At 70.3% G+C, this 53,915-nt stretch carries 58 protein-coding genes and 1 tRNA gene (1 of these 59 running past the window's edge); 31 read left to right on the plus strand and 28 right to left on the minus strand.

Translation table 11 applies throughout. From position 1 onward, the window contains the following. The 3 genes from KUG39_RS13635 to KUG39_RS13645 form a co-directional block, all read right to left on the minus strand. Window positions 1-1,904 (minus strand): ribonuclease J (locus KUG39_RS13635; protein WP_286194015.1); only part of this gene is annotated, 1,904 nt, incomplete at its 3' end. 72 nt (window positions 1,905-1,976) lie between these two features. Beyond that, window positions 1,977-2,891: a 4-hydroxy-tetrahydrodipicolinate synthase gene (dapA, locus tag KUG39_RS13640; RefSeq protein ID WP_502707690.1), complete on the minus strand. Its 915-nt coding sequence runs from the start codon at window positions 2,889-2,891 to the stop codon at window positions 1,977-1,979. An 11-nt stretch (window positions 2,892-2,902) separates the two neighbouring features. Further along, entirely contained in the window at window positions 2,903-3,985 is a 1,083-nt protein-coding gene (locus KUG39_RS13645) for an aspartate-semialdehyde dehydrogenase (RefSeq protein WP_216915695.1), read from the minus strand. A gap of 264 nt (window positions 3,986-4,249) precedes the next feature. Here KUG39_RS13645 and tig point away from each other — a divergent pair, with 264 nt between their 5' ends. The 6 genes from tig (at window position 4,250) to KUG39_RS13675 (ending at window position 11,652) form a co-directional block, all read left to right on the plus strand. Then, the gene (gene tig / locus KUG39_RS13650) at window positions 4,250-5,704 is read left to right on the plus strand and encodes a trigger factor (protein ID WP_216915614.1); all 1,455 of its coding nucleotides are present in this window, start codon (window positions 4,250-4,252) and stop codon (window positions 5,702-5,704) included. Window positions 5,705-5,845: 141 nt separating this feature from the next. Then, window positions 5,846-6,487, plus strand: coding sequence for an ATP-dependent Clp endopeptidase proteolytic subunit ClpP (gene clpP, locus KUG39_RS13655; protein ID WP_094584457.1), 642 nt, complete (start codon window positions 5,846-5,848; stop codon window positions 6,485-6,487). Between the two features lie 108 nt (window positions 6,488-6,595). Then, the gene (clpX, locus tag KUG39_RS13660) at window positions 6,596-7,969 is read left to right on the plus strand and encodes an ATP-dependent protease ATP-binding subunit ClpX (protein WP_190611975.1); all 1,374 of its coding nucleotides are present in this window, start codon (window positions 6,596-6,598) and stop codon (window positions 7,967-7,969) included. 69 nt (window positions 7,970-8,038) lie between these two features. Then, window positions 8,039-8,956 (plus strand): glycosyltransferase family protein, encoded by a 918-nt coding sequence (locus KUG39_RS13665; RefSeq protein ID WP_216918340.1) that lies wholly within the window; start codon window positions 8,039-8,041, stop codon window positions 8,954-8,956. Window positions 8,957-9,039: 83 nt separating this feature from the next. Next, the gene (locus tag KUG39_RS13670; RefSeq protein WP_216915618.1) at window positions 9,040-9,774 is read left to right on the plus strand and encodes a lecithin retinol acyltransferase family protein; all 735 of its coding nucleotides are present in this window, start codon (window positions 9,040-9,042) and stop codon (window positions 9,772-9,774) included. Window positions 9,775-9,801: 27 nt separating this feature from the next. Next, window positions 9,802-11,652 carry a DNA polymerase III subunit gamma/tau gene (locus tag KUG39_RS13675; protein ID WP_216915620.1) on the plus strand — a complete coding sequence of 617 codons (1,851 nt, stop codon included), beginning with the start codon at window positions 9,802-9,804 and terminating at the stop codon, window positions 11,650-11,652. 261 nt (window positions 11,653-11,913) lie between these two features. Here KUG39_RS13675 and KUG39_RS13680 read toward each other — a convergent pair whose 3' ends face one another. The 3 genes from KUG39_RS13680 to KUG39_RS13690 all read right to left on the minus strand — a co-directional run bounded on the left by KUG39_RS13680 (window position 11,914) and on the right by KUG39_RS13690 (window position 15,898). Then, complete coding sequence (locus KUG39_RS13680) at window positions 11,914-12,633, minus strand: sulfotransferase family 2 domain-containing protein (RefSeq protein WP_216915622.1); 720 nt, start codon at window positions 12,631-12,633, stop codon at window positions 11,914-11,916. Window positions 12,634-12,846: 213 nt separating this feature from the next. Next, window positions 12,847-14,283 carry a glycosyltransferase family 2 protein gene (locus tag KUG39_RS13685; RefSeq protein ID WP_216915624.1) on the minus strand — a complete coding sequence of 479 codons (1,437 nt, stop codon included), beginning with the start codon at window positions 14,281-14,283 and terminating at the stop codon, window positions 12,847-12,849. Between the two features lie 25 nt (window positions 14,284-14,308). Continuing rightward, complete coding sequence (locus tag KUG39_RS13690; protein WP_216915626.1) at window positions 14,309-15,898, minus strand: SpoIID/LytB domain-containing protein; 1,590 nt, start codon at window positions 15,896-15,898, stop codon at window positions 14,309-14,311. A 71-nt stretch (window positions 15,899-15,969) separates the two neighbouring features. Between KUG39_RS13690 and rpmI the strand changes: the two genes are divergently transcribed. The 3 genes from rpmI to KUG39_RS13705 all read left to right on the plus strand — a co-directional run bounded on the left by rpmI (window position 15,970) and on the right by KUG39_RS13705 (window position 17,187). Then, window positions 15,970-16,170: a 50S ribosomal protein L35 gene (gene rpmI / locus KUG39_RS13695; protein ID WP_015109851.1), complete on the plus strand. Its 201-nt coding sequence runs from the start codon at window positions 15,970-15,972 to the stop codon at window positions 16,168-16,170. A gap of 68 nt (window positions 16,171-16,238) precedes the next feature. Continuing rightward, window positions 16,239-16,586, plus strand: coding sequence for a 50S ribosomal protein L20 (rplT, locus tag KUG39_RS13700; protein WP_015109852.1), 348 nt, complete (start codon window positions 16,239-16,241; stop codon window positions 16,584-16,586). A 37-nt stretch (window positions 16,587-16,623) separates the two neighbouring features. Beyond that, window positions 16,624-17,187 carry a tetratricopeptide repeat protein gene (locus tag KUG39_RS13705; protein ID WP_216915628.1) on the plus strand — a complete coding sequence of 188 codons (564 nt, stop codon included), beginning with the start codon at window positions 16,624-16,626 and terminating at the stop codon, window positions 17,185-17,187. Between the two features lie 18 nt (window positions 17,188-17,205). Here the strand turns inward: KUG39_RS13705 and KUG39_RS13710 are convergent, their stop codons facing one another. Continuing rightward, a complete protein-coding gene (locus tag KUG39_RS13710) occupies window positions 17,206-17,775 on the minus strand; it encodes a hypothetical protein (protein WP_216915630.1) in 570 nt (189 codons plus the stop codon). 45 nt (window positions 17,776-17,820) lie between these two features. Between KUG39_RS13710 and KUG39_RS13715 the strand changes: the two genes are divergently transcribed. The 4 genes from KUG39_RS13715 to KUG39_RS13730 all read left to right on the plus strand — a co-directional run bounded on the left by KUG39_RS13715 (window position 17,821) and on the right by KUG39_RS13730 (window position 21,299). After that, window positions 17,821-18,663 (plus strand): thiazole synthase, encoded by an 843-nt coding sequence (locus KUG39_RS13715; RefSeq protein ID WP_502707688.1) that lies wholly within the window; start codon window positions 17,821-17,823, stop codon window positions 18,661-18,663. A 58-nt stretch (window positions 18,664-18,721) separates the two neighbouring features. Beyond that, window positions 18,722-18,886, plus strand: coding sequence for a photosystem II assembly protein Psb34 (psb34, locus tag KUG39_RS13720; RefSeq protein ID WP_094587070.1), 165 nt, complete (start codon window positions 18,722-18,724; stop codon window positions 18,884-18,886). A 69-nt stretch (window positions 18,887-18,955) separates the two neighbouring features. Beyond that, window positions 18,956-20,152 (plus strand): NAD-dependent epimerase/dehydratase family protein, encoded by a 1,197-nt coding sequence (locus KUG39_RS13725; protein ID WP_094587004.1) that lies wholly within the window; start codon window positions 18,956-18,958, stop codon window positions 20,150-20,152. Between the two features lie 10 nt (window positions 20,153-20,162). Continuing rightward, window positions 20,163-21,299, plus strand: a complete 1,137-nt coding sequence (locus KUG39_RS13730) for a glycosyltransferase family 4 protein (RefSeq protein ID WP_094587006.1) — start codon at window positions 20,163-20,165, stop codon at window positions 21,297-21,299. 6 nt (window positions 21,300-21,305) lie between these two features. Here KUG39_RS13730 and mrdA read toward each other — a convergent pair whose 3' ends face one another. From mrdA to cbiD, 6 genes are all read right to left on the minus strand, one after another. After that, a complete protein-coding gene (gene mrdA / locus KUG39_RS13735; protein WP_094587008.1) occupies window positions 21,306-23,087 on the minus strand; it encodes a penicillin-binding protein 2 in 1,782 nt (593 codons plus the stop codon). Next, on the minus strand, window positions 23,087-23,482 hold the full coding sequence (locus KUG39_RS13740) for a hypothetical protein (protein WP_216915632.1): 396 nt from the start codon (window positions 23,480-23,482) through the stop codon (window positions 23,087-23,089). Before KUG39_RS13740 ends, mrdA begins: the two co-directional genes overlap by 1 nt. 52 nt (window positions 23,483-23,534) lie before the next feature. Beyond that, complete coding sequence (locus tag KUG39_RS13745; protein ID WP_233134039.1) at window positions 23,535-24,176, minus strand: DUF8672 family protein; 642 nt, start codon at window positions 24,174-24,176, stop codon at window positions 23,535-23,537. Window positions 24,177-24,419: 243 nt separating this feature from the next. Beyond that, a complete protein-coding gene (locus KUG39_RS13750) occupies window positions 24,420-25,133 on the minus strand; it encodes a sulfotransferase family protein (RefSeq protein WP_216915634.1) in 714 nt (237 codons plus the stop codon). Between the two features lie 57 nt (window positions 25,134-25,190). Beyond that, the gene (gene guaA, locus KUG39_RS13755) at window positions 25,191-26,810 is read right to left on the minus strand and encodes a glutamine-hydrolyzing GMP synthase (RefSeq protein WP_094587014.1); all 1,620 of its coding nucleotides are present in this window, start codon (window positions 26,808-26,810) and stop codon (window positions 25,191-25,193) included. A gap of 47 nt (window positions 26,811-26,857) precedes the next feature. Then, the gene (cbiD, locus tag KUG39_RS13760) at window positions 26,858-27,991 is read right to left on the minus strand and encodes a cobalt-precorrin-5B (C(1))-methyltransferase CbiD (protein ID WP_216915697.1); all 1,134 of its coding nucleotides are present in this window, start codon (window positions 27,989-27,991) and stop codon (window positions 26,858-26,860) included. 80 nt (window positions 27,992-28,071) lie between these two features. Between cbiD and KUG39_RS13765 the strand changes: the two genes are divergently transcribed. From KUG39_RS13765 to KUG39_RS13775, 3 genes are all read left to right on the plus strand, one after another. Continuing rightward, complete coding sequence (locus tag KUG39_RS13765; protein ID WP_216915635.1) at window positions 28,072-29,223, plus strand: pyridoxal-phosphate-dependent aminotransferase family protein; 1,152 nt, start codon at window positions 28,072-28,074, stop codon at window positions 29,221-29,223. Between the two features lie 76 nt (window positions 29,224-29,299). Continuing rightward, on the plus strand, window positions 29,300-29,752 hold the full coding sequence (locus tag KUG39_RS13770; RefSeq protein ID WP_216918341.1) for a hypothetical protein: 453 nt from the start codon (window positions 29,300-29,302) through the stop codon (window positions 29,750-29,752). 75 nt (window positions 29,753-29,827) lie between these two features. Next, window positions 29,828-29,899: transfer RNA gene (locus KUG39_RS13775), tRNA-Gly, on the plus strand. A 166-nt stretch (window positions 29,900-30,065) separates the two neighbouring features. Here the strand turns inward: KUG39_RS13775 and KUG39_RS13780 are convergent. From KUG39_RS13780 to KUG39_RS13790, 3 genes are all read right to left on the minus strand, one after another. After that, window positions 30,066-30,263, minus strand: a complete 198-nt coding sequence (locus KUG39_RS13780) for a hypothetical protein (RefSeq protein WP_353617390.1) — start codon at window positions 30,261-30,263, stop codon at window positions 30,066-30,068. A 241-nt stretch (window positions 30,264-30,504) separates the two neighbouring features. Further along, a complete protein-coding gene (locus KUG39_RS13785) occupies window positions 30,505-30,756 on the minus strand; it encodes a DUF8683 family protein (protein WP_190611991.1) in 252 nt (83 codons plus the stop codon). A gap of 48 nt (window positions 30,757-30,804) precedes the next feature. Then, complete coding sequence (locus KUG39_RS13790) at window positions 30,805-31,107, minus strand: hypothetical protein (protein WP_216915636.1); 303 nt, start codon at window positions 31,105-31,107, stop codon at window positions 30,805-30,807. Window positions 31,108-31,218: 111 nt separating this feature from the next. Here KUG39_RS13790 and KUG39_RS13795 point away from each other — a divergent pair, with 111 nt between their 5' ends. From KUG39_RS13795 to KUG39_RS13805, 3 genes are all read left to right on the plus strand, one after another. Next, the gene (locus KUG39_RS13795) at window positions 31,219-31,740 is read left to right on the plus strand and encodes an AbrB family transcriptional regulator (protein ID WP_094587024.1); all 522 of its coding nucleotides are present in this window, start codon (window positions 31,219-31,221) and stop codon (window positions 31,738-31,740) included. A 63-nt stretch (window positions 31,741-31,803) separates the two neighbouring features. Continuing rightward, window positions 31,804-32,256: a DUF6554 family protein gene (locus tag KUG39_RS13800; RefSeq protein WP_216915637.1), complete on the plus strand. Its 453-nt coding sequence runs from the start codon at window positions 31,804-31,806 to the stop codon at window positions 32,254-32,256. Then, on the plus strand, window positions 32,240-32,641 hold the full coding sequence (locus tag KUG39_RS13805) for a hypothetical protein (RefSeq protein WP_143594173.1): 402 nt from the start codon (window positions 32,240-32,242) through the stop codon (window positions 32,639-32,641). The genes KUG39_RS13800 and KUG39_RS13805 overlap by 17 nt, the downstream gene beginning before the upstream one ends. 15 nt (window positions 32,642-32,656) lie before the next feature. Here the strand turns inward: KUG39_RS13805 and KUG39_RS13810 are convergent, their stop codons facing one another. Next, window positions 32,657-34,243 carry a DEAD/DEAH box helicase gene (locus KUG39_RS13810; RefSeq protein ID WP_216915699.1) on the minus strand — a complete coding sequence of 529 codons (1,587 nt, stop codon included), beginning with the start codon at window positions 34,241-34,243 and terminating at the stop codon, window positions 32,657-32,659. Between the two features lie 96 nt (window positions 34,244-34,339). Between KUG39_RS13810 and KUG39_RS13815 the strand changes: the two genes are divergently transcribed. After that, a complete protein-coding gene (locus KUG39_RS13815) occupies window positions 34,340-34,777 on the plus strand; it encodes an HNH endonuclease (protein WP_094587030.1) in 438 nt (145 codons plus the stop codon). On the opposite strand, the gene KUG39_RS13820 is transcribed toward KUG39_RS13815, so the two are convergent. After that, window positions 34,723-34,962, minus strand: coding sequence for a hypothetical protein (locus KUG39_RS13820; RefSeq protein ID WP_216918343.1), 240 nt, complete (start codon window positions 34,960-34,962; stop codon window positions 34,723-34,725). The genes KUG39_RS13815 and KUG39_RS13820 overlap by 55 nt on opposite strands. Before the next feature lie 35 nt (window positions 34,963-34,997). On the opposite strand from KUG39_RS13820, the gene KUG39_RS13825 reads away from it, so the two are divergent. Further along, complete coding sequence (locus KUG39_RS13825) at window positions 34,998-35,933, plus strand: SDR family oxidoreductase (RefSeq protein WP_216915639.1); 936 nt, start codon at window positions 34,998-35,000, stop codon at window positions 35,931-35,933. Here the strand turns inward: KUG39_RS13825 and KUG39_RS13830 are convergent. After that, entirely contained in the window at window positions 35,891-36,073 is a 183-nt protein-coding gene (locus tag KUG39_RS13830; protein ID WP_094587036.1) for a hypothetical protein, read from the minus strand. The genes KUG39_RS13825 and KUG39_RS13830 overlap by 43 nt on opposite strands. 27 nt (window positions 36,074-36,100) lie before the next feature. Here KUG39_RS13830 and pdxA point away from each other — a divergent pair, with 27 nt between their 5' ends. After that, window positions 36,101-37,129 (plus strand): 4-hydroxythreonine-4-phosphate dehydrogenase PdxA, encoded by a 1,029-nt coding sequence (gene pdxA / locus KUG39_RS13835; RefSeq protein WP_216915640.1) that lies wholly within the window; start codon window positions 36,101-36,103, stop codon window positions 37,127-37,129. Here pdxA and accB read toward each other — a convergent pair. Both accB and efp read right to left on the minus strand, forming a co-directional pair. Next, window positions 37,116-37,610 carry an acetyl-CoA carboxylase biotin carboxyl carrier protein gene (accB, locus tag KUG39_RS13840; protein WP_190612000.1) on the minus strand — a complete coding sequence of 165 codons (495 nt, stop codon included), beginning with the start codon at window positions 37,608-37,610 and terminating at the stop codon, window positions 37,116-37,118. The two genes, pdxA and accB, sit on opposite strands and share 14 nt — an antisense overlap. Window positions 37,611-37,615: 5 nt before the next feature. Continuing rightward, entirely contained in the window at window positions 37,616-38,176 is a 561-nt protein-coding gene (gene efp, locus KUG39_RS13845; protein WP_094587042.1) for an elongation factor P, read from the minus strand. A gap of 111 nt (window positions 38,177-38,287) precedes the next feature. On the opposite strand from efp, the gene KUG39_RS13850 reads away from it, so the two are divergent. Both KUG39_RS13850 and thiL read left to right on the plus strand, forming a co-directional pair. After that, window positions 38,288-39,391, plus strand: a complete 1,104-nt coding sequence (locus KUG39_RS13850) for a peptidylprolyl isomerase (protein ID WP_190612001.1) — start codon at window positions 38,288-38,290, stop codon at window positions 39,389-39,391. Beyond that, the gene (gene thiL / locus KUG39_RS13855; RefSeq protein WP_216915641.1) at window positions 39,384-40,403 is read left to right on the plus strand and encodes a thiamine-phosphate kinase; all 1,020 of its coding nucleotides are present in this window, start codon (window positions 39,384-39,386) and stop codon (window positions 40,401-40,403) included. The genes KUG39_RS13850 and thiL overlap by 8 nt, the downstream gene beginning before the upstream one ends. A gap of 41 nt (window positions 40,404-40,444) precedes the next feature. Here the strand turns inward: thiL and KUG39_RS13860 are convergent, their stop codons facing one another. After that, entirely contained in the window at window positions 40,445-41,467 is a 1,023-nt protein-coding gene (locus KUG39_RS13860) for a type I glyceraldehyde-3-phosphate dehydrogenase (RefSeq protein WP_216915642.1), read from the minus strand. 181 nt (window positions 41,468-41,648) lie between these two features. Here KUG39_RS13860 and murC point away from each other — a divergent pair, with 181 nt between their 5' ends. From murC to KUG39_RS13875, 3 genes are read left to right on the plus strand one after another with little or no spacing between them, the layout of a single operon-like run. After that, entirely contained in the window at window positions 41,649-43,100 is a 1,452-nt protein-coding gene (murC, locus tag KUG39_RS13865) for a UDP-N-acetylmuramate--L-alanine ligase (RefSeq protein WP_216915700.1), read from the plus strand. A 4-nt stretch (window positions 43,101-43,104) separates the two neighbouring features. Then, window positions 43,105-43,998, plus strand: a complete 894-nt coding sequence (gene murB / locus KUG39_RS13870; protein WP_216915643.1) for a UDP-N-acetylmuramate dehydrogenase — start codon at window positions 43,105-43,107, stop codon at window positions 43,996-43,998. A gap of 27 nt (window positions 43,999-44,025) precedes the next feature. Continuing rightward, on the plus strand, window positions 44,026-44,367 hold the full coding sequence (locus KUG39_RS13875; protein WP_216915645.1) for a YbaB/EbfC family nucleoid-associated protein: 342 nt from the start codon (window positions 44,026-44,028) through the stop codon (window positions 44,365-44,367). Here the strand turns inward: KUG39_RS13875 and rsgA are convergent. The 4 genes from rsgA to grpE are packed head-to-tail and all read right to left on the minus strand — an operon-like array spanning window position 44,324 to window position 47,457. Beyond that, complete coding sequence (rsgA, locus tag KUG39_RS13880; protein WP_216915647.1) at window positions 44,324-45,433, minus strand: ribosome small subunit-dependent GTPase A; 1,110 nt, start codon at window positions 45,431-45,433, stop codon at window positions 44,324-44,326. The genes KUG39_RS13875 and rsgA overlap by 44 nt on opposite strands. Beyond that, window positions 45,423-45,671 carry a sulfurtransferase TusA family protein gene (locus tag KUG39_RS13885; protein WP_216915649.1) on the minus strand — a complete coding sequence of 83 codons (249 nt, stop codon included), beginning with the start codon at window positions 45,669-45,671 and terminating at the stop codon, window positions 45,423-45,425. Before KUG39_RS13885 ends, rsgA begins: the two co-directional genes overlap by 11 nt. Window positions 45,672-45,676: 5 nt before the next feature. After that, entirely contained in the window at window positions 45,677-46,801 is a 1,125-nt protein-coding gene (gene dnaJ, locus KUG39_RS13890) for a molecular chaperone DnaJ (RefSeq protein ID WP_216915651.1), read from the minus strand. Continuing rightward, window positions 46,801-47,457, minus strand: a complete 657-nt coding sequence (grpE, locus tag KUG39_RS13895; RefSeq protein WP_502988652.1) for a nucleotide exchange factor GrpE — start codon at window positions 47,455-47,457, stop codon at window positions 46,801-46,803. Before grpE ends, dnaJ begins: the two co-directional genes overlap by 1 nt. A 209-nt stretch (window positions 47,458-47,666) precedes the next feature. Here grpE and KUG39_RS13900 point away from each other — a divergent pair, with 209 nt between their 5' ends. The 3 genes from KUG39_RS13900 to KUG39_RS13910 are packed head-to-tail and all read left to right on the plus strand — an operon-like array spanning window position 47,667 to window position 51,471. Next, entirely contained in the window at window positions 47,667-49,124 is a 1,458-nt protein-coding gene (locus tag KUG39_RS13900) for a GspE/PulE family protein (protein WP_216915655.1), read from the plus strand. 5 nt (window positions 49,125-49,129) lie between these two features. Next, window positions 49,130-50,209: a type IV pilus twitching motility protein PilT gene (locus KUG39_RS13905; RefSeq protein WP_216915657.1), complete on the plus strand. Its 1,080-nt coding sequence runs from the start codon at window positions 49,130-49,132 to the stop codon at window positions 50,207-50,209. 8 nt (window positions 50,210-50,217) lie between these two features. Further along, a complete protein-coding gene (locus KUG39_RS13910) occupies window positions 50,218-51,471 on the plus strand; it encodes a type II secretion system F family protein (protein ID WP_216915659.1) in 1,254 nt (417 codons plus the stop codon). Here the strand turns inward: KUG39_RS13910 and KUG39_RS13915 are convergent. Continuing rightward, window positions 51,453-52,748: a BaiN/RdsA family NAD(P)/FAD-dependent oxidoreductase gene (locus tag KUG39_RS13915; protein WP_216915661.1), complete on the minus strand. Its 1,296-nt coding sequence runs from the start codon at window positions 52,746-52,748 to the stop codon at window positions 51,453-51,455. The genes KUG39_RS13910 and KUG39_RS13915 overlap by 19 nt on opposite strands. A 6-nt stretch (window positions 52,749-52,754) precedes the next feature. Here KUG39_RS13915 and dusA point away from each other — a divergent pair, with 6 nt between their 5' ends. Next, the gene (gene dusA / locus KUG39_RS13920; protein WP_216915663.1) at window positions 52,755-53,777 is read left to right on the plus strand and encodes a tRNA dihydrouridine(20/20a) synthase DusA; all 1,023 of its coding nucleotides are present in this window, start codon (window positions 52,755-52,757) and stop codon (window positions 53,775-53,777) included. Between the two features lie 6 nt (window positions 53,778-53,783). On the opposite strand, the gene KUG39_RS13925 is transcribed toward dusA, so the two are convergent. Then, window positions 53,784-53,915 carry the 3' end of an RNA recognition motif domain-containing protein gene (locus tag KUG39_RS13925; RefSeq protein WP_216915665.1) on the minus strand. 420 nt of this gene lie beyond the right edge of the window, so 132 of the gene's 552 nt are visible here — the last part of the coding sequence; its start codon lies beyond the right edge, outside the window — the gene reads right to left on this strand; its stop codon occupies window positions 53,784-53,786.

The raw sequence follows: 53,915 nt of genomic DNA on the forward strand, positions 1-53,915 counted from the left end.
GTGGCCGGGGCCGGGGCGGCCGCCGGGGCGGCGGCGGTCACCAGCTGGCGCTGGGGCACGGCGGCGGGCTGGCGCCCACCCCCATCCCTGCGGCCGCCGCGGGGCGCCGGCCGGGTGTCGGGCTCGGCATCGGCCCGACCCTTGTAGGCCGGGGTGCCGGCGGGGGCGGGCTGCACCAGGCAGATGATCAGCGGGTCCACCTGCAGCTCGCGGCGCAGGCGGCGCTGCAGGCCCACCTCCACTTCCCGCTGCACGCCCACCCAGTCGACATCGGGGGCCTTGCCACCGGTGTTGCGGGCCAGCTGGTTCCAGCGGTTCTCCAGCACCCAGTTGATCTCCCGCTCGGCCCAGACCGAGAGCTTGCGGGCATCGGCGGCCGTGACCACACCGCGCAGGTTCACCCGCGGCGGCGCCGCCATCACACCGTCGGTGGTGATCACCGCCAGCAGGGTGATGACGCCGTCCTCGGCCAGCTGCTGGCGCTCCTTGAGCACCCGGGCATCGACGATGCCGTTGCGGGAGGCGTCGAGCAGCTCGATGCCGGCCTTCACCGGCTCACCCTTGTTGATGGAGTCAGGGGTGAGTTCGACCACGTCGCCGTTGTCGATGATCAGGATGTGATCGGCCGGGATCCCCATCGACTGGGCCGTCTTGGAATGGCAGACGAGCATGCGGTGCTCGCCATGCACGGGCACGAAGAACTTCGGCTTGGCCAGCGCCAGCATCAGCTTGTGGTCCTCCTGGCAGCCGTGGCCGGAGACGTGGATGCCCTCGCCCTTGCCGTAGACAACCTTGGCCCCCATCATCATCAGTCGGTCGATGGTGTTCACCACCGAGATGGTGTTACCGGGGATCGGGCTGGCCGAGAAGATGATCGTGTCGCTGGACTTCACCTGCACCTGGGGATGCTCACCGCGGGAGATGCGGCTGAGGGCCGCCAGCGGTTCGCCCTGGCTGCCGGTCATCAGCAGCAGGGTTTCGCGGTCGGGCAGGTCGCGGATCTGCTTGATGGGAACGAACAGATCATCGGGGGCGCGCATGTAGCCGAGCTCCCGGGCCTTGGCGATCACGTTGAGCATCGAGCGGCCCAGCAGCCCCACCTTGCGGCCGTTCTTCATCGCCAGTTCCAGGATCATCGACACACGATGAATCGAGCTGGCGAAGGTGGTGATGATCACCCGGCCTTCGGCCTGGCTGATGTGGCGATCCAGGTTCGGGAACACGGCCCGCTCCGGCGGCGTGAAACCGGGGATCTCGGCGTTGGTGGAATCGCTGAACAGGCAGAGCACCCCCTGCTCGCCGTAATGGGCCAGGCGCTGCAGGTCGAAGGCCTCGCCATCGACGGGGGTGTGGTCGAACTTGAAGTCACCGGTGAAGATGACGACGCCGGCGGGGGTGGTGATGGCCAGCGTGAAGCTGTCGGCCATCGAGTGGGTGTTGCGGATGAACTCCACCTTGAAGTGCTGACCCACATGCACCACATCCCGTGGCCCGACCGTCTGGATGGTGGTGCGGTCGGTGACGCCCGCCTCCTCCATCTTCCCCTGCAGCATCGACATGGCCAGCCGGGGGCCGTAGATGATGGGGATGTTGAAGTTCTTGAGGTGGTGCGGGATGCCGCCGATGTGATCTTCGTGGCCGTGGGTGACCACCATGCCGCGGATGCGCTTCTGGTTCTCGCGCAGGTAGCTGGTGTCGGGCATCACCACGTTGACGCCATGCATGCCATCGCTGGGGAAGGCGAGACCGGCATCGACGAGCATCAGCTCATCGCCGTATTCGAAGACGCAGGTGTTCTTGCCGATCTCGTGCAGGCCGCCCAGGGGGATGACGCGCAGGCCCTGGTGCTTGGCTTTGGCGCCGTTGCCGGAGCGGACGATGGGATTGACGTTCTGACTGGACATGTAGTTAGGGACTCGGGGGTGGCGATGGAAAGGAACGGGAAGCGGAGATGACTCTGGACATCAGCCTTGGCGTCAGGTGGGACGCAGGGCAGCCAGGATCGAGGAAAGGCGCTGTCGCACGGCGGTATCGGCGGAAAGCAGGGGAAGTCGGGGGGCACCCACCGGCCAGCCGCAGATCTCCAGGGCGGCTTTGACGGGGATGGGGTTGGTGGTGCAGAAGAGCGCCCTGCACAGGGGCAGCAGCTGCTGGTGCTCATCGAGGGCGGCGGCGACGTCGCCGCTCAGGAAGGCCTGGACCATGGCCCGGATCCGGGGACCCACCAGGTGGCTGGCCACGCTGACCACGCCCACCGCACCCACCGCCAGCATCGGCAGGGTGAGGGCGTCGTCGCCGCTGTAGATCGCCAGGCGATCGCCGCAGAGCTCACGCAGCCGGCTGACCTCCTCGGTGGTGCCGCTGGCGGCCTTGAAGCCCACCACGTTGGCCTCGTCGAGCAGGCGGGCCGTGGTGTCCGGGGCCAGGCTGCAGCCGGTGCGGCCGGGGATGTTGTAAAGCATCAGGGGCAGCTCCGGGGCGGCCTGGGCCACGGCGCGGAAATGGGCTTCCAGTCCCTCCTGGGGGGGCTTGTTGTAGTAGGGCACCACCACCAGGGCGCCGTCGGCGCCCAGGGCGGCAGCCTCGCCGGTGGCTTCCACCGCCTCCGCGGTGCAGTTGCTGCCGCTGCCGGCCAGCAGGGTGGCGCGGCTCCCCACCGCCCCCTTCACGGCGGCAAAGAGCTCATGCTGCTCCTGCCAGGTGAGGGTGGGGGACTCGCCGGTGGTGCCGCACAGCACCAGGCCATCGGAGCCGTGGCGGACCAGATGGTCCGCCAGCCGGGCCGCCAGCTCCAGATCGACGGCCCCGTCCGGCTGGAAGGGGGTCACCATGGCGGTGAGCACCCGCCCGAAGGGGGCCTCGGGCGAGGGAGCCGTGCTGGGCGCCTGCAGGGTGGCCGTGGTCAAGCGGCACCTCCGGCGGCGGCATCGGCCGCGGCGGGGTCCCGCAGCAGTTCGGCGATCTGGATGGCATTGAGGGCGGCTCCCTTGCGGATCTGGTCACCGCAGAGCCACAACTCCAGGGCACAGGGATCGCTGATGTCCTGGCGGATGCGGCCCACGGCCACCGGATCGCGGCCGGTGACATCGGTGGGCATGGGGAAGCGGTTGGTCTCGAAGTTCTCGATCAGCTCGACCCCGGGGGCGACCGCCAGCAGCTCACGGGCCTCCGCCACGGGGAAGGGCTCCTCAAACTCGATGTTGACGGCCTCGGAATGGGCCCTAAGGACCGGCACCCGCACGCAGGTGGCCGTCAGGCGCAGATCGGGGAGACCCATGATCTTGCGGGTCTCGTGGAGCATCTTGAGCTCCTCCTCGCAGTAGCCGCTGGGCTGCAGGGGCGAGTTATGCAGGAAGAGGTTGAAGGCCAGCGAATGGGGCAGCACCGTGCTCACCGGCTCGCCCCCCTCCAGCACGGTGCGGCTCAGGTCGCGCAGTTCCTCCATGGCCCGGGCGCCGGCACCGCTGGCCGACTGGTAGGTGCTGACCACCACCCGGCGGATCGGCCGCCGGGCCGCCAGGGGGGCCAGGGCCAGGGTCAGCAGGATGGTGGTGCAGTTGGGATTGGCGATGATCCCGCCGTGGGCGAAGGCGGCCTGGGGATTCACCTCGGGCACCACCAGGGGCACGGCCGGATCCATCCGGAAGGCACTGGAGTTGTCGATCACCACCGCGCCGGCGGCCACGGCCACCGGCGCCCACTGCCGGGACACCGAACCGCCAGCGGAGGCCAGCACCAGGTCGATGCCCTCGAAAGCGTCAGCACCGACCGGCTGCACCCGCAGGCGCTCGCCCCGCCAGTCCAGGTCCTGGCCCGCCGAGCGCGGCGAAGCCAGCGGCAGCAGCTCCGCCACCGGAAAACCCCGCTCCTGCAGCAGGACCAGAAGCTCCTGGCCCACGGCTCCGGTGGCGCCAAGGATGGCGATGCGCAACGGCCTCGAGGGCAGGTGGCGCGGAGGGGAGGGGAGGGTCGCTGAGACGGTCAACGGGGGGAAACGGGACGGGTGGCGGGAGAGGGCCTGCTGACTGGAGACGGGGCCCGTAAGGAAACCCTGGGAGGGGATCGGGAAACGGATGGGGCGGGAGGGCCCGGGGACGGGAACCTGAGACAAGGCCTCCGGCCTGATGGCCGGATCGAACTCTTCAGTTGGAGATATGGGCGCGCCGATGCGTCGATCGCACAATACGTGGCGGAGGCCCGGAACGGCCAGTTTCTAGGATGGGGGGCTGCCCGAAGCGAGCCCCGTTTCATGAGTCCTGCCGCCAGCACCGAAGCCAACCTCCGGGTGACCACCTCCCCGCGCCCCGGAAGCCGTCTGGCGGTGGAGGTCGCCGTGCCTGCGGGGCGCAGCCAGAAGAGCTACGAGACCGCCCTCGAGAAGCTGAGCCGCAGCGTCAAGCTGCCCGGCTTCCGCAAGGGACGGGTGCCCCGGCCGGTGCTGCTGCAGCAGATCGGACCGCTGCGGATCCGCGCCACCGCCCTCGAGGACCTGGTCGATGCGGTCGTGCGGGAGGCGATGCAGCAGGAGGCCATCGAGGCCATCGGCCGGCCCGAACTCAGCGAAGCCTTCGAGCGCGTTCTGGAGCGCTTCACGCCCGGGGAGGAGCTCACCATCACCCTGGAGATGGACGTGGAGCCCACCCCCACCCTGCGCAGCACCAAGGGCTTCAAGGCCGAGGCGGAGCCCGTGCCCTTCGACCCGGCCCGGGTGGACGAACTGATCGAGCAGTCGCGCCGCCAGCTGGCCACCCTGGTGCCGGTGGAGGACCGGCCCGCCGCCGAGGGTGACGTGGCCCAGATCGCCTTCCGCGGCACCTTTGTCGATACCGGCGAAGCCATCGAAGGCGGCAGCAGCGACGGGATGGAAGTGGAGCTGGAGGAGGGCCGCATGATCCCCGGCTTCGTGGCCGGGATCCTCGGCATGGCCGTCGGGGACAGCCGCGACGTCTCCTGCCGCTTCCCCGACAGCTACCCCCAGGAGCAGGCGGCGGGCCGGGAGGCCCTGTTCGCCATCACCCTGCTGGAACTGAAGACCCGGGAGCTGCCCGCCCTCGACGACGCCTTCGCCCAGCAGGCCAGCGACAAGCCGACCCTGGCCGAGCTCCGCGCCGACCTGGAGACCCGCCTGCGGGACGACGCCGAGCGCCGCCATCGCGCCAACCGCCACGAGGCCCTGCTGGCGGTCCTGGTGGAGGAGCTGGAGGTGGAGCTGCCCGAGACCCTGATCCAGCAGGAGGTGCGCAACCTGATCGAGCAGACCGCCGGGCAGATCTCCCAGCAGGGCATGGACGTCAAGAAGCTGTTCACCCCCGATCTGGTGCGCAGCCTGATGGACACCTCCCGCCCCGAGGCCGAGCAGCGGCTGCGGCGCAGCCTGGCGCTCAAGGCCCTGGCCGCGGCCGAGACGATCGAGGTGCCCGCCGCCGACCTGGAGGCCAGGCTGGCCGAGATCCGCAAGGGCCTCAGCGACAGTGCCGCCATCGACCCGGAGCGGCTGCGGCTGGCGGTGGCCGAAGACCTGCTGAAGGAGAAGCTGCTGGAGTGGCTCGAGGCCAACAGCACGATCACCGACAAGGCCCCGGCCGCGGAGGAGACCGAAGCGGCGCCGACCAGCAGCGAAGAGCCGCCGAAGCCGGCCAAGGCCGCCAAGGCCAAGAAGGGAGCCGCCGGCGCCAAGGCCCGGGAGGACGACGCCCAGCCATAGATTGAGGCCACTCCCCCCGTCCGCCAGCGAAACCGCGTGATCGACGCCCGACCGCCCCTGATCCCCGACTGGCTGCCCGCCGCCCTGGCGGGCCCGTCGGGGACCCTCCCCCATCCGGTGACCAACCGGTGGCAGGGGCCTATGCCCTGGAACGGGATGGTCGCTCCGGGCCCCACCGCCGCCCCTGGGGTGCTGCCCACCGTGGTGGAGCAGTCGGGCCGCGGCGACCGGGCCTTCGACATCTATTCCCGGCTGCTGCGGGAACGGATCATCTTTCTCGGCACCGGGATCGACGACCAGGTGGCCGATTCCCTGGTGGCCCAGCTGCTGTTCCTGGAAGCCGAGGATCCCGAGAAGGACATCCAGATCTACATCAACTCCCCGGGCGGCTCGGTGACCTCCGGCCTGGCCATCTACGACACCATGCAGCAGGTGGCGCCGGACGTGGTCACCATCTGCTACGGGCTGGCCGCCAGCATGGGGGCCTTCCTGCTCACCGGTGGGGCACCCGGCAAGCGGATGGCCCTCCCCAATGCCCGGATCATGATCCACCAGCCCCTCGGGGGCGCCCAGGGCCAGGCGGTGGACATCGAGATCCAGGCCCGGGAGATCCTCTTCCTGAAGGACACCCTCAACGGACTGATGGCCGAGCACACCGGCCAGCCGCTGGACAAGATCGCTGAAGATACGGACAGGGACTACTTCCTTTCCCCAGCAGAGGCGGTTGAATACGGACTCATCGACCGGGTGGTCGATGACGCCCCAGCCCCTGTCGTCCCCTAGAACTTCAGGAACGACTGACAAATCGACGGCTGGGGTCGATCCTGGAAGCAGGTCCATCCTGCCGCCATACCCAGGGCGACCACCGCCGCTCCCGCCGCCTCCTTGCCGATGGCCAAGTTCGACGCCCATCTGAAGTGCTCCTTCTGCGGCAAGTCCCAGGAACAGGTGCGCAAGCTGATCGCCGGGCCTGGCGTCTACATCTGCGACGAGTGCATCGATCTCTGCAACGAGATCCTCGACGAGGAACTGGTCGAGCACCACGGCCATGGCCCCCCGGGCCGGCCCATGGCCGACGGGGGCCGCAAGACCCCGGCGAAGAAATCGGCCCGGCCCGCCCCCACCCTGGCCACCATCCCCAGGCCCCAGGAGATCAAGAGCTTCCTCGACCAGCAGGTGGTGGGCCAGGAGGAGGCCAAGAAGGTGCTGGCCGTGGCCGTCTACAACCACTACAAGCGGCTGGCCTGGCAGGGGGACGGCAAGGGCGAGACGGATCAGACGGCCACCCGCCTGCACAAGTCGAACATCCTGCTGATCGGCCCCACCGGCTGCGGCAAGACCCTCCTGGCCCAGTCCCTGGCCGAGATGCTCGATGTGCCGTTCGCGGTCGCCGACGCCACCACCCTCACCGAGGCGGGCTACGTGGGCGAGGACGTGGAGAACATCCTGCTGCGCCTCCTCCAGAAGGCGGATCTGGACGTCGAACAGGCCCAGCGGGGCATCATCTACATCGACGAGATCGACAAGATCGCCCGCAAGAGCGAGAACCCATCGATCACCCGCGACGTCTCCGGTGAGGGTGTGCAGCAGGCCCTGCTCAAGATGCTGGAGGGCACCGTGGCCAACGTGCCCCCCCAGGGGGGCCGCAAGCACCCTTACCAGGACTGCATCCAGATCGACACCAGCCAGGTGCTGTTCATCTGCGGCGGCGCCTTCGTGGGACTGGAGGACCTGGTCCAGAAACGGATGGGCCGCAACGCGATCGGCTTCCTGCCGGCCGATGGCCGCAGCCGGGTGCGCTCCGGCAAGGACAAGCAATCCAGCGAAGTGATGCGCCACCTCGAACCGGAGGATCTGGTGCGCTACGGCCTGATTCCCGAGTTCATCGGCCGGCTGCCGGTGAGCGCGGTGCTCGAACCCCTCGACACCAGTGCCCTGGAGGCGATCCTCACCGAACCCCGGGACGCCCTGGTGAAGCAGTTCCAGACGCTGCTGAGCATGGACAACGTGCGGCTCGAGTTCGAACCGGGGGCCGTCGAGGCCATCGCCGCCGAGGCCCATCGCCGCAAGACCGGCGCCCGGGCCCTGCGGGGCATCGTCGAGGAGCTGATGCTCGACGTCATGTACGACCTGCCCTCCCGCCGCGACGTCCAGACCTTCACCATCACCCGGGAGCTGGTTGAGCAGCGCAGCAAGGCCAAGGTGCTGCCGATCAGTGCCGCCGCCGACCTCGACGGCCACCGGGGGGAACAGGCCACGGCCTGACACGCAGCTGTGTCCAATCAGGCGGTCTACCTCGTCACGGTGCGCGAGGGATCCGAGGTCTATGCCGACATGGCACTGGTCTCGATCCTGTCGCTGAAGCTCACCAATCCCTCCCTCCCGGTCCGCCTGCTCTGTGACAGCGAGAGCGCACGGTGGCTCCAGGAGAGCGGCCATCGTCTGCCGGGACTCTGCGACAGCGTCGTGGTGGTGGAGGCGCCTGAGGGTTCGCTGATCTATCGCCATCGCTGGATGAAGACCCAGCTCCCCCGCTTCCTCCCTGGGGACGGCATCCACCTCGACGCCGACATCCTCGTTCGCAGCTCCCTCGCCGCCCTTCCCCACGGCGACTGGGACTTCGCGGCCGTTCCTGACTACAACAGCTCGGACATGAGCGAGCTTCTCCGGACCCTCCCCCATGTCATCCAGGCCCTGGAGCTGGGCTGGCCGCTGGACCTGACGCGGTACTTCAACAGCGGCGTCTTCTGCTGGAAGGACACCCCCGCCGTCCATGCCTTCTTTGCTGAATGGCATCGGCTCTGGCAGGAGGGCGTGGAGGCCGGGGAGCTGCTGAAAGATCAACCCTCCTTCAACACCACCCTGCAGCGCGGCCTGGTGACCAGTGCCACACTGCCGAACGCCTTCAACACCATGGTCCTGCCGGCCTGGGAGCTCTCCCCGGAGGCCGTGGTCTGGCACTTCTGGTCGGCGGGGAGCTCGAAGGAGCATTCCTTCGCCCAGCTGGTGGAGCAGGCGAAGCACCTGAGCACGGAGCAGCTGACGGCGAACGTGCGGCGGGCGATCCGCTTTTCGAGGCCATGGCCGAACTCCGGCCGGGCCCTGGCCCGCCTGCTCGACTGGCGCGGCCACCGCTTCGGCGGCTACCGGACGGTGGAGCGGCTCTGGCTCTACGGGCAGCGGCGCGCCACCGTGCTCCACCTCCTCAAGCGCGTCCGGGGAACCGGCAGGGGCAGCGGCGCGCCCCGGTGAGCGGCTATCCCCACCCCGGAGGGAATCCCCGGCCACGCCGGTGACGCGATGCTGAGCGGATTCCCCCTGTTCCACTCCGCTCCTTGGCCGCCGCTGATCACCTGCAGGCCCCCCGCCAGCACGGCCTGTTCCTGCACCACGGCATCGATCTGGGGGACGGCACCGTGGCCCACTACCTGGAGGGCCGGGAAATCCTGCGCAGCCCCCTGCAGGACTTCAGCCGCGGGGAGCCCATCAGCGCCGTGAGCTACCCGGTGGGCGCCTGCTCGCCGGTGGGGGTCACCCTGCGGCGGGCCATGGGCCGCATCGGGGAGCAGCGCTACAACCTGCTGTTCAACAACTGCGAGCATTTCGCCCACTGGTGCAAGACCGGCCGGCATCGCAGCGCCCAGGTGGAGGATTGGCTCCACACCGGCAGCCTCGGCGCCCTGGCCCTGGGCCAGTTCGTGCCGGCGGCCCTGCTCACCGGAGCCCGGGTGCTGCTGCGCCAGGGCCAGTCCCTCGCCGAGACCCTGGCCAGCGGCCTCGACCCCGAGCAGCTGGCCCGGGGCCGGGAACTCGCCCGGCGCAGCCTGGAGCAGCTCGATGGCCTGCGCCTGCGCCTTCAGGAGCGCCTGGAGGAGGAGCTGGCCCGGGCCGAACGGCGCTGGGGCGAAGGGGATGGCCCCATCACCTCGGGCAGCGACCCCTTCGAGCGGCTGCGCCTGGCGGGGCAGAACCTGGCCGACCAGCTGGCCGCGGTGGAGGAGATGGAAGACAGGCTGCAGCGGCTGCTGGAGCCGGCGGGCCCCGATCCGGCCGATGGCGGCCCGCCTTAGGCTCCCTATCCGGTCAGGGCAGGGTGCATGGTCCAGGCCTACGAGCCCCTTCATCACAAGTACCGGCCCCAGCGCTTCGACCAGCTGGTGGGCCAGAAGGCCGTCGCGGACACCCTCAGCCAGGCCCTGCTCCAGAACCGCATCGCCCCGGCCTATCTGTTCAGCGGCCCCCGGGGCACGGGCAAGACCTCCAGCGCCCGGATCCTGGCCCGCTCGCTCAATTGCCTGGCCAGCCCGGGACCGACCCCGGAGCCCTGCGGCCGCTGCCAGCTGTGCCTCGACATCGCCGCCGGCAACGCCCTCGATGTGATCGAGATCGACGCCGCCTCCAACACCGGCGTCGACAACATCCGGGAGCTGATCGAACGGTCCCGCTTCGCCCCGGTCCAGGCCCGCTGGAAGGTCTACGTGGTGGACGAGTGCCACATGCTCTCCACCGCCGCCTTCAACGCCCTGCTCAAGACCCTGGAGGAACCGCCGCCGCGGGTGGTGTTCGTGCTGGCCACCACCGACCCCCAGCGGGTGCTGCCCACCATCCTGAGCCGCTGCCAGCGCTTCGATTTCCGCCGCATCCCCCTGGAGGCCCTGGTGGGGCATCTGCAGTGGATCGCCGCCGAGGAGTCCATCGGCATCACCCCGGAGGCCCTGCACCTGGTGGCCCAGCGCTCCCAGGGGGGTCTGCGGGACGCGGAGAGCCTGCTCGACCAGCTCAGCCTGCTGCCGGCCCCGATCGCCGCCGACGCGGTGTGGGACCTGCTGGGGGCGGTGCCGGAAGTGGAGCTGCTGCAGCTGGCCGAAGCCATGGCGGCGGCGGATCCTCTGCAGGTGGTGGAGGGCTGCCGCGAACTGCTGGACCGGGGGCGGGAACCGGCCGCCGTGCTGCAGGGGCTGGTCAGCCTGCTGCGGGATCTGCTGCTGGCGGGGGTGGCGCCCGACCGGCTGGAGCTCACGAGCGTGACACCCGAGCTGCGGCCGCGGCTGCCGGAGGTGGCGCGCCGGATCGGCAAGGCCCGCCTGCTGCGGTGGCAGTCCCAGCTCAAGGGCAGCGAACAGCAGCTGCGCCACAGCGTGCAACCGCGGCTATGGCTGGAGGTGCTGCTGCTGGGCCTGCTCGCCGAACCGGCCACCGTGGCCGCCGCACCCGCCGCCGTGGCCGCCGCGCCCGCCGTCGCCCCGGCGGTGCCGCACCCGCCCGGCGCCGAAGGCCAGCGGATCGCCCGCAGCCCGGAGCCCGCGGGGGCCGCTGCGCCAGCCCCACCGCCCACCCAGCTGGCACCGACCCCGGCCACGACCCCGGTAACGACCCCGGCGGATCAGGCCACCGCCCCGGCAAGTGCGGCGCCCGCCAGCGAGGATCTGGCCGAGCTGTGGCAGCAGGTCCTGGCCGGGCTGGAGCTCCCCTCCACCCGGATGCTGCTCTCCCAGCAGGCCCAGCTGCTGCGGCTGGATGAGCGGCGGGCGGTGGTGCGGGTGGCCGGCACCTGGATGGCCATGGTTCAGAGCCGCCTGCCCCTGCTGGAGAAAGCGGTGGCCAGCGCCCTGGGCAGTCCGCGCCAGGTCTCCCTTGAGGCGGGGGGAGACAGCATGGGGCCCCGGCCGACGACGGGCCAGCCTCCACCGGCCCGACCAGCCCCCGCCCCAGCCCCTGCCCCTGCCCCTGCCGCCAGCCAGACACCCCTGGCCAACGGCACGATCGCCGCGGACGGGCCAGTGGCGACCCCGTCGCCAGTGGCAGCGCCGGCCGTCAGGGAGGAGGCCCGCGAAACCAGGGCGGCAGCACCCGCCACCAGCACCGCTGCCATCGATACGCAGGCCAGCCGGCTGGCTGAATTCTTCAACGGTGAAGTGATCAGTGGAATCATCGGAGATCCGGAGTAAAGGATCCTTCTCGAATGGAATCCTCTCCCGGAGAGACAACAGGACCCTGACCGAACGCAACGCAGCAAAGCCCATCTCTGCCGGCTGGTCGCCACGGATCGTCGGATGACCGGGAGGATCTTGGTTCGTCCAGAGTTGATGCGTCAGGCGATGGCAAACAATGGGGTAGCGGCCTGCCTGCCGAAGGGATCAGCGAAGCTGCTGGCCATCTGCGGGCCGTCTGCGAGCTGTCTGCGAGCGATCAGTGGTGGCGCTTGCCCTTCATGAGGACCCGAATACCCGGCCAAGCCGGGAACCAAAGCTCTGGGCCAGGGCGGACGCCATGAAATCGGGTTCCATCGGTTTGTAGCCGGGATAGAACCGTTGATGATCCTCCGCATAGATCTCGGCGACCCTCTGCCTGAGCCTGCGCTCCTGGCGCGAGGAAAGCCGCTTCAATGGGGAGTCAGGGCCGTTGGCCTTCGGCAGGACCAGGGCCCTGCCCAGGCGCTGGGAGAGCACCTGCATGAGATCAGAAAGGTGCTCAAAATAGAAGACGTTCACCGTCGCAGAGCCTTCCAGAAAGCTTGACTGGGGCCTGAGATGCAGCAGATCATGAGAGGCCGCGAGCTCCACATACTGCTCGAAATCGAGGGCATTCAGGTCAAGGCCGTAGTACCACTTCGCAAAATCAGCCATGGCCCGATCCTTGCGCCGGAAGGATGAAACCAGGCGCGCCCACGGATCGCGGACCACGGTGAAAACCCAGCTATCTCGAACGAAATCAGGATGCAACTTCTCAACTTCACCCAAGCGAAGATGCTGGAGGAACTGGGAGCTCAACTCCAGCTTCATCAGGTCGGGAGAGGCGAGCCTGCCAAAGCAGACGCCTGGATTCTCAATGGCAGGATTCAGGTCGAGGCCAAGAGCCAACTCGATCGATGTGCCAGCGGTTTTGGGAATATGGATGAACGTGATTCCTGGTTCACGGAATAATGGCATGACCAGCTAAATGGGAAATACCGATTTTCTAAATCGTACCATAATCTAACTGCCCGACCCCATCCAGATTGGATCATCAGCTCGATCATCGTCACCATCGGGACTGACGGGATGCCCTGATGACATCCCACTCTGAAAGCATTCAGGACGTCAGGTCCAAGGCGCAGAGCATCTGGAACGCCACCCCATCAGAGAGGGCGCCGTGGTGACGATTCACACCCGACCTGTTTCCGCAGCAAATCCGGGCTCCTCGTCGGCGCTTTCTGCCTCGGACTCCGGATCATGGGCTTCAAACGTTTCACCGAGATGAAGCGTCTTGATCCAGACCAGCTTCTTGGGCAGCAGGGCCATCTTCAGGGTCACCCAGGGGATCACCAGGAACCAGTGGACCAGGTAGACGATGCCCAGGCCGGCGCTGAAGGGGTTCATCGCCGGCAGGGGCGGGCCCTCGGACGGCCGGCGGCAGCCGGTGGCGATCGCCATGCCCGAAAGGGCCAGGGCCACGATCGAGAACGGCCACATGGTGGGGGCCGTGCGGGTGAGCAGGGTGCCGATCAGGTCGGCGCTCGCCACCACCGGCAGCACGTACTGCAGCAGGAAGAAGCAGGTGAGATCGAGCTTCTGGCTGAACCCCAGCCGGTTGGAGACCAGGCCCGGGCCGTAATCGAAGAAGCGCTGCAGGCCCCCCTCGGCCCAGCGCTGGCGCTGGCGCCAGAGGGCCGGCAGGGTCAGCACCGCCTCCTCCTGCACCGGCGGATCCCAGAGCACGCCGATCGGGAGGCCTTCGAGCAGAAGACGGAAGCTCAGGTCGAGATCGTCCGTCACCGTGTCCTCGTTGAAGCCCCCGACCTTCAGGAGCGCGTCCCGTGACAGCAGCTGGCCGTTGCCCCGCAGTTCGGCCACGCCGCCGTTGGCCAGACGCCCCTCCTGGATCATGGCGTCGAAGGCCATCTCCATCGCCTGGGCGGTGGTGAGCAGGTTGGTCCCGGCATTGGCCACCGCCTTGCGCAGCTGCACCGCCGCCCAGCCGCCGGCCTCCGCCCAGGGAACGAGGCGCTCCAGCACATCCGGCTGCAGATCGGCATCGGCGTCGAGCACAAGCATCCAGCGGCCAGCCAGTTGCTGCAACACCAGATTCAGGGCCCCCGACTTGCCGCCGCCCGCATCCCGGGGTCGGCGCAGCACCCGCAGGAAGGGATGGCGCCCCTGGAGCTCGGCCAGCAGCTCGGGCGTGCGGTCGTCGCTGCCGTCATCGACCACCCACAGGGCCAGCTGGCCCTCGGGCCAGCGCACGGCGGCGATGCGCTCCACCAGCCGGGCGATCACCGCCTGCTCGTCACGGGCGGCGACCACCACATCAACGGCCGGGCAGGTGCCCACCTCGCTCGCCGCCGGGGCCGCCGCCGCGGGCGCATCGCCGGGGCTGCGGCGGAAGGCCTGCAGCAGAACGGTCCGAAGGCTGTAGCCCCCGAGCAGGGTCGCCAGGGTGAGGGCCGGCACCAGGCTGCGGCCCGGGGGCAGCCAGTGGGGGGCGATTCCCACCAGGCCGCAGCAGGCGAGGAACAGGGCCGCCTTGGCACGGCGTTGATCGCTGCCACTGCCGCTGGGACTGCCGCTGGGACCGCTGCTGACACTGCCGCCGGCAGCCATGGTGAACCTCATCCAGGCGGTGACTCTAGGGGGAATCGCCGCCAGCCCCCAGGGGCTGGAGGGAGGTGCCCGGGTAGTAGTGCGCCAGGATCCGGCGCGCACTCCAGCCGCGGCCGGCCAGGTCGATCGCCCCCTGCTGGGAGAGACCGGCCCCGTGGCCGAAGCCCCCACCGGTCAGCTGCCAGGCCCCCTCACCCTCCGGCCGCAGGGTGAACAGGGTGCTGGGCAGGGTGCGCAAGGTGCGGCGGATCGCATCCAGCCGCAGCACCGTGCGGCCCGCTGTTCCCTGCACCTCCAGGGCCAGCACCCGGCCGCTGGGACCCCGGGCCAGCACCTTCAGGGCGGTGGGCCGTCCCACGCCCCGCTCCGGCCCGAGGGCCGCGGCGATCTGGGCAGCCGTGAGCCGCCGCTGCCAGCGGAAGACGGGATGGTCGGCCCCCCAGGCCGCCTGGCCGTCGCGCAGCAGGGTCGGCAGGGCGGCGGCCGCCAGGGGCACGGGGAAGCGGGCCTGGAAGGGGGCGGGGCCGTCGGGGAAGGAGTTCAGGTAGGGGACCGGCGGCCCGTTCCAGGCCTCCTGGTAGGCGGCGCTGATGCCGCCGTTGCTGGCGTGGTAGACGGCGTGGATCGGTCCATCGGCACCCACCAGCACCGCCAGCCGGGTGGCGGCGATGGCCTGGCGCACGGCAGCGCCGGCGTCGCGCGGGTCGCTGTACACCTGGCACTGGGTGTCGGCGCAGAGGTGGTAGCCATCCGCCGCGAAGCGGTGCTGGTTGCGCACCGCCCAGGTGCGGGCCAGCACGGCCTGGGCCTCCAGGGCCGCCGCCGGCACCCCGGCTCCGATCTCATGGGGCACCACCCCCTCCAGGTAGCGCTCCAGGGGGACCTGCTCCACCAGGCTCCAGCCGCCGTGGGCGTCGCTCAGCAGCTGGAAGGGGCCGGCGTAGACCCCCCGGTCCCAGAGCAGGCCGCCGGGGGCCTCGATCCGGATCGGCCCGGCCAGGGGCACCGCCCCCTGGGACCGGCGCAGTTCCAGGCCGACCCGCTCGCTGACCGTCCGCTCGTAGCTCCCCAGCCGCAGCCCCTCGGGCAGTCCGGCGGGATCGGGGGCGCCGGCGGGGGCCCACACCTCCCAGTCACGGGGCCGGGCGATCACGGCCGCCACCCCCATGGAACGCCAGAGCCCGGCCGCCTGCTCGGCGCTCTCGAAACTGGCGAACGGACCCAGCACCCGGCGCCGCAGCGTCACGGACCCGGGCAGCAGCTCCCGACGCCAGTGCAGCGCCAGGGAGGGAGCCTGGAAGCGCTGGCCGCTGGCGTCGATCAGGGTGAGCAGGCCGCCGTTGCCGCGCAGGCGCAGGGGCGGGGCCGCGGATGCCTCCCCGGGCGCCGGACCCAGGCGGGCGGCCAGGGCCACCGCCAGCACCGGACGGGCCGCCGTGACCGGCTCGGGACGGGCCACCGGCCAGTGCATCAGGCTGGTCTGCCCAGGGGACGGGGCGTCCGGAGGGGGCGGTGGCGACAGGGCCGGCGGCCCCTGCTCGGCCCGGCAGCCGACCGGGAACAGCAGCGCCGCGGCCAGCAGCAGCCGGGGCAGGACGCGGGGACGCAGGGCCATCGAGGGGGCGGGGGGTTGGAGGAGGGTTCACCCGCGTCGTAGTGTGCTTGTTTGTGCCTGCGCCTACCGAGATGCCGAAGCTCAAGACCCGCAAAGCGGCCGCGAAGCGGTTCAAGGCCACCGGCACCGGCAAGTTCATGCGCCGGCGTGCCTTCCTCAACCACCTGCTCGATCACAAGAGCCCCAAGCGCAAGCGCTATCTGGGGACGATGGCGGTGGTCGATGACCGCGACCACGACAACGTGGCCCGGATGCTGCCCTACGCCGGCTGAGTCCGGCCGGGCTCCCTCCGGGGTTCCAGCTTCCCTGTCTTTTCTCACCCACCCACCGCTCACCTCCCATGGCCCGCGTCAAGAGGGGCAACGTCGCCCGCAAACGCCGCAACAAGATCCTTCGCCTCGCCCGCGGCTTCCAGGGGAGCAACGGCAGCCTGTTCCGCACCGCCAACCAGCGGGTCATGAAGGCCCTCTGCAATGCCTATCGCGACCGTCGCCGCCGCAAGCGTGATTTCCGCCGCCTCTGGATCGCCCGGATCAACGCCGCCGCCCGCATGAACGGCCTCAGCTACAGCAAGCTGATCGGCGGCCTCAAGCGGGCCGACGTGCGCCTGAACCGCAAGATGCTGGCCCAGCTGGCCGTCGCCGATCCCGCCAGCTTCACCGCCGTGGCCACCGCGGCAGGCCACTGACGCCGTCCCCCCAGCACCGACCGTCCGGCCGGACACGATGACCGATCTGCTGCCCCAGGCCTACCTGCTCGGCCTGATCGCCCTGCTGGGCGTGGCCGCCATCGTGGTCGGCCGCCAGATTCTGCGGGTGCGGCGCGATGAACTCGCCCTGGCCCGCCTCGGCGGCATCGACAAGGCCGCTGGCGGCACCCGGGACGCCTCCACCCTCTATGAGCTGGCCTCGGTGCAGCTGCGCAAGCGGCTGTACGCCGAGGCCCAGGTCAACCTCAAGCAAGCTCTGAAGCTGGCCGAAGCGGAGAACGCCCCGGCCGAGGCGCGGGCCCTGATGGAGAACGCCCTCGGCTTCACCCTGGCGGCCCAGAACAACTACAGCGCCGCCGTGCGCCACTACCGGGCCGCCCTGCGGGCCAAGGCCGAGTATCCGGTGGCCCTCAACAACCTCGCCTTCGCCCTCGAGAAGCAGTCGAAGGCCGACGAGGCCCGCAGCCTCTACGAGAAGGTGCTGCAGCTGGAGTCCAACAACAAGACGGCCCTCAAGCGTCTCTCGATCCTGGAGCGGCGCAGCGGCCGCCAGGCGGGCGAGAACGGCAAGGCCTCCTGAGACCCAGCCCGGCCGGGCTCACCAGAGGCCGCGCACCGGGGCGGGCTCTCCGGCGGCGGGGGCCTGGGCGGTGCGTTCCGGGACCAGCTGCAGTCGCCCGCCGGGGGTGGTGAGCCGGGGCGCCCGCCAGCCGCTCAGGGACAGGCCCTGCACGCTCTGAAAGGCGCCACCGGGCTCAAGGGCGCCGCCGAGGGGATCCCCCAGCACCAGAAGGTCGAGCTGGTCGGACTTGGCATTGAGGTTGCCCTGCACCGGAGATTCAACCCCGCCGATGGCCATCGCACCGCGCAGGTCCACCATCTGGCCGATCGGGGTGGCCCCGTCGATCCGCAGCTGGACGGGCACGGTGGGCCCGCCGCTGAAGGACTGGTAGCGGCCGCTCCAGCGACGGGGCATCTGCTCGGCGATCAGCCGGGCCCGGGCGATCGGATCGAAGGTCTCCACCTCACCGTTGGTGCCGCCGTCCTGGTTGATGGCCTGGATCTCGGGGGCGGTGAAGGGCACGAACCCATCGGCCGGCAGGGGGCTGGCGGCAAGCACCGGACTGGCGGCGAGCAGCAGGGGCACGGCGGCCAGGGGCACCGGCATGGCGTGGGTCTCGGGGGCAGAAGGCAGACTAATCGGGATGCGCCCGTGCGCCGCAGGCCCCCGACCGTGACCGCCATCGCCCCCCTGACCTCCCGCGACGATCTGGTGATCGCCGGCCGTCGCTTCCGCAGCCGCCTGATGACCGGCACCGGCAAGTACCCGAGCCTGGAGGCCATGCAGGCCAGCCTGGAGGCCAGCGGCTGCGAGATCGTCACCGTGGCGGTGCGGCGGGTGCAGAGCGGCGCCCCGGGCCATGGCGGCCTGATGGAAGCAATCGACTGGGGCCGCATCTGGATGCTGCCCAACACGGCCGGCTGCGCCACCGCCGAGGAGGCGGTGCGGGTCGCCCGGCTGGGCCGGGAGCTGGCGCGCCTGGCGGGCCAGGAGGACAACAACTTCGTGAAGCTGGAGGTGATCCCCGACTCCCGCCACCTGCTGCCGGATCCCTTCGGCACCCTCGAGGCCGCCGAGCAGCTGGTGAAGGAAGGCTTCGCCGTGCTGCCCTACATCAACGCCGATCCCCTGCTGGCCAAGCGGCTGGAGGAGGCCGGCTGCGCCACGGTGATGCCGCTGGGATCGCCGATCGGCTCGGGCCAGGGCATCCGCAACGCCGCCAACATCGCCCTGATCATCGAGAACGCCCGCGTGCCGGTGGTGGTGGATGCGGGCCTGGGGGTGCCCAGCGAGGCCGCCCAGGCCATGGAGATGGGCGCCGATGCCCTGCTGATCAACAGCGCCATCGCCCTGGCGGGCGATCCGCCGGCGATGGCACGGGCGATGGCCCTGGCCACCGAGGCCGGTCGCACCGCCCTGCTGGCGGGCCGGCTGCCGCAGCGGGCCGAAGCCCGGGCCAGTTCCCCGCTGGAAGGCCGTGTGACGAACCATTGACGATCAATCCGATCCCGGCGGCCCTCCATAGGGTTTGCCGCACACCGACTCCCCCTCCATGCAGGTCACTGAAGAAGACGGCGGCAAACTGAACGCCTTCGCCAAGGAGCCCCGCATGGTGCTCCAGGAGGAGGGCGAGACCAGCGGCGCCAACCGGATGCTGCTGATCGGCGGCCTGGTGCTGGTGGCCGTCATGGTGGCGGTGGCGGCCGGCATCAGCTGAGGCCGATGGGGGCCTCTGAGGCCTGTAGTAGCTTGCCCGTCTGAGCAACTGCTCGTTCAGGAGTCTGGGGTGAAGGTTCTCGTTCTCGGCGGCGACGGCTTCTGTGGTTGGCCCTGTGCCGTGAACCTGGCGGAAGCCGGACACGACGTCGTCATCGTCGACAACCTGAGTCGGCGCAAGATCGACATCGACCTGGGCGTCGAGTCACTGACGCCCATCGCCACGATCCACGACCGGCTGCGGGCCTGGGAACAGGTGGGTGGCCGGGCCATGACCTTCGTGCACCTGGACATCGCCCGGGAGTACGACCGGCTGCTCGATCTGCTGCGCAGCGAGCGCCCTGAGGCGATCGTCCACTTCGCCGAGCAGCGGGCCGCCCCCTACTCGATGAAGAGCAGCGCCACCAAGCGCTACACCGTCGACAACAACGTCAACGGCACCCACAACCTGCTGGCGGCCATCGTCGACAGCGGCCTTGACGTCCACATCGTGCACCTGGGCACGATGGGCGTCTACGGCTACGGCTCCCACCGGGGCGCCACGATCCCGGAGGGCTACCTGACGGTGGAAGTGCCCCAGCCGGACGGCACCTGCTTCACCGAGAAGATCCTGCACCCCACGGATCCCGGCAGCGTCTACCACATGACCAAGACGCTGGATCAGCTGCTGTTCTTCTACTACAACAAGAACGACGCGATCCGGGTCACCGACCTGCACCAGGGCATCGTCTGGGGCACCAACACCGACCTCACCCAGCGGGACCCCCGCCTCACCAACCGCTTCGACTACGACGGCGACTACGGCACCGTGCTCAACCGCTTCCTGATGCAGGCGGCGATCGGCTACCCGCTCACCGTCCACGGCACCGGCGGCCAGACCCGGGCCTTCATCCATATCCGCGATTCGGTGCGCTGCGTCCAGCTGGCCCTGGAGCACCCCCCCGAGCCCGGCGAGAAGGTGAAGATCTTCAACCAGATGACCGAGAGCCACCAGGTGGGTGAACTGGCCCGCAAGGTGGCGGCCCTGACCGACTCTGAGATCAACTACCTGCCCAACCCCCGCAAGGAGGCGATCGAGAACGATCTGATCGTCGACAACCGCTGCTTCATCGAGCTGGGCCTCAAGCCCACCACCCTTGATGACGGCCTGCTGGCCGAAGTGGTGGACGTGGCCCGCCGCTGGGCCGACCGTTGCGACCGCTCCAAGATCCCCTGCCTCTCCGCCTGGACCCAGCGCCAGGCCGAAGCGATCAAGGCCTTCGCCTGATCTCCCCCCCGTGAAGATCGCCTTTTTCACCGAAACCTTCCTGCCGAAGGTCGACGGCATCGTCACGCGGCTCACCAAGACGGTGCAGCAGCTGGTGCTGGCCGGCGATGAGGTGCTGATCTTCTGCCCCGAAGGCGCTCCCGACGGCTACATGGGGGCCCGGGTGGTGGGGGTGCCGGCCATGCCGCTGCCCCTCTATCCCGAGCTGAAGCTGGCCCTGCCGCGGCCGGCGGTCTCGGAAGCCCTCGACCGCTTCGGCCCCGATCTGGTTCACGTGGTCAATCCGGCCGTGCTGGGCCTGGGGGGCATCTGGCTGGCCAAGAGCCGCGGCCTGCCCCTGGTGGCCAGCTACCACACCCATCTGCCCAAGTACCTGGAGCACTACGGCATGGGGATGCTTGAGCCCCTGCTGTGGGAACTGCTCAAGGCCGCCCACAACCAGGCCCAGCTCAACCTCTGCACCTCCACCGCCATGGTCGAGGAGCTGGCGGCCCGGGGCATCCAGCACACGGCCCTCTGGCAGCGGGGCGTGGACACCGACCTGTTCCGCCCCGAACTGGCCTCCGGCGCCATGCGCGAGCGGCTCCACGGCGGCCACGACGACACCGGCCACCTGCTCCTCTACATCGGCCGACTCTCGGCGGAGAAGCAGATCGAGCGGATCCGGCCCGTGCTCGAAGCCATGCCCCAGGCCCGGCTCGCCCTGGTGGGGGACGGTCCCCACCGCCAGCAGCTGGAGCGCCATTTCGACGGCACCGCCACCACCTTCGTGGGCTACCTGGCCGGCCAGGAGCTGGCCTCGGCCTATGCCAGCGGCGACGCCTTCCTGTTCCCCTCCAGCACCGAAACCCTGGGCCTGGTGCTGCTGGAGGCGATGGCCGCAGGCTGCCCGGTGGTGGGGGCCAACCGGGGCGGCATTCCCGACATCGTCAGCGACGGCGTCAACGGCTGCCTCTATGACCCCGACCAGCCCGCCAGCCTGACCACGGCCGTCCAACGGCTGCTGGGGGATCCGGCGGCCCGCCGCCAGCTGCGCCTGGCCGCCCGCGAGGAGGCCGAGCGCTGGGGCTGGGCCGGGGCCACCGCCCAGCTGCAGGGCTACTACCGCCAGGTGCTCCAGCAGGGCCGTTTCCCCCAGGCCGCCTGAGGCACCTCAGCCCGGCCGGACCGCCGCCGGCGGCTTGACGCCCCGGAACCACACGGTCATCAGGGCCTTCACCATCGGTGCGGCCACCGTGCCGCCATAACCGCCGGAGTTCTCACCGAAGGCGACGATCACCAGGGTGGGGGTGCCGGTGGCCGGGGCGTAGCCGCCGAACCAGGCGTGGTCGGGACGGGGTGGATCCTCGGCGGTGCCGGTCTTGCCGGCCACGGGCGGCAGGCTGGGGTCGTTGAGGATGGTGGCCGTGCCGCTGGTGACCGCCTGGCGCAGGCCGGCATGCAGCACCCGCAGGGTGGCCGGCTTCAGTCCGATCCATTGGCGCGGGTAGTCGCGCTCCACCAGGTGGGGCGTCACCAGCCAGCCGCCGTTGGCGACGGCGGCATAGAGGCGGGCCATCTGGATCGGCGTCACCGTCACCGCCCCCTGGCCGATCGAGGAGGTGATCGTGTCGACCGGGGTCCAGGGTTCACCCAGCACCTCCTTCTTCCAGGCCGGGTCCCCCAGCAGCCCAGGGGATTCCTCGGCGGACAGCTCGCTGCCGGTGCGGCGGCCGAAACCCATGCGCCGGGCGGCTTTGAACATCTCATCGGGGCCGACCATCAGCCCCACCTTGTAGAAGAAGCTGTTGCTGCTCACCCCGAGGGCGAAGGGGAAGCCGATGCTGCCGAAGGAGCCGTGGTCGGCGTAGCACTGGCCGTAGTAGCAGAAGGAGCCCACCGTCGGCACGGTGGAGTTCTCGTTGAGCTTGCCGGACTCGATGCCGGCGATGGTGGTGATGACCTTGAAGGTGCTGGCCGGCGGGAACCCCTGGAAGGCCCGGTTCAGCATCGGCGCCTCCGGCCGGTTGAGGCTGTTCCACTGGGCGGTGGTGGGGCCGTCGGAGAAGATGTTGGGATCGAAGTTGGGCCGGCTGGCCATCGCCCGCACGGCGCCGGTGCGGGGATCCATCGCCACGATCGCCCCCTTGCGCACCCCGTCGAGGGCCTTCTCCGCCGCCCGCTGCAGGTCGAGATCGAGGGTGAGGCGCAGATCCTTGCCGGCCTTGGCGGGCTTGTCCCCCAGCACCCGCTGCACCTGGCCTTCGGCATTCACCTCCAGCTGCTGGCCGCCCCACTCACCGCGCAGGTGGGTTTCGTAGACCTTCTCGAGCCCGCTGCGGCCGATGCGATCACTGATGCGGTAGCCGTGGTCGCGGAGGGCGGCGTACTCCTCCTCGGTGATGCTGCTCGTGTAGCCCATCACGTGGGCCCCGAGGCTGCCGTCGGGATAGGCGCGCAGCACGTCCTCGGACACCTCAGCCCCCTGCAGGGATCCGGCCTGCTCCCGGAAGCGCAGCACCTGCACCGGCGTCAGCGAGAGGGCCAGGGGAATCCGGAAGCCCTGGGCATTGGCGCCGCTGCGACGCTGGGCATCCAGCCGGTCGGCGGGGATCCCCAGCAGGCCGGCGAGCCGGTCCCGCAGCCCGGGCCAGCCACGGTCGTCGACCTGGAGGGGCTGGAGATAGAGGTTGTAGGTGAGCCGGTTGGTGGCCAGCACCCGCCCCTTGCGATCCAGCAGGCGGCCCCGCACGGGGTTGCGCGGCAGCAGGCGGATCCGGTTCTCGTCGGCCATCGCCCGGTTCTCGGCCCCGTGCAGCAGCTGGAGCCAGGCGAGGCGCCCGAGGATCGCCGCCAGGATCAGCAGCATGAAGGTGAGCAGGAGGGCGGCCTGGTGGCCTGTCCCTGTGTGGCGGGTGGAGGAGGCCCCGAGCCCGCCGCCGGCAGCGCGCACCATCAGCCGAGTCGGCTCTGGAGCAGGGCCAGCCGGGCCTCGATGCGCTCCAGGGCCGCCAGCAGCTCGGCCGGATCCGCCGGACTGGGCGGCGGGGCGGCGTCCCAGGCGGGAGGGGTGGCCCCTTGGCCCTCCTCGGCGCCCACGTCGCGCACCTCCACCTTCATCACGGGATTGCCCAGGCCGGGCTGGAAGCGATCGAGGTTCTCCCTCACCTGGCTGGCCGCGGGCTCCCCTTCCTCGCGCAGCTGGCCCAGAGGATTGGCACTGGTGCCGTCGAAGGCGGCCAGCACCTCGGCCGGCCCGCCCTTGCGGACCCGCTCCACCACCGCCAGTCCCACCGGCAGCACGTCCTGCATCAGGGCCAGGCGCAGGGAATCGAGGGGATCGGCAGCCATGACGTCGGAACCCGGACCGGGCTTTCCAGTCTGACGTGCGGAACGGCCCGGCTCAGGGTGCGGGTCGCTGCACCCCGGGATCGACGATCACCTGGCCGCAGAAGCGGGTGCTGCCCAGCCACCAGCCGCCGCCGACGGCCAGCACCAGCAGGACGCTGAAGGGCAGCAGGGCCTGGCGGGTGCCGTCGAGGGAGAGCCACTCCAGCCAGCCCCGCAGCCAGCGGTCGCGGTCGAAGCGGCGCCGCTCCCTCAGGCTCTCCTTGCCGCGGCGGTCGAGGGCCCGGGCCACCCAGCGCTCGAAGGCCTTCTTCTTGGTGACGGCCATCTTGCGCTCCACCTCCAGCAGGTGGCCGGCGCTGAGGTCGGGGTTGAAGGTGCTGATCAGCTCCAGGCTCTTGAGGAACATCTCCACCGCCCCTTCCTTGATCGCCAGGTCGGCCGGATCGAGGCCGTCCCAGTCGACCTCGGGATAGAAGCGCAGACGGTTGCTGCGGATCTGCTCCTCGGGGAGCTGGCCGGGTTCCCGCAGCCAGCGGTCGGTGTTGGCATCGAAACGACGCCAGTAGAGGAAGGGGTTGAGAAAGACGGTCTTGCCGGCCAGCAGGATGCTGTCCTGCTGCAGGCGGCGGTGCAGCTGGGGGTCGTGCTCAGCCCCGGCAGGGCTGCCAGCGACGGCGGGGGAGACGGGAGGCACGGAGCAAACGGCCGGGTGCCGAGGTTATCGAAGTTGGCCCGCTGGGGCCAGCCTGGGGATCGGGACGGCCTCCGGGTCCAGAGCGATCAGCAGAACGTGTGGCCGGAGACATCTGGACAGGGCTCGGTCGCTGAGAAGGGGAGGGACTCTCCCTCGCCGCCTCAGATCAGTGCGGCGCCGTACCTGCCTTCTCGCGGCTGGGATGGGCTCACCAGCAGCTCTGGGAGCAAGAGGAGATAAGCATCAGGGATAGAACAACGCCAGGTCCAGACCATGCAGTGATTCCTCCTCAACGAAACACCTCAGCTCCCGACTGCCGAGGACTCGCCTGGCTTCCTCACGGAAGGGGCTGACATTCCTGGAAGCTGCAGGCAATTCAAACCCAAAAGTCTGAGAAAACTGAAGAGACAGGGACTCCGTCTGCAAGACGTTCAGCCGGAGGCGTTCCACACCGCTCAGGTAGCGAGACTTCACCCTGCTTTTGAGTAGTGGAAGCAAGTCCGGAAAGCGCTTGATGGCCTTGATCGTGAAGCGCATGTCACGAGGCAGCAGATACTGGAAGGCAGGCATGGTGCTCTGGACAAGGGCCATAAAGTCCGCTTCTACAAATTCAGGACTCTGGCGGAAGACGTAGGCTCCTGTTCTCTCGTCAAGAACCATGTTGCGGTGCGGCGAATAGTAAAAAGAGACAAGGCGCTCGAAGGGCTTTCGCACGCAGGAGTAAATCTTAAGCTCATGCAAAGAGGGCTTGATCAGCAAGTAAGTCGACAGCGACTGATGCTTTCGGTGCGTCAGAGATCCACGAATCTCAAATCGATCAACGCCATCGCGAAAGCCGCCGCTGACCATCTCATCGCAGCTGAGGCCAGCGTCGATGATGGCCGACTGAATGGTATTGCCACCCGTCTTCGGAATATGGATAAACAGGCATGTCTCACCTTGATGAGAGAAAAGCATGGTGACTCGCTTTCATCGTTGCCATTGAAGCCATGAAGGACAGCCGTCAACCGGCTGTCACTCCCACTCGATCGTGCCGGGCGGCTTGCTGGTGATGTCAAGCACCACCCGGTTCACCCCCCGCACCTCGTTGACGATGCGGTTGGAGATCAGCTCCAGCAGGTCGTAGGGCAGCCGCGACCAGTCGGCGGTCATGCCGTCCTCGGAGGAGACGCAGCGCAGCACGATCGGGTAGGCGTAGGTGCGCTTGTCGCCCATCACGCCGACGCTGCGCACGGGCAGCAGTACGGCGAAGGCCTGCCAGATCTCATTGTAGAGGCCGGCATCACGCACCTCCTCCCGCACGATCAGGTCGGCGTCCCGGAGGATGTCGAGCTTGTCGTCGGTGACCTCCCCCAGGATGCGGATCGCCAGGCCTGGGCCGGGGAAGGGATGGCGCCCCACGATCTCCTGGGGCAGGCCGAGGCTGCGGCCCACCTTGCGCACCTCATCCTTGAACAGGCGCCGCAGCGGCTCCACCAGCTTGAACTGCAGGTCCTTGGGCAGGCCGCCCACGTTGTGGTGGCTCTTGATCTTCACCGCCACCCGTTCCCCCGTCTTGGGGTCGACGTTGGTGCCGGCGCTCTCGATCACATCGGGGTAGAGGGTGCCCTGGGCGAGGTAGTCGAAGGGGCCGAGGCGGCGGCTCTCCTCCTCGAACACCCGGATGAACTCGGTGCCGATGATCTTGCGCTTCTCCTCCGGGTCGGTGATACCGGCGAGCTTGGAGATGAAGCGCTCACGGGCATTGATGTATTCCACGTTGATGTGGAACTGGCGATCGAAGAAATCCATCAGGAACTCCGGCTCGCCTTTGCGCATGAAGCCCTGGTCGATGAACATGCAGGTGAGGCGATCCCCGATCGCCTGGTGCAGCAGGAAGGCCAGGGTGGAGGAATCGACACCGCCCGAGAGGGCCAGCAGCACCCGCTTCTCGCCCACCTGGGCACGCACCTCGCCGATGGCCTCGTCGATGAAGGCGGCCGTGGTCCAGTCGGGGATGCAGCCGCAGATGTGATAAACGAAATTGCGGATCATCACCATGCCGCAGGTGGAATGCACCACCTCGGGATGGAACTGCACCCCGTAGAGACGGCGGGCATGGTCGGCCACCGCTGCCTCGGGGGTGTTGTCGGTGTGGGCGAGGCGCACGAAGCCCTCGGGCAGCGACTCCACCGAATCGCCGTGGCTCATCCACATCGTCGAGCCCTCCTCGACGTTGGTGAGCAGATCCACCGGGTCGTCGACATGCAGCGGCGCCTTGCCGTATTCGGCCCGGCCGGCGGCCACCACCGATCCGCCCAGCTGCTGCACCATCAGCTGCATGCCGTAGCAGACCCCCAGCACCGGGATGCCCAGGTCCCAGAGGCCGGGGTCGCAGGAGGGGGCCCCCTCCTCGTAGACGGAGCTGGGGCCGCCGCTGAGGATGATCCCCTTCGGGTTGAGGGCCTTCAGTTCCGCAGCGGTGGTGGTGTAGCCCATCACCAGGGAGAACACCTCCGTCTCCCGCACCCGGCGGGCGATCAGCTCTGAGTACTGGGAGCCGAAATCCAGGATGACGATGGCCGGAGGTCGGCGGGAACCGCTGGCATGGTCCCGATCCGAACCCGGTGGTGCGGTCTGCGGCGTTTCGGACATCGGCTCGAAGGCGGCCAGGCCAGGGCCCGGTATTCGGTGCCAGCACCCTAGGTCGCGCCCCTGAAGCGTTCCATCAGCGCCGCCCCCACCGGCCCGCAGACCCGCAGCCGGCGCTGGCGGTCGAACAGGGCCGCCCCCACGGCGGCCGGCGGGGCGCCATGGCTGGCCAGGTAGGACCGGCAGCGGCCTTCAATGGCGACAGCGATGCGCGCCCGCAGGCGTCCGGCCAGCTCCGGATCGGCCTGCTCCAGAGCGGCCAGGGCGGCCTCCACCGTGGCGGCCCCGTAGAGCGCGGCCAGGGTGGCGCCGTCGGCCCCCTCCAGGGCGGCCAGGGCGGTGAGCACCTCGGTGCGGCCGTCGGCCAGGTGGTGGTGGGTGTGGAAGATGCCGCCGGCCAGCTTGATCAGCTTGCCCTGGTAGCCGAACAGCAGCAGCCGTTCCACCCCCGCTTCGGCGGCCGCCACCAGCACCGGGCCGAGCCAGTTGCCCGCCTTCAGCAGCAGCTGCGGCGGCAGGCCCAGCTGGGGGGCCAGATCGAGGCCGTTCTCGCCGATCACCAGCACCAGATCGCCGCCGGCCCCCGGCGCCGCCATGCGCTCGGCGAGGGCCGCCAGGGTGCGGGCCAGCTGGTCCGGGTCGGCGCCGGCCTGGACCTCGGCCTGGGTGCCGATCAGGGCCAGCCCGTCCACCACCCCGAAGGCGGCATTGCTGGTGCGCTCCGCCAGGCGGCGGCCGTCGGGCAGCACCAGGGTGAGCCCCAGGCGGCGGCCGGCGGGCACCAGGGGCCCCAGGTTGGCCTCCAGCAGGCGTCGGGCATAGCCGGAGAGGCAGGCCTCCCCGGTCGCGGCGTGGACTCCCACCCCCTCGCCGGGCTCCAGCTGCAGCCAGGGCCCGTCGCCGGGCAGCCAGCGGGCCAGCACCCAGACCACCAACCCGCGAGTGAGGTCGAGCCCCTCGCCCGGATCACAGCAGCTCTCCCCCAGGGCCAGCCCCTCCCCCAGGCCCGCGGCGGCCCGCACCGGCACCGGCACCACCCCCGGCGGCTGGAGCAGTTCCAGGGCCACCGAGGCGCTGAACGGTTCCCCCTGCAGGGCCCCGAGGGCGGCGCGGGCAGCGGCCGCCACCCACACCGGCAGGGTGAAGCCCCGCGGGGGCGCGGAGGGGGGGCGCAGGGAATCGATGGCCGGCGGGAACGCTGTTTTTTATGGTGGTCGATCGCCTTGCCTTCGCCAGGCCCGCGCCCCTTCCCTCCCCACAGCTCATGCAGGACAAGCTCACTCTGATGATCCCCGGCCCCACCCCGGTGCCGGAGACCGTCCTGCAGGCCATGGCCCGCCATCCGATCGGCCACCGCAGCGGCGATTTCCAGAAGATCGTGCGCCGCACCACCGAGCAGCTGCAGTGGCTGCACCAGACCAAGGGCCACGTGCTGGTGATCACCGGCAGCGGCACCGCGGCGATGGAGGCCGCGATCGTCAACACCCTCAGCCGCGGCGACAAGGTGCTCTGCGGCGACAACGGCAAGTTCGGCGAACGCTGGGTGAAGGTGGCGAAGGCCTACGGGCTGAACGTGGAGGTGATCAAGGCGGAGTGGGGCCAGCCCCTCGATCCGGAGGCCTTCCGCGCCGCCCTCGAGGCCGACACCGCCAAGGAGATCCGGGGCGTGATCCTCACCCACTCGGAAACCTCCACCGGGGTGATCAACGACCTGCAGGCCATCGCCGGCCATGTGAAGGCCCACGGCACCGCTCTCACCATCGCCGACTGCGTCACCAGCCTCGGGGCCTGTGACGTGCCCATGGATGCCTGGGGCGTGGACGTGGTGGGCTCCGGCTCCCAGAAGGGCTACATGATGCCGCCGGGCCTGAGCTTCGTGGCCATGAGCGAGCGGGCCTGGACGGCCTACGAACGCTCCGATCTGCCCAAGTTCTATCTGGATCTGGGCAAGTACCGCAAAGCCGCCGACGACGACAGCAACCCCTTCACCCCGGCGATCAACCTCTACTTCGCCCTCGAGGCGGCCCTGGGGATGATGCAGAAGGAGGGTCTGGAGGCGATCTTCGCCCGCCACGACCGCCATCGCCGGGCCACCCAGGCGGCGATGAAGGCGATCGGCCTGCCCCTGTATGCGGCCGAGGGCCATGGCAGCCCGGCGATCACGGCGGTGGCGCCGGAGGGCATCGATGCCGAGGCCCTGCGCAAGCAGGTGAAGGAACGGTTCGACATCCTGCTGGCGGGCGGCCAGGACCACCTCAAGGGCAAGGTGTTCCGCATCGGCCACCTGGGCTTCGTCTGCGACCGCGACGTGCTCACGGCCGTGGCGGCCATCGAGGCCACCCTGCAGGACCTGGGTCTGGCCAAGGCGCCGATCGGCGCCGGCGTGGCGGCGGCGGCGGCGGCGCTGGCCGCCTGAACGACGGCGTGGCCAGCCCCAGGGGCCGTGATTAGGTTCATGGTGAACGGTTTTTGACGCCATGACCCTTGCTGCCATGCGACGCCTTCCCCTGGCTGCCGTCCTCTGCCTGGGCCTGGCGGCCTCCGGCTGCCAGCGCACCGACCTCAGCCAGCAGACCAAGAAGACCGAGGCCAGGATCTGCACCGAGCTGGCCACGGTGAACCAGGCCCTGGAGCAGGTGGCCGCCCTGACACCCACCTCCACCGTGGGCGAGGCGCGGGCCGCCCAGCAGAAGCTGGAACAATCGATCGCCGCCCTGCAGACCTCGGAGAACCAGCTGCAGAAGCTGAGGGTGGAAGCCTTCCGCAAGCTGCTCGAAGGCTTCCGGGGCGAGGTGGCCAAGGCCTCCGCCAACAAGGACCAGACCCTCGAGCAGGCCGCCAACGAGCTCAAGCCCAAGGCCATGGCGGTGATCGCCGCCCGCAGGGCGCTCTCTGCGGCTGTGCAGTGCGAGGAGCCGGCGGCAGCGGCCCCCGCCAAGCCCTGACAAGGCTTCACCCTGGCTCCGGGCACCCGGTTGGTGCCCGGAGCCTTGCTACTGTGAGTCTGCGCGTGAATGCACGCGGGTGTAATTCAGTGGTAGAATGTCAGCTTCCCAAGCTGAACGTCGCCGGTTCGAATCCGGTCACCCGCTTGATCAATAAGTCCCAGACGTTGCGCCTCAGGCCTGACGTCTCACAACGCTGAATAGGGAGTGCCTCTAACAGCCCGGGGCAAGAATCCATTCTTGAACCCGGGAGTTGGGCCGAAAGGATGGACAAGTTCCTGAAGGCCAACCGGCCACGATGGTGTGGCAGGGATCAGGCGCGTGGCTTGATCAACTGCAGCACCTGCAAGCCAAGGCCGCCGGCCCGCCGCTCGCAGTCGAGGGCCTGAAGAATGGCCCGGGCCGACGCGTCGATATCCCCTTCACTGGCCGCCACCCGCGCCTGCTCATTGAGTGACGCCGCCTGCTGCAGGAGACGCTGACGCGCCCCCGGATCGGACAGGGGTGACACGCTGGACCTAGGACGTGAAGGGGTCTCCAGCGTCAAGGTGACGGGGGCAGGTGGACTGGCAACAATCATGACCGGCGAGGAGTTCGCAGCATCGAAAACATGTAAAAAGGGCGATTGGCCTCCAACGCCCCCTTTTCTGTTTACATCTTACGGCAGAACATAACAGCCTGTCCCGCATGGGCGGAAGACAGGGGGAAAAGAGATGATCTGCCGTTCACTGCATCGGTTCGTTCGTGCCGGCTCAGGTGCCCGGCTCCTCCTGGTTGCCGCCCAGGGCGGCGATCTGGGAACGCAGCTGGTCGGAACGCTGCAGGTCGCCCCGGGTGAGGGCAACGGCGAGGGCGAACTCGAGCTTCTCGAGCTGGTGGTCGCCCTCCACCTGCGAATGGGTGCGGAGCTTGCAGTGGGGAGCCGGGCTGGAGACGCGAGGGGCGGCACCCTGCCCGTGAAGAGCGCCGGAGGATGACTGGTAAGGGGAAGTGGGGAAGGCCATGACCCGCTTTCTTTTTATTTTGACACCCTTGGCCAGAGGAGCGCGTCCTCAGGCCGCATTGGGATAGCCGACGTCCTCATGGCTGTCGAACGCGGCGGGCGCCTCGGATGCTGCGGGCGCCTCGGATGCGGAGCCGATCTCCAGCAGATGACGGCAGTCCTGCAGCAGCCGCTCGACGTTGTCGAGGCTGGCCAGTTCCTGGGGGTCCGGCCTGTCCTGGTTGGAGGCCTGCAGCTCCACCGCCGCCAGGCGCTGCTCCAGGGTCACCAGACGCTGGGAGAGGGCATGGATGGTTTCGGCGAGATCTTCGGCATTGCGGCTGATGCGGAACGACACCGAGGCGGGGGCCATGGCGGGGAAAGCGACTGGGCTGTGCCGCATGACAACACACCCGGGGCACCCCCTCAAGCACCTGTGGCCCTGATCTCCCAGAGTGGGCCCTGTTGATCGGGCTCACGTCGGATGAACCATGCCTGGCATCTGCTGATGTACGCGCTGGCCGGGCTCGCCGGCGGCCTGCTGGCCCTCCGCACCGGCATCCCGGCGGCGCCCCTGGCCGGGGCCCTGCTGGGGGCCGCCCTGGTCAGCGTGACGGGGCGGCTGGAGGTGGCCCAGTGGCCGGTCGGCACCCGCACCCTGCTGGAGATCGGCATCGGCACGGTGATCGGCACGGGCCTCACCGGCACGGCCCTGCTGGAACTGCGCCAGCTGTGGCGACCCGCCCTGCTGATCACGGTCACCCTGGTGCTCACCGGCCTGGTGGTGGGACTCGGATGCAGCCGGCTGATGGGCGTCGATCCGGTGGTGGCCCTGCTGGGGGCGGCCCCGGGGGGCATCAGCGGCATGAGCCTGGTCGGTGCGGAGTTCGGCGTCGGGGCGGCCGTGGCCACCCTGCACGCCGTGCGCCTGATCACGGTGCTGGTGATCCTGCCGCTGGTGGTGCGGCTGGTGTTGCCGGCGACCGCCACCCCACCGGGCGGCTGACCACCCTGGACAGCGCCGCAGGGGTCGATACGTTGGGCCACCTCGTTCTTCCCTTGCGGTCCGATGGCCACACGCCACTATCTCTCTCACCGACTGGGCCCGATCGTCCTGGCGGCGGCGGCCGTCCTGCTGACCGGCGCCGGCACCGCCCAGAGCGCCCGGGCCGGCAATGACATCGAGGGCCCCGGGGGCAAGGGGGCCCAGGTGTACTGCTTCATGCGCAACAACGGCAACGTCCACGAAGTGAGCTGGAACGCCGCCTACGCCCTGATCAAGCGCCAGAGCGCCGGTCTGTTCAAGACCTCCCCCGAACACGCCGCCGTGATGATCACCGAGGCCGTGGTTCAGAACCCCGGCACCTTCCCCGATTGCGGCCGCTTCCTGGGCGAACTGTTTGCGCCGCGCACCTCCGGCAGCACCGCGGCCAGCCCGGAACCCGGCCCCACCTCCATCTCGGTCGTGGGCGGTGGTAAGGCTGGTGGCAGCGGCATGACCCGGAGTGAGCGTTACAACTGAGCGGGCCCGCCTGCATCCGTCCATCGGTCCGGTGGGCCTGCTGCTGATCGTGCTGCTGGGCGGCTGCGCCGAGGAGCCCCTCCCCCAGCGGCCGATCACCCGGGAGGACTGCCTGCGAACCGTGAAGCTGGAGGACCTCCCCGGCGCCCTGCGCCAGTGCGATCGGGTGGTGGCGGCCTTCCCGAAGGACCCGGGGCCGCTCAACGAGCGCTTCCTGCTGCACACCCTGGCCGGCAACACCACGGCGGCCTGCCGGGACATCGCCCGGGCCACGGTGCTGGCCGCCGCCGTACCGAAGGACAAGCTGGATCCGATCCTGCGCCAGGACCTGGAGGTGCGGCGGAGCAGCTGTGCCGACGGCGCCCCCGCCCGTCCGGGGGGCTGAGGGCCCGGCAGCGGCTCAGCCGCTCTCGAGCCACTGGCGGACCAGCGCCGGCAGGGCCCGCTGGCGACGCAGGCTGTCCTGGCCCTGCAGCAGCAGGGAGATCCGCTCGGCCTTGCTGGCGATCAGGTCGTCCACCAGCCGGTCGGCGACACCCAGCTGCAGCCAGTGGCTGGTGAGCGCGGCCCCCATGCCGATCCGGTGGCAGCGGTCCTCCGCCTGCTCGGCGTCGCCCGGGGTCCAGGGCCGCTCCACCAGCACCACATGCCGGGCCCGGTGCAGGGTGAAGCCGAGGCCGCCGGTGCCGTAGGTGGCGATCAGCACAGGGGATCGGCCCGACTGAAAGGCATCCACCAGCTTCTGCCGGCGCGGCGGCGGCACGGCGCCCACCAGGGGCCCCCCATCCTCCGGCCGACCGAGCTGCCCGTGCAGCGCCAGGGCGGTGGCCACGAAGGCCGTGAACACCACCACCGCTTCGCCGCCAGCCACCAGCTCGGACACCAGCGAGACGGTGGCGTCGAGCTTGTGGCTCGAGGCGATCTGGCGCAGGGCCGTGAACACGGCCAGGGCTTCGGCGTCGCGGCGCACCTCGCCGGCCATGGCCCGGCGGCGGTAGTCGTCGATCCGCTCCTGCAGGGCCTGCTCGAAGGCCTCGGCGCCGGCGGGGTCGAGGCTGACGGGCCGCTCGAGCCGCCGCTTCGGAGGCAGGTCCAGGCACTGGCCCTTGCGGCGATGGAGCACCAGGGGCCGCACCAGCCGCTGCAGCTCCTCCAGCTGGCTGGCGCCGCTGGCCTGCCAGATCCGCCGGCCTCCCTGCTCCCGCCAGTGCCCCTGGCAGTAGCGCTCCTCGAAGTGGCGCTGGTCGGCCGCCAGGGGATGGCCGATGGCGGCCAGCAGGGGAAAGAGCTGGACCGGCCGGCCGTTCTTCATCGGCGTGCCCGTGAGCAGCCAGATCGCCCGCAGGCGTGGATGGCGGGCCAGGCGCAGGAACGCCTGGGTGCGGGCGGCCTGGAGCGTCTGGGCGAAATGGGCCTCGTCGGCGATCAGCACCGTGCCGGCGGCCGGGAGTTCGGCCGGCAGCCGGGCCCAGCTGTGCAGCTCCAGGCGCAGGCCCAGGGCCGCCGCCTCCTGGCGCCAGTGGTGGTGCAGCCCCGCCGGGGCCACCACCACCAGCCGGCAGTCGGCCAGGCGCACCAGGGCGCGGCCGGCCACCAGGGCACTGAGGGTCTTGCCGAGGCCCATGGCATCGGCCAGCACGGCGCCGCGGCGGGCCAGCAGCCAGCGCACCGCCAGCCGCTGGTGGCGGAACAGCCGGCGGCCGTCAGGGAGTTCTGCGTCGGCGGCAGCCGCCGCCACCAGGGCCCGGTGGGGGGGCAGGGGCGGCAGGGGCTGCCCCAGCCAGCCGAACCAGCGGGCCAGCTCCGGGGTGAGCGGAAAGCGCCCGGCGCACTGCTGCTGCAGCGCCGCGGCCGCCTCGAGGGGAAACTGCCAGCAGCCGCGGCGGCTGAGCCACTGGCCCCGGGGGCGAATGGCCCGCAGCTGCGCCTGGGTGACCGCGTCGAAGGGACTGACCACCTCGATCAGACCCGAGGCGCCCAGGCGCATCTGCACCAGGGGGGTGGCCAATGCGGCAAAAAGCAATCAAGAACACATTGACACCCGGGACGCTGAGGGCAAACTTCCGCCAACCGAGGCGCGCTGATGCAGGCCAGGGATGGAGTCTTTCTCGAAGATCTCTGCCCCAAGCTGCGAGCGCGTCGATGGCGACAGTCGCTGCACCGGATGACCGGCCGCCGCTGCCTCTACTGCGGCGAGGCGTCGGAATCCATCGACCACGTGCATCCACTCAGCCGCGGCGGCCAGAGCATCACCGAGAACTGTGTGCCGGCCTGCCTGGGCTGCAACGGCCGCAAGGGGGACAGCGATGCGTTCGTCTGGTACCGGAGCCAGCCCTTCTACGACCCGCGCCGGGCGATGGCCCTGCGGGCCTGGACCGATGGTGATCTGCGCCTGGCGCTGCGGCTGCTCCAGTGGGTGGCCCCCGCCGAACCGGAGACGGCCACGGCCGCCGAAGCGGAGGTGACTCACCAGACGCGGCAGGCCTCCACCCCGTTGTGGCGGTGGCAGATGGCCTCCTGATCGAGGGGCTGCTCCGGCGCCAGCACCACGGCCCCCAGCATCAGCCCCACGGCCAGCAGCAGCGGAGCGAAGGCCCGCTGCCGGTGCGCCGGCGCCCGATGACCGCGGCCGGCAAGCGGCCGGGCGAGGGGGCGGGATGGCGCGAGGCCGACAGGGAGACTGGCACCGAACGACGAGGTGGTCACGGGATGGGGCAACGGACAGTGATACAGATGTACTGATGACGGAGGATTCTGTCAACCCGGAGGCCGACGCCATCGGGATCGACCACCCGGCCCTGCCCGCCGCCGCCGCCGCCATCGACCGGATGCTGGTGCTCGGCGGCGGCTACAGCGGCCGCCGCGTCGCCCTGGCGCTGGAGGCGGCCGGCGTGCCGGTGCTGCTCACCCATCGCCAGCCGGCCCCGTCGGGCGACGCCCGGGGCTGGCTGCACTTCGATCCCGACCAGGGGGCCCTGCCCAGCCAGGCCGACCTGGCCGGGGTCAGCCACGTGCTGGTGACGATCCCGCCCGATGCCGGCGGCCGCGATCCGGTGCTGGAGTCCCTCGAGACCCGGCTGCGTCAGCTGGCACCGGCCTGGGTGGGCTACCTCTCCACCACCGGGGTCTACGGCGACACCGGCGGCGCCTGGGTGGACGAGTCCAGCCCGACCCGGCCGCTGCTGGAGCGCAGCCAGGCCCGGCTGGCCTGCGAACAGGCCTGGCGCCGCAGCGGCCTGCCGGTGCAGCTGCTGCGGCTGCCCGCCATCTACGGCCCCGGCCGCAACCCGATGGTGAACCTGCGCAACGGCACGGCCCGGCTCATCCACAAGCCCGGCCAGGTGTTCTCGCGGGTGCACGTCGACGACATCGTCGGTGCGGTGCTGCACTGCATCGCCCTGTCCCCCGACGCCAGGCCCGACACCCTGATCCTGGCGGACACCTTCCCCTGCCCCTCCAGCGAGATCCTGGGCCTGGCCGCCCATCTGCTGGGCTGCCCGCTGCCGGAGGTGCAGCGCTACGAGGACGTGGCCGCGGCCATGGGTCCCATGGCCCGCAGCTTCTGGAGCGAGAATCGTCGGGCCAGCAGCCGGAGGCTCAGGGACGACCTCGGCTACCGCCTGCTCTACCCCACCTACCGGGAGGGCCTGTCGTCCTGCAGCGGCGACTTCTTCTGAGCGCCGAAGATCGATGGATCGATCAGGGAGGACAGCCCGGTGTCCTTGCCCATCTTTTCCCAGTCGACCACGACCCACTCATTGCGGAAGGCGAGCCCCCCTCCCAGCAGCAGCACACCCAGCACCAGCAAGCGGACCATGAACCGACCCCGACAGCCCCCGATGGCATGAAAACTACTGCGGATCGCCTCGTCATCGCCCTGGGGGATCCCGCCGGCATCGGCGCCGAGGTGACCCTCAAGGCCCTTGCCCGGCCACGGCCCACCGGCCAGGAGGTGGTGCTGGTGGGCTGCGGCCGCTGGCTGCGGGAGTGCCACCGCCAGCTGCTGGTCTGCAGCGACGCGCCCCTGGCCGACCCCGATGCGTTCCCCCTGGTGGACATCCCCCTGGAGCAGCCGGTGGTCCCGGGGATGAGCAGCCCCGCCGCCGGTGCGGCCAGCTTCGCCTGGCTGACCGAGGCCGTGGCGCTGGTGGGCGCCGGCGGCGGCCGGGCCCTGGTGACGGCACCGATCGCCAAGGCCAGCTGGCAGGCGGCGGGCCATGCCTACCCCGGCCAGACCGAGCGGCTGGCGGAACTCACCGGCGCCGCCGACGCCGGGATGCTGTTCACCGCCGTGGCCCCCGGCGGCGGCTGGCGACTCAACACGCTGCTGGCCACCACCCACATCCCCCTGGCCGAGGTGAGCGCCCGGCTCGGCCCTGAGCTGGTGCACCAACGGCTGGAGGCCCTGCTGGCCTTCTGCCGCCGCTTCCGCAGCCGGCCCCGGCTGGTGGTGGCGGGCCTGAATCCCCATGCGGGGGAGGGGGGCCACCTGGGGCGGGAGGAGCAGGACTGGCTGATTCCCACCCTGGAGCGCTGGCAGGACCAGCATCCGGAGGTGAGGCTGGAGGGGCCGGTGCCGCCGGACACCTGCTGGCTGGAGGCGGCGGCCGCCTGGAGGGGCCAGGCCGAAGGGGCGGACGGCTACCTGGCGCTGTACCACGACCAGGGGCTGATCCCGGTGAAGCTGCTGGCGTTCGATGCCGCCGTCAACACCACCCTGGGCCTGCCCTTCCTGCGCACCTCCCCCGACCACGGCACCGCCTTCGCGATCGCCGGCCGGGGCATCGCCAGGGCCGACAGCATGGCGGCGGCGATCCACACCGCCTGGGAGCTGGGTCAGCCCCCGGCGACGGTGGCGCTCAGCCCGCCTTGATCCGCATCAGCACCTGGCCGAATTCGACCGGGGTGCCGTTCTCCACCAGGATCTCCACCACCTCGCCGCTGAACTCGCACTCCAGCTCGTTCATCAGCTTCATCGCCTCAAGGATGCAGACGGGCTGGCCGGCGCTGATGCGGCTGCCCACCTCCACGAAGGGGGCCTCACCCGGGGCCGACGAGCGGTAGAAGGTGCCCACCATCGGCGCCGTGACGGCCTGCAGGTCACTACGCACCGAGGCGGCCGGGGGCGGGGGTGCTGAAGGGCCGGGGGCGGCGCCGACCGGGGCCGCGGGGGCAGGGGGCGGCGGCGGTGCTCCGGCCGGAGCCTGCACCATGGTGACCGTCGCCGGCGCGGGGGCCGGCAGGTTGCGGCGCACCTCCAGCCGGAAGTCGTCGCCTTCGAGCTTGAGTTCCTGGATGTCGCTGTCCCCGAGCAGGGCCAGCAGCTGGCGCAGTTGGTCGTGATCGAGCTGCATGGCGATCAGGACTCCCGGCCCAGATAGCTGTCGGTGCGGGTGTCGACCTTGATCTTCTCGCCGATCGTGATGAACAGGGGCACCATCACCTGGGCGCCGGTCTCGACGATGGCCGGCTTGGTGCCGCCGGTGGCGGTGTCACCCTTGACGCCGGGGTCGGTCTGGGTGACCTCGAGCACCACCGAATTGGGCAGCTCCACCTCCAGGGGTTTGCCGTTCCAGGAGACGACGCTCACCTCCATGCCTTCCTTGAGGTACTTGCGGCCGTCACCGATCTGCTTGGCGGTCAGGCGGGTCTCCTCGTAGGAGGCCATGTCCATGAAGACGTAGTCATCACCTTCCATGTAGGTGTGCTGGAGGGTCGACTTCTCCAGCTGGGCCTGGGGCATGGTTTCCCCGGCGCGGAAGGTCTTCTCGACCACGTTGCCGCTCTGGACGCCCTTGAGCTTGGTGCGGACGAAGGCCGAGCCCTTGCCTGGCTTGACGTGAAGGAATTCGACGACGCGCCAGACCTGGCCATCCAGCTCAATCGTTGTGCCGGTACGAAAGTCGTTGCTGGAGATCATTCCGGCGGATCGGATCGGGGGATTGTACGTCTGGCTACAGGCCCACCCGCGGACGGCGGCGGCGGAGGCCCGGGCCGGTTGTGCCAAAGTCCAGGCAGTCACAGGGGAAGCATGGACCGGCGACGCAGGCGCATCGGGTTCACCACCACGCTGGCCGCCCGGCTGGGGGCCGCCCTGACCTTCGTGCTGACCCTGCTGCTGGCGGTCCCCGCCGCCTGGGCCTACCTGCCCCAGGGCAACGCCGTCAGCGACCCCACCGCCCTGCTGCGCAACGCCCTGCCGATCGAGCAGCGCGACCTGCAGGCGCTGCAGCACCGCCTCGAGGACACCAGCGACGACCTGCGGGCCAAACGCTGGAGCAGCCTGACCGGCTCCGTGCGCCGGGCCGAGTCCCAGCTCGGCGGCAGCCGCGAGCGGATCCTGGCCAGCTTCGATCCCGCCGACCGGCCCACCGCCGAAGCCCTGCTCGCCGACACGGACGTGCGCCTGCAGGATCTGGCGGCCGCCGGCGAGGCCCAGGACCGGGACCGGTTCCTGGCGGCCCGCCGGGAGGCCCTGGCCGACATCGGCCGCGCCGAAGCCCTGCTGGTGGGGCCCTTCCCGTTCACGATTCCCGCCGAGTTCGACGCCCTGCCCCGACTGCTGGGCCGGGCCACCGTGCGGCTGACCACCACCAAGGGTGACCTGACCGCCGTGGTGGACGGCTACAACGCCCCCCTCACCGCCGGCGCCTTCGTGGACCTGGTGCAGCGGGGCTTCTACGACGGCCTGCCCTTCAACCGCGCCGAGGACTTCTACGTGCTGCAGACCGGCGATCCCGTCGGCCCGGCGACGGGCTTTGTGGATCCGGTCAGCAAGCAGGAGCGCCAGGTGCCCCTGGAGATCATGGTGCCCGGCCAGGAGGCCCCCTTCTACAACCAGACCTTCGAGGATCTGGGGATGTTCAAGGCCGAACCGGTGCTGCCCTTCGCCAGCAAGGGCACCCTGGGATGGGCCCACTCCGATGAGGCCCTGGGCGACGGCTCCTCCCAGTTCTTCCTGTTCCTGTTCGAACCCGAGCTCACCCCGGCGGGCCTCAACCTGATCGACGGGCGCTACGCCGCCTTCGGCTATGTGGTGGACGGCTTCGACGTGCTCGAGGAGCTCACCGCCGATGACGGCATCGTCCGGGCGTCGGTGGTCGAGGGGGCCGACAACCTGCGCCCCCATGCCTGAGGGGCCCACCCTGGCGCAGCTGGGGGAAACGGAGCTGATCCGGCGCCTCGGCGCCTTCGCCCCCCGGGGGCAGTTCGACGATGACGCCGCCCTGCTCGGACCGGACCTGCTGGGGGGACAGCCGGCGGGCGATCCGCCCCTGGTGCTGAACACCGACGTGCTGGTGGAGGACGTCCACTTCAGCGAGGCGACGATGGGCGCCGGCGACGTGGGCTGGCGGGCGGCGGCGGCCAACCTCTCCGATCTGGCGGCCATGGGCTGCCTCGGCGCCGTGGGCATCACCGTGGCCCTGGTGGCCCCGGGTCACACCCCCTGGGCCTGGGTGGAGGGGGCCTACGGCGGCATGGCGGAACTGCTGGGGGCCCACGGGGGCGTGCTGCTCGGGGGCGACTGCAGCGGCGGTCGCCAGCGCCTGCTGGCCGTCACCGCCCTGGGCCGGCTGCCGGCGGGGGGCGGTGCGATCCGCCGCGGGGACGGCAGGCCGGGCGATGCGCTGGTCAGCACCGGCGCCCATGGGCTCAGCCGCCTGGGCCTGGCCCTGCTGCAGGGCGAGGCGCTGCCGGCCCTGGCGCCGGCCAGCCGGGAGCGGGCGATCCGTGCCCACCGCAGGCCCGTGCCCCGGTTCGATGCGGTGGCGGCCCTGGGCGCCTGCCGTCCTGCGGCCCTGGACTGGCGGGTGGCCGGCTGCGACAGCAGTGACGGCCTGGCGGCCGCGGCCTCCTGCCTGGCCGTGGCCAGCGGCTGCACGGCCCTGTTATCCCGGAGCGATCTGCCCCTGGCGGCGGAGCTTGCCGGCCGGGCCCAGGCGGAGGACTGGTGCCTCTGGGGCGGGGAGGATTTCGAGCTGGTGCTGGCCCTGGAGCCGGCCTGGGCCGAGGCCCTGCTGCAGGGGCTGGCGGGTGCACGCCAGATCGGCCGGCTGGTGGAGCCGCAGGCCTGCGGGCCCCTGGGGTGGGCGGAGGGGGGAGGGCCTATCGCCCCCCCGACCGCCACCTTCCGGCATTTCGGCTGAGGGATTCAGCCAACGGGTTCAGCTGAGGACGGGCAGCCGGGTCACTTCCAGTTGCGGGCCACCACTTCGGCCAGATCGACGACGCGCTGGCTGTAGCCCCACTCGTTGTCGTACCAGGAGATCACTTTCACCATGGTGCCGTCCATCACCAGGGTGAGGTCGGCATCCACGATCGTGGATTCATCTGTGCCGGCGTGGTCGGTGGAGACCAGGGGCAGATCGCAGTATTTGATGATGCCCTTCATCCCGTTTTCGGAAGCGGACTTGAAGATGCTGTTCACCTCCTCCTTGGTGGTGGCGCGGCTCACCTCAAGCACCATGTCCACCACCGAGACATTGGGGGTGGGAACGCGCAGGGCGATGCCGTTGAGCTTGCCCTTCATCGGCGGGTACACCAAAGCCACCGCGGTGGCGGCACCGGTGCTGGTGGGCACGATGTTCACGGCGGCGGCGCGGGCGCGGCGCAGGTCGCGGTGGGAGGCATCGAGGATGCGCTGGTCACCGGTGTAGCTGTGGGTGGTGGTCATCATGCCCTTCACGATCCCGAGGGATTGGTCGAGCACCTTCACCAGCGGCGCCATGCAATTGGTGGTGCAGCTGGCATTGCTGATGATGTCGAAGTCTTCGTGGCGGTATTGATCAGCGTTGACGCCCACCACGAAGGTGCCCACACCCTCGCCCTTGCCCGGGGCGGTGATCAAAACCTTCTTGGCACCGGCCTCGATGTGCTTGCCGGCGCCCTTCTGGTCAATGAACACCCCGGTGGCCTCGATCACCAGATCCACGCCCCATTCCTTCCAGGGAAGGTTGAGGGGGTTGCGGTCGGAGAAGCACTTGATGTGCTTGCCGTTCACGACGATGGTGTCGTCGGTGTGGCTCACAACCGCATTGCGGATGTGGCCGAGCATCGTGTCGTACTGCAGCAGGTGAGCGTTGGTCTTCGGATCGGAGGTGTCGTTCAGGCCGACCACTTCGATGCCGGTGTTCTCACCGCGGCTCAGCCAGCAGCGCATGAAGTTCCGACCGATTCGGCCAAATCCATTGATCGCAACGCGCAAGGTCATGGCAGAAAGCGGTGGAACCCGCTAGCAAGGGGGGATTTTGGCTGCCGATCATACAGAAATGGGGTCCCGCTCTTTCCCGCAGCCACAGGCCCCGGATCAGACGGTCGGCAAAGCGCAGTATCCCGCAGAGGGGGGTGGGCCGATCTGCCGTTATTTTCGGCGAGGCCTGGAGTCCCCCTTGATCCCGAAGCTTGATCGCCGTCAGCCGCTCCATTTCATCGGGGCCGGGGGGATCGGCATGTCCGCCCTGGCTGGGATCCTGGCGGAGAGGGGCTTCCTGGTGAGCGGCTCCGACCCCCGTCCCAGTCCGGTGCTGGAGCGGCTGGGAGGCGCCGGCGTGCGGGTGTTCCAGGAGCAGACCGCCGCCACGATCACCGCGGTGCTCGCCAGCCTCGACGGGACGGTGGCGGATCCCCTGGTGGTGATCAGCTCGGCGGTGCCCGCCGCCAACGAGGAGCTGGCCGAGGCCCGGCGGCGCGGGCTGTCGATCGTGCACCGCTCCGACGTGCTGGCGGCCCTGATCAATGCCCAGCCCTCGATCGCGGTGGCCGGCAGCCACGGCAAGACCACCACCAGCACCCTGATCGCCACCCTCCTGGAGGCCGTCGGCGAGGATCCCACCGCCGTGATCGGGGGCATCGTGCCCGCCTTCGGCAGCAACGGCCGCCATGGCCAGGGCCGGCTGCTGGTGGCCGAGGCCGACGAGTCGGACGGCTCCCTGGTGAAGTTCCGGCCCCGGCTGGGGCTGCTCACCAACGTGGAGCTCGACCACACCGACCACTACCCGGACCTGGCCGCCCTGGTGGCCACCCTGCAGCACTTCGCCGGCGGCTGCACGACCCTGCTGGCCAACCGCGACTGCCCGGTGCTGCGCGAGCACTTCCAGGCCACCAGCTGGTGGTCGACCCGCAGCAGCGAAGGCGTCGACTTCGCCGCCATCCCCCTGGAGGAACGGGGCGACGGCACCCTGGCCACCTGGTACGAGCACGGGGAGGCGCTCGGCACCCTGGAGGTGCCCCTGCCCGGCCGCCACAACCTCAGCAACACCGTGGCCGCCATGGCGGCCTGCCGGCTCGAGGGCGTGCCCTTCGAGGACCTGCGCCGGGCGGTGGCGGGGCTGCGCCCCCCCGGACGCCGCTTCGACTGCCGCGGGCTCTGGCAGGACCGGGCGATCGTCGACGACTACGCCCACCATCCCAGCGAAGTGGCGGCCACGATCGCCATGGCCCGCCTGATGGTGGAGAGCGGCCGCAGCCCGCTGCCGCTGGTGCCCCGGCGGCTGGTGGCGGTGTTCCAGCCCCATCGCTACACCCGCACCGCCCAGTTCCTGGACGATTTCGCCGCCGCCCTGACCCAGGCCGACGCGGTGCTGCTGGCGCCCCTGTACGCGGCCGGCGAAGCCCCGATGGCGGGGATCTCCAGCCCGGCCCTGGCCGAGGCGGTGCGGGCCCTCGCTCCCGACCTGCCGGTGGCGGTGGCCGCCAGCATGGAGGCCCTGGCGGAGCTGGTGGCCGGTGGCACCGGCCCCGGCGACCTGGTGCTGGCGATGGGGGCCGGCGACGTCAACAGCCTCTGGGACCGCCTGGGGGCCCTCGACGAACGGGGTCGCCCCACCGCGCCGCTGGTGGCCTGAGGGGATGGCGACGGCCCCGCCCAGCCAGCCCCGGGCCGCGGTCGCCCTGCGGGACTACACCACCTGGAAGGTGGGCGGGCCGGCCGCCTGGTTCGCCGAACCCGCCGACCAGGGGGAGCTGATCGCCCATGCCGCCTGGGCGGCGGCCTCGGGCCTCCCCTTCCGCTGCATCGGCGCGGGCTCCAATCTGCTGATCGCCGACGGCGGCCTCGACGGCCTCACCCTCTGCAACCGGCGGCTGCAGGGCAGCCGCCTGGACCCGGGCGAGGGCTGGGTGGAGGCCGAGGCGGGCGAACCGATCCCCACCCTGGCCCGCAAGGCGGCCCGCAGCGGCCTGCAGGGACTGGAGTGGGCCGTGGGCATCCCCGGCACGGTGGGCGGCGCGGTGGTGATGAACGCCGGCGCCCAGGGGGGCTGCACCGCCGAGTGGCTGGTGTCGGTGCGGGTGCTGGATCCCCGCCGGCCCGACGCCCCCTTCGAACTGGACGCCGGCGATCTGGCCTTCGCCTACCGCCACAGCCGCCTGCAGGAGGAGCCGCTGCTGGTGCTCTCGGCCCGCTTCCGGCTGGAGCCCGGCCACGATCCGGCGGTGGTCACCGCCCGCACCAGCGCCAACCTGCAGAGCCGCACCAGCACCCAGCCGTACCAGCAACCCAGCTGCGGCAGCGTGTTCCGCAATCCCGAACCGCTCAAGGCCGGCCAGCTGATCGAATCCCTCGGCCTCAAGGGACTCGCCATCGGCGATGCCCAGGTGTCGCCGATCCACGCCAATTTCATCGTCAACACCGGGGCCGCCACCGCCGCCGACATCGACGCCCTGATCCGGCTGGTGCAGCAGCGGGTGCTGGAGAGCCGCGGGGTGCGGCTGCACCCGGAGGTCCAACGGCTGGGGTTCTAGCCTGACCCCATACGACGACCCCCTGGCATGGCCGGCTTCGGACTTCCCAATTTCGGACAGCTGACCGAGGCCTTCCGCAAGGCCCAGCAGATTCAGCAGGACGCCCACAAGCTCCAGGAGGAGCTCGACGCGATGGAACTGCAGGGCAGCGACCCCGAGGGCCGCGCCAGCGTCTGGCTCTCCGGCAATCAGCAGCCCCTGCGGGTCGAGCTGAGCCCCGAGCTGCTCGCCGAACCCGTCGAGACGGTCGAGGCGGCCGTGCTGGCGGCCCTCTGCAAGGCCTACGAGGTCTCCACCGGCACCATGCGCGAGCGCATGGAAACCCTCACCGGGGGTCTGGATCTGAATCTTCCCGGTCTGGGGAACTGAGGTCCCCCTCCAGCGCCGGCAGGTCCTGCTCCAGCCCCTGACGCCGGGTGCTGCGGGAGGAGCGACGCAGCTGGGGGTCGAGCAGCGGTTCGAGCCGGTCGCCCCGCTGACGCAGGCCCCGCTCCCCCTGGCGCCCCTGGCCGCCACGGGAACGGGCCGCGGCGGCCTCCAGCTCCTCGAGGCAGCGGCCATAGATCGCCTGGCGGTCCCAGCCGTCCCCCACGGCACAGCCGGGGTCGCCCAGGTGGCGGCAGTTGGCGAAACGGCAGGGGGTGGCTTGGAGGCGGGCCAGCAACTCCGGGAAGGCCGCCACCAGGCTCTGGGGGTCGGCGGGCAGGGCGGGGGTGTTGAAGCCGGGTGAATCGGCCACCAGGGCCCCTGGCGCCACGGAAAACAATTCGACATGCCGGGTCGTGTGGCGCCCCCGGCGCAGGCGCCCGGAGACCGCGGCGACGCGCAGCTCCAGGGCCGGGGCCAGGGCATTGAGCAGGCTGCTCTTGCCCACCCCGGAGGGGCCGCAGAGCACGGCGATGCCCGGCTCGGCCAGCTGGCCCCACAGCGCCTCCAGACCCTCGCCGCTGCGGGTCGAAACCGCCACGGTGTCGTAGCCCCAGCCCTCCAGCCGCCGGCACCAGGCCCCCACCTCGGCCGCCGGCAGCAGGTCGGCCTTGCTGAGCACCACCTGCACCGGCTGGCCCGTGGCCTCGGCGGTGATCAGGAACCGGGTCAGCTGCAGGGGGTCGAGGCCGGGTTCGGCCACGGCCACCACCACCACCACCCGGCTCACGTTGGCGACCGCCGGCCGCTCCAGCAGGCTGTGGCGGGGTTCAAGACCCACCACCGCCCCCCGCCGGGCCCGCCAGTCGACGGCCGCCACCGTCACCCGGTCGCCGACGCACACCTGCAGGCCGCTCTTGTCGAGGCGGGTGCGGCGGGTGCAGAGCAGGCAGCCGTCTCTCCAGGGCTCGGAGCCGTCGGTGCCGGGCTCACAGGGGCCATCGAGGCTCACCAGGCAGTAGTTGGCCTGCAGGGCCACCACCCGACCCGGCAGCGGCTCAGCCCCCATCCCGTCGCACCAGCAGCCGCACCCCGTCCCCGGGGGCGAAGGGCGACGGGTCGACCCGCTGCACCGTGTGACCCTCGTTCCGCAGACCCTCGCTCACCATCTGCTCCGGTTCCCCCCTGTCCAGATCGATCTGGAGCCAGCTCCCCGGCGGCAGGGGCTCCAGGGCCAGACGGGCCCGGATGAAATTGACCGGGCAGGGCGTTCCCCGCAGATCAAGGGCCGCCGGCGAGCCGCCCATGGCGCTCAACCGAACAGGCCGCCGAACAGGCCGCTCTTGTGGTGGTGGCGCTGGCCCTTGCTGGTGTGGTGTCCGGCCAGCTGCTCGAGCAGTTGCCGCTCCTCCCCGTTGAGCTTGGTGGGCAGCTGCACCTTGATGGTGAACTGGTGGTTGCCACGGGCCACCGGATTGCCGAGCCGGGGCACGCCCTTGCCCTGGAGGGTGATGACGGCCCCGGGCTGGGTGCCGGGGGGAATCTCCAGCGGCTCGTGGCCGTCGACGGTCTCGACCTCGATCGTGTCGCCCAGGATCGCCTGCAGGTAGTTGAGCGAAACCTCGGAATGGATCGTCACCCCGTCGCGGCGCAGATGGGGATGGGACTGGACGGTGAGGAAGACGTAGAGATCCCCGGCCGGCCCGCCCCGCTGGCCGGCGTTGCCCTCCTGGCCGACCCGCAGACGGGTGCCGGTGTCGACGCCGGCGGGGATGTTGATGCGCAGCTTCTTGCGCACCTGCTGCAGGCCCTGGCCGCCGCAGGCGTTGCAGGGATCGGCGATCACCTGGCCGGTGCCGTCGCAGGTGGGGCAGGGCGCCACCTGGGTGAAATTGCCGAAGGGGGTGCGGGTGGCCCGACGCACCTGGCCGGCGCCGCCGCAGGTGCCGCAGGTGGTGGGGCCGCTGCCCGCCTTGGCCCCGGAACCGCTGCAGGTGGTGCAGGTCTCGAGGTGGCGGATCTGGACATCCTTCTCGGCGCCGAAGACGGCCTCGCTGAAGCTGATGGTGAGATCCAGGCGCAGGTCGTCGCCCTGGCGGGGGCCGCGACGGCGTGCCCCGGCCGCGGCGCCACCGCCGGCCCCGCCGAAACCGCTGAAGAAGGTCTCGAAGAGGTCGGCGAAACCGCCCATGTCGCCCATGTCGGGCATGCCGCCGCCGCCCCCCAGGCCGGCCTCACCGAACTGGTCGTAGCGGGCCCGGGTCTGGGGATCGCTGAGCACCTCGTAAGCCCGGCCGATCTCCTTGAAGCGGTCCTCCGCGGCCGGATCCTTGTTGACGTCCGGGTGGTACTGGCGGGCCAGACGCCGATAGGCCTTCTTGAGGCTGTCGGCATCCACGTCCCGGCTGACACCGAGCAGGTCGTAGTAATCGGCCATCAGTCGGACGTCCCCTCGCTGGGAGGCGCCGATGCGGCCGGGCCGGGACCCATCGACACCTTGACCAGGGCATGCCGCAGGACGCGGCCATCGAGGTGGTAGCCCCGCTGCAGCTCCTCGATCACCACGTCCTCCGGATGCTCCTCACTGGGTTCCCGCAGCACGGCCTCGTGAAGCGAGGGATCGAAGGGTTCCCCCTCCACCCGCATCGGCGACACCCCGAGCTGCTTGAACACGTCGACCAGCTGTTTATAGAGGTTCTGATAACTGCGATGCAGGCTCTGGGCCTCCTCGCTCTGGGGGTTGAGCTGCTGCCGGGCCCGGTCGAAGTTGTCGACCACCGGCAGGATCTCCGTGAGGGTGGTGCAGGTGATGTGCAGGCGCTGATCCTCCTTGTCCCGGGTCTGGCGCTTGCGGAAGTTGTCGAAGTCGGCGGCGATGCGCATGTACTGGCCCTTGAGCGACTCGTTCTCGCTGCGCAGGGCCGCCAGCTCGGCCTCCAGCTGGCCAACGCGATCAGCGCCGGATGCAGCGGAGTCCGGAGTGGCGTCCGGGGCGGTGCCGGCGGTCTCCGAAGCTCCGGAAGCCTGGGCGGAGCCCGTGGGGTCGGTGCCGCCGTCGGGGTTCACCGGCAGGGTCTCGAGGAGCTCCTCCACCCGGGCCGCGTCGACCGCGCCCTCCCGGGGATCGATCCGTTCCTCATGGGGGGGAGTGATGTCGCCGGTCATGCGTTCTGGCAGGGATGTCAGATGCCGTTATGTTGAATGCCCAGGAGCCCCCTCCACAAGCGGTGGAAGCCCGCACCTCGGCCACGCTTCCAACACCCGGCTTCGCTTCCAAGCTTCGCTCCCGATCCTTCCCGTCGATGCCATCCGAAGGTCTCACCCAGCGCCCGCAGGTCACCGGTGCGGAGCACACCTCCCTCTTCCGGGATCTTGATCTGGGTCAGGCCGCCACCCCCCAGGGTCCGATCACGCCGGAAACCGAGGACCTCGAAGCCAGCAGCTCGGGCGAGGGGGTCTCACCGGTGATGAGCCTGGTGGACCGGATCCTGATCGAGTCGCTCACCAGCGGCGCCAGCGACATCCACGTGGAGCCCCAGGAGGACGGCCTGCTGGTCCGCTTCCGCCAGGACGGCGTGCTGCGCAGCATCGACAAGCTTCCCCGCACCCTGATCCCTGCGGTCACCTCCCGCTTCAAGATCATGGCCGACCTGGACATCGCCGAACGGCGGATGCCCCAGGACGGCCGGATCCGCCGCAACTTCCGCGGCCGCACCATGGACTTCCGGGTCAGCACCCTGCCAGGCCGCTACGGCGAGAAGGTGGTGCTGCGACTGCTCGACAGCGGCGCCACCCAGCTGGGCCTCGACACCCTGATCACCGACGAGGAAGCCAGGTCCACCCTGCGGGACATCGGTTCCAAGCCCTTCGGCATGATCCTGGTCACCGGCCCGACGGGCTCCGGCAAGTCGACCACGCTCTACGCCCTGCTCTCGGAGCGCAACGACCCCACGATCAACATCTCCACGGTGGAGGATCCGATCGAATACGCCCTCCCCGGCATCACCCAGACCCAGGTGAACCGCGAGAAGGGATTCGATTTCAGCTCCGCCCTGCGCGCCTTCATGCGGCAGGACCCGGACGTGCTGCTGGTGGGCGAGACCCGCGACCTGGAGACGGCCCGCACCGCCATCGAGGCGGCCCTGACGGGCCACCTGGTGCTCACCACCCTGCACTGCAACGACGCTGCCAGCGCCTTCGCCCGGCTCGACGAGATGGGGATGGAGCCCTTCCTGGTCAGCGCGTCGCTGCTGGGGGTGGTGTCCCAGCGCCTGCTGCGCCGCCTGTGCAGCGAATGCCGGATCCCCTACCACCCCAACCACAGCGAACTGGCCCGGTTCGGCCTGGTGGCCTCCGACGAGACCGAGATCTCCTTCTACCGCGCCAACACGGTGCTGCCGGGCTCGGAGGGCTGCTGCAGCGCCTGCCAGGGGCGGGGCTACAAGGGCCGGGTGGGGGTCTACGAGATCCTGCGCATGAACGAGACCCTCTCCGCCGCCGTGGCCAAGCGGGCGACGACCGAGGAGCTGCGGCGTCTGGCCCTGGAGAGCGGCATGAAGACCCTGCTCGGCTACGGCCTCGATCTGGTGCGGGAGGGGCTGACCACCCTGGAGGAGGTGGAGCGCATGCTGCTCACCGACACGGGCCTGGAATCGGAGCGGCGCGCCCGGGCCCTGAGCACCCTCACCTGCCGCAGCTGCGGGGCCGGCCTTGAGGACGAATGGTTGGAATGTCCCTACTGTCTGTGCGTTCGGAGCTGAGCAGGATGGATCTCCTCATCGAAGACCTGATGCAGGAACTGGTCAAGGCCGGTGGCAGCGACCTGCACCTGTCCGCGGGCAATCCCCCCTACGGCCGTTTCAGCGGCCAGCTGCGGCCGATCATCCAGGACACCCAGCTCACCGAGGAGAGCTGCAACCGTCTGATCTTCTCCCTGCTCAACAACGCCCAGCGCAAGAACCTGGAGCAGAACTGGGAACTGGATTGCTCCTACGGCCTCAAGGGCGTGGCCCGGTTCCGGATCAACGTCTACCGCCAGCGGGGCACCTACGCGGCCTGCCTGCGGGCGCTCGGCAACTCCATCCCCAGCCTCGAGAAACTCGGCCTGCCCCCGATCGTCGAGGAGATCAGCAGCAAGCCCAAGGGTCTGGTCCTGGTCACCGGACCGACGGGCTCCGGCAAGACCACCACCCTGGCCGCGCTGATCGAGCACATCAACGCCACCCGTTCGGAGCACATTCTCACCATCGAGGATCCGATCGAGTTCACCTACAGGAACGACAAGTCGATCATTCACCAGCGGGAACTCAATGAAGACACCCGCAGCTTCTCCAACGCCCTGCGGGCAGCCCTGCGGGAAGATCCCGATGTGATCCTGGTGGGGGAACTGCTCGACCTGGAGACGATCCAGCTGGCGATCACCGCCGCTGAGACCGGCCACCTCGTCTTCGGCACCCTGCACACCAGCTCCGCCGGCCAGACCGTCGACCGCATGGTGGATGTGTTCCCGGCCGGCCAGCAGACCCAGATCCGGGTGCAGCTGAGCGGCAGTCTGCTGGCGGTCTTCTCCCAGACCCTCTGCAAGAGCGCCGAACCCACCGGCAACGGGGCCTTCGGCCGGGTGATGGCCCAGGAGATCATGATCAACACCCCCGCCATCGCCAACCTGATCCGGGAAGGCAAGAGCTCCCAGCTCTATTCCCAGATCCAGACCGGCGCCAGCCAGGGCATGCAGACCCTCGAGCGGGCACTCGCCAACCTGGTGGAGGAGGGCAGGGTCACCCGTGAGGAGGCGCTGCTGAAGACCACCAAGCCTGAAGAGCTCGTCCGACTGCTCGATCGCTGAGGAATGCCATGACCGCCTTCGTCGTCACCTACACCACCAAGTCCGGCCAGCGCCGGGAGATGACGCTGAACGCCGACAACCCCTCCGTCGCCCGGCGGGAGCTGCGCCGCCGCGGCATCCTGGCCAACACCCTGGTGCGCAAGGAGACCCCCAAGGTCCCCCAGGCCGCGGCCGTCAAGAAGACGCCCTCCTCCTTCAGCGGCCTGTCCGACCTGCTCGAGGGGCCTGTGACCATCCGGGACAAGGCCCTGTTCGCCAACAAGCTCTCCGCCCTGGTGGATGCGGGCGTGCCGATCCTGCGCAGCCTCGACCTGATGCGGGTCCAGCAGCGCTCCAACAAGATGCGCCTGGCCCTGGCCGGCATGACCCAGGACGTCAACCAGGGCGACAGCCTGGGCAACGCCATGCGCCGCTGGCCGAAGGTGTTCGACAACCTCAGCATCGCCCTGGTGGAGGCGGGTGAGGCCGGTGGCGTCCTGGACGACACCCTCAAACGCCTGGCCAAGCTGCTGGAGGACAACGCCAAGCTCCAGAACCAGATCAAAGGGGCGATGAGCTATCCGGTCACGGTGCTGGTGATCGCCATCGCCGTGTTCCTGGGCATGACGATCTTCCTGATCCCCACCTTCTCGAGCGTCTTCGAACAGCTGGGGGCGGAATTGCCCCTGTTCACCCAGTTGATGCTCAACCTGAGTGAGTTCCTGCGCTCCTGGAAGGCCCTGATCCTGCTGGCGGGCCTGGTCGGCTTCGCCTTCTGGGTGGTGTCCACCTACAACACACCGATGGGCCGCCGCCAGATCGACGGCCTGCTGCTGAAGCTGCCCCTGTTCGGAGAACTGCTGCAGAAATCGGCCAGTGCCCAGTTCTGCCGCACCCTGAGTTCCCTCTCCAAGGCGGGAGTTCCGATTCTTCTTTCGCTGGAGATCGTGAGAGAAACCGCCACCAATTCAGTGATCTCCGATGCCATCATCTCCTCCAAGAATGAGGTGAGCGAGGGCATGCCTTTGAGCGCGGCCCTACGGCTGAAGAACGTGTTTCCCGAGATGTGCGTCAACATGCTCGCCATCGGTGAGGAAACCGGCGAAATGGACGCCATGCTCTCCAAAGTGGCCGACTTCTACGAAGACGAAGTCAGCACGATGGTGAAGGCCATGACCTCCATGCTGGAGCCGGCGATGATCGTGCTGGTGGGCATCATCGTGGGATCGGTGCTGCTGGCCATGTATCTGCCGATGTTCTCGATCTACGAGCACGTGCGCTGAGCCGCCAGGGCCTGGCCCGCCAGCCAGCCCGAACTCCAGCAGTGCTGGAAGTTGAAGCCGCCGGTCACCCCGTCCACGTCCAGCAGCTCCCCCACCAGGAACAGGCCCGGTTGCAGGCGGCTCTCCATCGTGGCCAGGTTGACCTCCGCCAGGGGGATGCCGCCGGCGGTGACGAACTCCTCGCCGAACGGGCCGCGGCCGGAGACCCGGTACCGGCTGTCCCTCAGGGCCGTGACCAGGGCCTGCTCATGGCGGCGGGGGAGATCGGCCCAGCGCAGGCTGGCGTCGACCCCGACCAGGGCCAGCAGGTGCAGCCAGAGGCGGCGGCTGAGGTCGGGCCAGGGCCGCCAGTTGCCGAGCTGACGCCGGGCCTGCTCGCGCCGCGCCGCGGCGAACCAGCCCTCCAGCTCCGCCGGCTTGCGGCCGCCGGTCCAGTCGACCCGGAGCTCGGCCCGGTAGCGGCGCTCCCGCAGGGCCCGGGCGGCGAAGGCCGTGAGCCGCAGGGTGGCCGGCCCGCTGAGGCCCCAGTGGGTGATCAGCACGGGCCCCCGCTGCCGCTGGGGCTTGGTGGCGGCGGGAGGGGCCGTGGCGGTGTCCGCCAGGGGCGTCAGCAGCAGCTCCAGCTGCACCGGGTCCATCGCCACCCCGGCCAGGGCCAGCAGGGGGTGGTCGGCCAGGGTGAGGGTGAACAGGGAGGGCACCGGCGCCACCAGGCCATGGCCAAGGGAGGCGGCGATGCGGTGGCCGCTCGGGTGGCTGCCCGTCGCCAGCACGAGGCGATCGGCGAGCAGCTCGGCCCCTGAGCGCAGCCGCAGCCGGAACCCGCCGCCGGGCAGGGCCTCCGCCGCCTGCCCCGCCTCGGCCGTGTGCACCGCCACCCCGGCGGCGGTCGCCGCCCGGCGCAGGGTGTCGATCACCGAGGAGGAACGGTTGGAGCGGGGGAACAGCCGCCCGTCGGGCTCCTCCACCAGCTGCAGGCCATGGGCCTGGAACCAGGCCACCGTGTCGCCGGGGGCGAAGCGCGAGAAGGGGCCCCGCAGGGCCTTGCCGCCGCGGGGGTAGTGATCCACCAGCAGCCGCGGATCCCAGCAGGCGTGGGTGACGTTGCAGCGGCCGCCGCCGCTGATCAGCACCTTGTGCAGGGGCTCGGGGGTGGACTCCAGCAGCAGCACCCCCCCGGACAGGTGGCCGGCGGCCGCTTCGGCGGCGGCGATGGCGGCCATGAAGCCCGCCGGGCCCCCTCCCACCACCACCACGGAGGCACGGCTGGGCAGCATGGGGCGATGGAGCACAACTACCGCTTCAGTGTGGCGCCCATGCTGGACTGCACCGATCGGCACTTCCGGGTGCTGATGCGGCAGGTCAGCCGGCACTGCCTGCTCTACTCCGAAATGGTGGTGGCCCGGGCGCTGCACCACATCGCCCAGGGCGGCTCCCCCTCCCGCATGGGGGAGCGGCAGCAGCGGCTGGAGCGGCTGCTGGGGTTCGATCCGGGCGAACACCCCCTGGCCCTGCAGCTGGGCGGCGACGACCCGGAGCTGCTGGCGGAGGCCGCCCGAATGGGGGCCGACTGGGGCTACGACGAGATCAACCTCAACGTCGGCTGCCCGAGCGAAAAGGTGCAGCAGGGCCGCTTCGGGGCCTGCCTGATGGCGGAGCCGGAGCGGGTGGCCCGCTGCGTGGCGGCGATGGCGGCGGCCACGCCCCTGCCGGTGACGGTGAAGCACCGCATCGGCATCGACGACCGGGACTCCTACGAGGAACTGCTGGCCTTCGTCGACAGCCTGGCGGCGGCCGGCGCCGCCCGCTTCGCCGTCCACGCCCGCAAGGCCTGGCTGAACGGCCTCGATCCGAAGCAGAACCGCACCGTGCCGCCCCTGCGCTGGGACCTGGTGCACCGCCTCAAACGGGAGCGGCCGCAGCTGACGATCGAACTGAACGGCGGCCTGGAGGACCTGGGCCCCTGCCAGGAGCAGCTGGCCCTGGTGGACGGGGTGATGGTGGGGCGGGCCGCCTACGCCCATCCCCTGCGCTGGGCGGGGGTGGACCGGCAGATCTTCGGGGATGGTGGCGCCGAGGAGGCCCGGGCCTCGACGGTGGTGCGGGGGGTGCTGCCCCACGCTGAGCGCTGGTGCGCCTCGGGGGGACGGCTGTGGCCGATCGCCCGGCACCTGGTGCAGGTGGTGGAGGGGGTCAGCGGGGCGCGCGGCTGGCGCGGCTGGCTGACCCGGGAGGCCGGCCAGGCGGGGGCGGGCCCCGCCGTGCTGGAGGCCGCCGCCCGCCAGCTGGAGGAACGGGGCCTGTAAGGCGGCTCAGACCTCGGCGCCGCCGTAGTCGCCGCCGCCGTACTCACCACCGCCACCACCGCTGCGGCGCCGGCGGGAGCGACCCGCCTCGAAGGCATCGGGGGCAGCACCGCCGCCACCAGCTCCAGCGCCGCCGTA

It is taken from the genome of Synechococcus sp. CCAP 1479/10, from assembly GCF_019038515.1.
Taxonomy (GTDB): Bacteria; Cyanobacteriota; Cyanobacteriia; order PCC-6307; family Cyanobiaceae; genus Cyanobium.

Excerpts from the sequence above, each read along its gene's own strand:
- KUG39_RS13685 (WP_216915624.1), bottom strand. The coding sequence starts at position 14,283 with ATGGCTGCCGGCGGCAGTGTCAGCAGCGGTCCCAGCGGCAGTCCCAGC.
- KUG39_RS13750 (WP_216915634.1), bottom strand. The coding sequence starts at position 25,133 with ATGCTTTTCTCTCATCAAGGTGAGACATGCCTGTTTATCCATATTCCG.
- efp (WP_094587042.1), bottom strand. The coding sequence starts at position 38,176 with ATGATCTCCAGCAACGACTTTCGTACCGGCACAACGATTGAGCTGGAT.
- KUG39_RS13810 (WP_216915699.1), bottom strand. The coding sequence starts at position 34,243 with ATGCGCCTGGGCGCCTCGGGTCTGATCGAGGTGGTCAGTCCCTTCGAC.
- KUG39_RS13690 (WP_216915626.1), bottom strand. The coding sequence starts at position 15,898 with ATGGCCCTGCGTCCCCGCGTCCTGCCCCGGCTGCTGCTGGCCGCGGCG.
- clpX (WP_190611975.1), top strand. The coding sequence starts at position 6,596 with ATGGCCAAGTTCGACGCCCATCTGAAGTGCTCCTTCTGCGGCAAGTCC.
- KUG39_RS13825 (WP_216915639.1), top strand. The coding sequence starts at position 34,998 with ATGACGGAGGATTCTGTCAACCCGGAGGCCGACGCCATCGGGATCGAC.
- accB (WP_190612000.1), bottom strand. The coding sequence starts at position 37,610 with ATGCAGCTCGATCACGACCAACTGCGCCAGCTGCTGGCCCTGCTCGGG.
- dnaJ (WP_216915651.1), bottom strand. The coding sequence starts at position 46,801 with ATGGCCGATTACTACGACCTGCTCGGTGTCAGCCGGGACGTGGATGCC.
- pdxA (WP_216915640.1), top strand. The coding sequence starts at position 36,101 with ATGAAAACTACTGCGGATCGCCTCGTCATCGCCCTGGGGGATCCCGCC.
- KUG39_RS13795 (WP_094587024.1), top strand. The coding sequence starts at position 31,219 with ATGAACCATGCCTGGCATCTGCTGATGTACGCGCTGGCCGGGCTCGCC.
- KUG39_RS13815 (WP_094587030.1), top strand. The coding sequence starts at position 34,340 with ATGCAGGCCAGGGATGGAGTCTTTCTCGAAGATCTCTGCCCCAAGCTG.
- KUG39_RS13875 (WP_216915645.1), top strand. The coding sequence starts at position 44,026 with ATGGCCGGCTTCGGACTTCCCAATTTCGGACAGCTGACCGAGGCCTTC.
- KUG39_RS13765 (WP_216915635.1), top strand. The coding sequence starts at position 28,072 with ATGCAGGACAAGCTCACTCTGATGATCCCCGGCCCCACCCCGGTGCCG.
- KUG39_RS13770 (WP_216918341.1), top strand. The coding sequence starts at position 29,300 with ATGCGACGCCTTCCCCTGGCTGCCGTCCTCTGCCTGGGCCTGGCGGCC.
- KUG39_RS13705 (WP_216915628.1), top strand. The coding sequence starts at position 16,624 with ATGACCGATCTGCTGCCCCAGGCCTACCTGCTCGGCCTGATCGCCCTG.
- KUG39_RS13665 (WP_216918340.1), top strand. The coding sequence starts at position 8,039 with ATGGCACTGGTCTCGATCCTGTCGCTGAAGCTCACCAATCCCTCCCTC.
- KUG39_RS13790 (WP_216915636.1), bottom strand. The coding sequence starts at position 31,107 with ATGGCCCCCGCCTCGGTGTCGTTCCGCATCAGCCGCAATGCCGAAGAT.
- KUG39_RS13710 (WP_216915630.1), bottom strand. The coding sequence starts at position 17,775 with ATGCCGGTGCCCCTGGCCGCCGTGCCCCTGCTGCTCGCCGCCAGTCCG.
- rpmI (WP_015109851.1), top strand. The coding sequence starts at position 15,970 with ATGCCGAAGCTCAAGACCCGCAAAGCGGCCGCGAAGCGGTTCAAGGCC.
- tig (WP_216915614.1), top strand. The coding sequence starts at position 4,250 with ATGAGTCCTGCCGCCAGCACCGAAGCCAACCTCCGGGTGACCACCTCC.
- rplT (WP_015109852.1), top strand. The coding sequence starts at position 16,239 with ATGGCCCGCGTCAAGAGGGGCAACGTCGCCCGCAAACGCCGCAACAAG.
- thiL (WP_216915641.1), top strand. The coding sequence starts at position 39,384 with ATGCCTGAGGGGCCCACCCTGGCGCAGCTGGGGGAAACGGAGCTGATC.
- KUG39_RS13900 (WP_216915655.1), top strand. The coding sequence starts at position 47,667 with ATGCCATCCGAAGGTCTCACCCAGCGCCCGCAGGTCACCGGTGCGGAG.
- guaA (WP_094587014.1), bottom strand. The coding sequence starts at position 26,810 with ATGTCCGAAACGCCGCAGACCGCACCACCGGGTTCGGATCGGGACCAT.
- mrdA (WP_094587008.1), bottom strand. The coding sequence starts at position 23,087 with ATGGTGCGCGCTGCCGGCGGCGGGCTCGGGGCCTCCTCCACCCGCCAC.
- rsgA (WP_216915647.1), bottom strand. The coding sequence starts at position 45,433 with ATGGGGGCTGAGCCGCTGCCGGGTCGGGTGGTGGCCCTGCAGGCCAAC.
- KUG39_RS13860 (WP_216915642.1), bottom strand. The coding sequence starts at position 41,467 with ATGACCTTGCGCGTTGCGATCAATGGATTTGGCCGAATCGGTCGGAAC.
- KUG39_RS13885 (WP_216915649.1), bottom strand. The coding sequence starts at position 45,671 with ATGGGCGGCTCGCCGGCGGCCCTTGATCTGCGGGGAACGCCCTGCCCG.
- psb34 (WP_094587070.1), top strand. The coding sequence starts at position 18,722 with ATGCAGGTCACTGAAGAAGACGGCGGCAAACTGAACGCCTTCGCCAAG.
- KUG39_RS13830 (WP_094587036.1), bottom strand. The coding sequence starts at position 36,073 with ATGGTCCGCTTGCTGGTGCTGGGTGTGCTGCTGCTGGGAGGGGGGCTC.
- KUG39_RS13740 (WP_216915632.1), bottom strand. The coding sequence starts at position 23,482 with ATGGCTGCCGATCCCCTCGATTCCCTGCGCCTGGCCCTGATGCAGGAC.
- KUG39_RS13680 (WP_216915622.1), bottom strand. The coding sequence starts at position 12,633 with ATGCCATTATTCCGTGAACCAGGAATCACGTTCATCCATATTCCCAAA.
- KUG39_RS13785 (WP_190611991.1), bottom strand. The coding sequence starts at position 30,756 with ATGGCCTTCCCCACTTCCCCTTACCAGTCATCCTCCGGCGCTCTTCAC.
- KUG39_RS13675 (WP_216915620.1), top strand. The coding sequence starts at position 9,802 with ATGGTCCAGGCCTACGAGCCCCTTCATCACAAGTACCGGCCCCAGCGC.
- KUG39_RS13915 (WP_216915661.1), bottom strand. The coding sequence starts at position 52,748 with ATGCTGCCCAGCCGTGCCTCCGTGGTGGTGGTGGGAGGGGGCCCGGCG.
- KUG39_RS13910 (WP_216915659.1), top strand. The coding sequence starts at position 50,218 with ATGACCGCCTTCGTCGTCACCTACACCACCAAGTCCGGCCAGCGCCGG.
- KUG39_RS13800 (WP_216915637.1), top strand. The coding sequence starts at position 31,804 with ATGGCCACACGCCACTATCTCTCTCACCGACTGGGCCCGATCGTCCTG.
- KUG39_RS13905 (WP_216915657.1), top strand. The coding sequence starts at position 49,130 with ATGGATCTCCTCATCGAAGACCTGATGCAGGAACTGGTCAAGGCCGGT.
- dusA (WP_216915663.1), top strand. The coding sequence starts at position 52,755 with ATGGAGCACAACTACCGCTTCAGTGTGGCGCCCATGCTGGACTGCACC.
- clpP (WP_094584457.1), top strand. The coding sequence starts at position 5,846 with ATGCCCTGGAACGGGATGGTCGCTCCGGGCCCCACCGCCGCCCCTGGG.
- murB (WP_216915643.1), top strand. The coding sequence starts at position 43,105 with ATGGCGACGGCCCCGCCCAGCCAGCCCCGGGCCGCGGTCGCCCTGCGG.
- KUG39_RS13850 (WP_190612001.1), top strand. The coding sequence starts at position 38,288 with ATGGACCGGCGACGCAGGCGCATCGGGTTCACCACCACGCTGGCCGCC.